The sequence below is a fragment of the Phycicoccus duodecadis genome (assembly GCF_002846495.1).
Taxonomy (GTDB): Bacteria; Actinomycetota; Actinomycetes; order Actinomycetales; family Dermatophilaceae; genus Phycicoccus; species Phycicoccus duodecadis.
Genome location: NZ_PJNE01000001.1, coordinates 2,321,146 through 2,378,816, shown reverse-complemented (window position 1 = coordinate 2,378,816; position 57,671 = coordinate 2,321,146). Strand labels below are relative to the sequence as shown.

The window sequence follows — 57,671 nt, the reverse complement described above, 5'->3', positions numbered from 1 at the left end:
CAGGCCGCCGTCCCCGGTGTCCGGGCGGTCGGAGTCGAGCCGGGAGCGGGCGTGAGTGTCAGCAACACCCTCAGACTCGACCTCGAGCTCGAGGACGACGACATCTTCGTCTCCGGCACCGCGGCGGTCTCGACCGAGGTCGGACTGGAGATGGGCGTGTCGAAGAACGCCGTCGGCGCCCCGGCGGGGGTGAGGCTGGACGTCACCGGCAAGGTGGGCCTCTCCGTCGCAGCCCGGTTCGGTGTCCGCGGCGACAAGAAGGTGACGCTCGGCACCGTGGAGGGTGTGCCGTTCACGGTGATGGCCGGCCCGGTGCCGATCGTCGTCCAGCCGCGGCTGGTCAGCACGCTCTCCCTGAGCGGCGAGCTGAGCCTCGGGGTCAAGGGCACCGCCCAGACCGGCGCGGCCGTGCACTGGGACTCCACCGACCCGTACGTACTCGACGTCAAGGACATCAGCAAGCCGTTCGGCGCCTCCGGCGGTGCCGTGCCGGGGGTGACCGTCGACGGCAAGGCATCCATCGCCCTGAAGTTCCAGGCCATCGCGGCGATCGCCGGGGTCGTCGGCCCGAGCGTGTCGGTCACGGCGAAGCTCGCCGGGTCCGTCGACTTCAACGTCCCGACGGGTGGTCATTTCCTCGAGGTGGCGCCGAGCCTGGAGTTGAAGGGAGGTGTGGCCCTCAACCGGTTCGGCTTCTCCCTGGAGCTCGAGCGGGCCCTCGCGGTGAGGAGCTTCGTCGCCTTCGTCATTGATCGACCCCCGACAGCGACGTACACGGTGGTCGGCCCGACCCAGGTCCCGGCGGGGACCCCCACGACCTTCGAGGCGGTCCGGTCCGACGGAGTCGTCGAGCCCCTCGACTGGTCGATCGTGGGGGGCGTGGGCGCGGATGCCGTCGACAGCGACGGGCGGGTCGTGGCCGCGAACCCTGCCGGCCGCACGGTCACCGTGCACGTGGACGGCGCCTCGGGTGCCTCGGGGGAGAGGGTCGTCCTCGTGGGGACGCCGTTCGGGGCCCCGGTGAACCTCCGGGTGCAACGTCACGCGGCGGACTTCGGGATCGACGCGTCGTGGGAGCCTCCGCCCACCACCGGAGGTTCGGCGGTGACGGGCTACCTCGCGGTGCTGCGCTCCGACACGGGGGAGAGCACCACCTCCCGCACCACCCAGCCGGTCCTGTCGGTGGCGGACCTGGCCCCCGGCGCCTGGACGGTCGAGGTCTTCGCGCAGAACGCGGACGGCCGGCTCTCGACGCCGGCCCGGACGAGCATCATCATCACCCCGCTGTGCACGACGCGGTGGGCCGGCGGCCCCGACGGGCGATGGACCGACCCGTCGTCCTGGTCGAGCGGGCGGGTCCCAGGACCTGCGGACTGGGTCTGCCTCGGCGGCAGCGACGCACGACTGGCGCCGGACGAGACGGCCACGGTCGCGGGCCTCGACGGCGAGCAGGGCACCCTCGTCCTCGACGGCCAGCTCACGGTCGGCAGCCATCTCGACGGCCTGCAGCTCATGGACGGCGCGGGCACCTTCACCGCCGGCCCGGCCCTGCGGTGGACCCTCCCCCAGAACCTCGACGTCGACGTCGTCAACCGAGGGCGGGCGTCCCTGTCGACCAGCGCCCCCTACACCTACCTCAACCACGACGTGCGGTTCGACAACTACGGGACGCTCACGACCGAGGGCACCGACGGCGGGTGGCTCGGGGACCAAGCGGGTAGCGAGAGCCGTGTCGTCAACCATCCGGGGGCGACCCTCTCCTTGACCGGAGGGGTTCACGTCTGGACCCGGGTCGTGCTCGACGGCACGATCCGCTCGGACGGACCGTCGTCGTGGCTGCATCTCGCCGTCCTCGCCGACACGGCCCGCCCGGCGCTCGACGGACGCGTCTCGCTCGACACTCTCGAGGCACCCACCGAGGGTGCTCAGGTGCCCGGGGTGCTGTCCGGTGCCACCGTCTCGACCATCGAGGGTGGCCCGCTGACGGTACCGGCCGGCGTTTCCCTCACCGTCGCTCGCCAGGAGTACCGCGAATGGGACCTGGCGCTCCATACGCTTCCGAGCATCATGGCGCCTGAAGTCCGCAACCACGGCCGTCTGACCCTCGACGGGCGCTCGCAGGCGGTCCGTCTCACCGGTGCCCGGGTGGCCAACGACGGTGACCTCGTGCTGCGCGGCAGTGCGCCCACGGACCCAGGGTCCACCGACAGCCGTATCTCGAACCTCGAGGGCGGCACACTGCGCACCGAAGGCGCGACGATCGACCTGCCCACGGACCTGGCCGGGGCCGTCGTCAACACCTCGGCCACGACGACCCTGCTCCGGTCGGCGCAGCTCGCCGGGCCGACGAGCCTCGATGTCAGCGGTGATGTTCTGGTACCGAACCTGCAGGTGCCCGGGGCCGGCGCCACGCTGGTGACGACCGGTGACCGGCTGCGGCTCTCCCAGATCACCGGCGGACCGCTGAGTATCGGTCCGGGAAGTCGCCTCGATCTGACCAGTACGTTCAGCGACGCCTCCTACCCGTGCCGGGTCTCGGCTCCCCTGACCACCCGCGGCGATCTCCGACTGGGGGCCGGGTGCTGGTTGGACGACGTGACCAACGAGGGCACGCTGTCCGTCACCGGGGACCTCGGCGGGATCGTCGACCCGGCCCGCCCCATGCTCACCAACCGGCCCGGAGCGACGCTGTCCTTCACCTGCCCGGTCCGCGGCTGCTTCGTCACGGGCCTCGTCGTCGCCGACGGCACCCTACGCAACACCTCGCCTCGGTCCGTGGTCTTCAGCCGCCTGGACCTCCTCGGCTCCCCCCGCGTCGAGGTCCTCCGGGGACAGGACGGGGAGGGTCGCATCGAGTCGCAGTACGAGCTGACCCTCCGGGGATCGCTGGTGGCGACCAACGAGCCGGGCTACACGCCCGCACCCTGGGAGCGGTGGACCCCCGTCCTCGGCACTCCCGTCCTCGGGGGTTTCGAGGCCGTCCTGGGTGATGGGTGGCGATCGGTCGCCACGTCGCCCCGAGAGCTCGAGTGGCCCGGCCAGGAGCTGGCGTTCACCCAGCCCGGCACCCCGACCGTCGACGCGCACCCCGTGTTCGGGCAGCCGATGACCGCCGGCGCCGGTTCGTGGCAGCCGCAGCCCGATACCGTCGAGTACGTGTGGCTGCGGGCCGGGGAGCCCATCCCGGGGGCGACCGAGGCCACGTACGTCCCATCCCTCGACGACCTCGGGGCCCCCCTCTCAGTTCGCGTGACCGCCCGCAAGGTCGGATACCTGACGGCGGTGCGGACCTCGTCGAGCTCCTCGCCGGTCGGCCCGGCCACCGCTTCCGCCCCCGCCCCGGCGATGCTGGACGCCTGCGCCAGCGCCCAGGACCTCGTGCACATCCCGGGCAGCCAGGCGGCGGCGTACACGATGAACGGCAGGGCCGTCGACGCCGGGGCCTACGGCGCGACCGGCACGGTGACGGTGACGGCGAGAGCGCGGCCAGGCTACGTCCTCACCGGGACCACGAGCTGGACGCGGACCTTCGTGGCCGCTGCGTGCACCACCGTCCTGACCGCACCTGCGTTCGCGACGCCGACGTATGCGACGCCCCAGGTCGGCCTGTCGTGGGCGGTCGGCGGCCTTCCGGCCGGCGCCGGCCCGGTCACGTTCCTCGTCAGCAGCCGGGTGGTCGGTGTGACGGCGACGGGCGCCCGGACGTACTCGACCCCGGTCTCGCGCCTGACGACATCGCGCGGCTCCGGCGTGCTCACGGGCGTGGCCGGTGCCGTGTACCAGTTCCAGGTGCGGGCGGTGGACGCCTACGGCATGCAGAGCCTGCCATCGCCCTGGCGTACGGTCACCATGCCCACCGACGACCGCGCCACGTCGCTGTCGTGGTCGACGGGGTGGGCCAAGGGTGTCTCGAGCTCGTACTACGCGGGGACGTACCGCATCACGAAAGTGCGGGCCACGGTCCGCGCGACGGCATGGACCGATCAGGTCACGCTGATCGGGGCCCGGACGCGGACCAGTGGGAAGCTGGCCGTGTATGTCGACGGTGTCCTGCGGCTCACGGTCGACAGCTCCGGGTCGACGACGTCGCTGCGGCAGTCGCTCGGCACGGTCACGGTCCCCTACGGACGACACGTCGTGGTAGTCACCGCGCTCGCGACGCCTGGCCGACCGACCGTGATCCTGGACGCTCTGGCATTCCGACGGTGACACGGGGGGCGCCGGGGGCCTGTGTGGACCGTGCGCCCCGCCGCCCGCACCGTCGGTAGGCTGCACGGATGACCGAGATCGAGATCGGCCGTGGCAAGCGCGGCCGCCGCGCGTACTCCTTCGACGACATCGCGATCGTGCCCTCGCGGCGCACCCGCGACCCGCAGGAGGTGAGCACGGGCTGGCAGATCGACGCCTACCACTTCGACATCCCGGTCATCGCGGCACCCATGGACTCGGTGATGTCGCCCGACACCGCCATCGCGCTGGGCCACCACGGCGGCCTGCCGGTGCTCGACCTCGAGGGCCTCTGGACCCGCTACGAGGACCCGCTGCCGCTCCTGGCCGAGATCGCGACCCTCGACCCGGCGCTGGCGACGCATCGCATGCAGGAGATCTACCGCGCCGACATCCAGCCCGAGCTCGTCACCGAGCGGCTGCGCCAGATCCGTGCCGCCGGCGTCACGGTGGCCGGGGCCCTGACCCCTCAGCGCACCCAGCAGCTCTGGAAGACCGTCGTCGACGCGGGGGTCGACCTGTTCGTCATCCGCGGCACCACGGTGTCGGCCGAGCACGTGTCGGGCCGGGCCGAGCCGCTGAACCTCAAGCGCTTCATCTACGAGCTCGACGTACCGGTCATCGTCGGCGGGGCGGCGTCGTACTCGGCGGCCCTGCACCTGATGCGCACCGGCGCGGCCGGTGTCCTGGTGGGCTTCGGCGGCGGCGCGGCCCACACCACGCGCGTCACCCTCGGCATCCACGCCCCCATGGCCTCGGCCATCGCCGACGTCGCCGCGGCCCGCCGCGACTACCTCGACGAGTCCGGCGGCCGCTACGTGCACGTCATCGCCGACGGCGGCGTGGGGACCAGCGGCGACATCGTCAAGGCCGTGGCCTGCGGTGCCGACGCCGTGATGCTCGGGGCGGCGCTGGCACGCGCCACCGACGCCCCCGGCCGCGGGTTCCACTGGGGCCCCGAGGCGCACCACGCCGAGCTGCCCCGCGGGCACCGCGTCCAGGTCGGGGCCGTGGCGCCGCTCGAGGAGCTGCTGTTCGGGCCCAGCCGGCTGGCCGACGGCACCACCAACCTCATCGGGGCGCTGCGCCGCGCGATGGCCACCTCGGGCTACGTCGACCTCAAGGAGTTCCAGCGGGTCGAGGTCGTCGTCGCGCCGTACCAGCGCAGCTGAGGCGGGCCCCCCCCGGCCCGGGGCCGTCAGCCGGGGCACGAGACCTGCTGCTCACTCGGCCACACCGGGTCGGTGCCGCCGCCGGACAGGTGCAGCGTGGCGGCCTCGTCGCGCCAGGTGAGCGACCAGGAGCCGGCGGTGAACGGCCGGTAGCCGTCGTCGGCGTCGTACCTGCCCACCTCCCGGGTGAGGACCGCGTAGGGCGGCAGGACGTGCACGCGCCCGCCCCCGGCCATCAGGAACGACCGTTCCTCGACGACGACCCGGCAGCCGTCCGGACCGGGGGGCGCGAGGACCCGGTAGGAGGCGGGCACGTCGGCGAGCAGGGAGAGCCCCGTCGTCCCGACGGCCGCGACCGTGAGGAGGGCGACGCGGGCGCGGTGGGGACGCCCCGGGACGGGCCCGGGGCCGGTTCGCCGGGCGAGGGCGACCCGGGCCGCCGCGAGCGCCCCCGCCAGCTCCAGCAGGACGACACCGGCCGGCCCGGGGCGCACCACGGCGTCGCCGACGACGACGAGGCGCCCCGTGGCGACGCCGAGCACCGCGAACGAGACCGCCGCCGCCAGGGACGCGATGGCGGCCCGGCCCAGCCGCCGGCGCATCCGCACGGCCCGGTCCTGGGCCCGCGCGACCCCGGCGGTCCCCCCTGAACGCCGCGGCGCCTCGTCCCCCATGCCCCGACGGTAGGGGAGGCCGCCGCCCGCCGCCCACAGGAGCTCCTCCGAGGTCGCTACTCTTCGGTAATGGCCGATGTCATCGCTGACCCGGAGACCGACCCGCGTGCCACCTACGTGGTCGACCCGGGGCGGGTGCGCGCTCTGACCCGAGGAGTCGTCGCCTCCGGTCCGGAGATGACGACGCACTCGCCGATGACCGGGGCGCCGCTCGCGACCTTCGCGACCTCGACCGCCGACGACGTGGTCGAGGCGCTCGGGCGGGCGCAGCGCGCCCAGCGCCGGTGGGCCGAGGTCCCGGTCGCCGCGCGGGCCCGGTGGCTGCTGACCCTGCACGACCTCGTCCTCGACCGGCAGGGCGAGCTGCTCGACCTGGTGCAGCTCGAGTCGGGCAAGGCCCGGGCGCACGCCTTCGAGGAGGTCGCCGACTGCGCCCTGGTCTGCCGGTACTACGCGCGGCGCGGGCCGGCCCTGCTCGCCCCCGAGCGGCACCTGGGCGTCTTCCCCGTCATCACCCGCAGCACCGAGCACCACCGCCCCAAGGGCGTCGTCGGCATCGTGTCGCCCTGGAACTACCCGCTCAGCCTCTCGGTCACCGACGCCCTGCCCGCACTGGTCGCCGGCAACGCGGTGGTGCTGCGGCCCGACCCCCAGGGCACGCTCACCGCACTGGCCGCCGTGGGCCTGATGGTCGAGGCGGGCCTGCCCGAGGGGCTGGTGCAGGTCGTCCTCGGGCCGGGCGAGCCGACCGGGCAGGCGGTCGTCGACCACGCCGACTACGTGTGCTTCACCGGCTCGACGGCCACCGGCCGCACGGTGGCGGCCGCGGCGGGGCGCCGGCTGGTGGGCGCGAGCCTCGAGCTCGGCGGCAAGAACACCGTCTACGTGGCGGCCGACGCCGACCTGCGCCGAGCGGTGCCGGGGGTGCTGCGGGCCTGCTTCGCGTCGGCCGGGCAGCTGTGCGTCAGCGCCGAGCGGCTCGTCGTGCACGACGCCGTCGCCGACGCGTTCCTCGCCCGCTTCCTCGACGCCGTGGGCCGGATGCGCCTCTCGACCGACCTGCACTGGGGCGCCGACATGGGCAGCCTGGTCGGGCCCGGCCAGCTCGCCCGCGTCCTCGGTCACGTCGACGACGCCGTGGGCCACGGGGCGCGCGTGCTGACCGGCGGCGCGCACCGGCCCGACATCGGGCCCTATGTCGTCGAGCCCACCGTCCTCGAGGGCGTGACGCCGGCGATGGCCTGCCGCGACGAGGAGACCTTCGGCCCGGTGGTCGCCCTCTACCGGGTCGGCTCCGATGACGAGGCGGTGGCCCTGGCCAACGACACCGAGTACGGCCTCAACGCCTCGGTCTGGACCCGCGACGTCGCGCGCGGCCGGGCCCTGGCCGCGCGCATCCAGGCCGGGACCGTCAACGTCAACGAGGCCTACGCCGCGGCGTGGGGCAGCATCGGGTCGCCGATGGGCGGGATGAAGGCGTCCGGGCTCGGGCGGCGGCACGGGCGCGAGGGCATCCTGAAGTACACGGAGAGCCAGAACGTCACCGTGCAGGGCCTGGTCAACGTCGGTGACGTCCCGGGCCTCGCGGGGGAGGCGTACGGGCGCGGGCTCACGCGGGCGCTCAAGGTGCTCAAGGCGGTGGGGCTCCCGTGAGCCGCGGCCGTGCGGCGTCCCCGGCGGACGGCGACACCCGGCGCGAGAGCGGCGTCGATGTCGACGTGGTCGTCATCGGGTCGGGTTTCGGCGGCTCGGTGGCGGCGCTCCGGGCGGCCGAGAAGGGTTACCGCGTGCTGGTGCTCGAGGCCGGCCGGCGCTTCGAGGACGCCGACTTCGCCCGCACCTCGTGGGACCTGCGCCGCTTCCTCTGGGCGCCGCGCCTCGGCTGCTACGGCGTGCAGCGCATCCACCGGCTGCCCGACGTGGTGGTGCTCGCCGGGGCCGGCGTGGGCGGCGGCTCGCTGAACTACGCCAACACCCTCTACCGCCCGCCGCGCGCGTTCTACGACGACCCGCAGTGGCGCGACCTGGCCGACTGGGAGGGCGAGCTCGCGCCGCACTACGACACCGCGAGCCGGATGCTGGGCGTCGTCACCAACCGCTGCGACGGCCCCGTCGAACGGGCGATGCAGGGAGCGGCCGAGGACCTCGGCGTGGGCGAGACCTTCCGGCGCACCCCCGTGGGCGTCTACTTCGGCCGGCCCGGCGAGACCGTCGACGACCCCTACTTCGGCGGGGCGGGCCCGCGCCGCACCGGGTGCACCGAGTGCGGCAACTGCATGGTCGGCTGCCGCGTGGGCGCCAAGAACACCCTGGTCAAGAACTACCTCGCGCTGGCCGAGGGGTTGGGCGTCGAGATCCGGCCGATGCGCACCGTCACCCGCCTCGGCGTCGTGCCGGGCACCGAGGGGCCGGACGGCGAGGATGCCACCTACCGGGTGCTGCACGAGCGCACCGGCCCCGTGGGCGGGCGCGACCGGCAGGTGGTGACCGCCGCCCGGGTGGTCGTGGCCGCCGGTACCTGGGGGACCCAGACCCTGCTCCACGCCATGCGCGACGTCGGTGAGCTGCCCCGCCTCTCGGAGCGTCTGGGGTCGCTGACCCGCACCAACTCCGAGGCGCTCGTGGGCGCGATGACCGAACACGCCCCGGCCGGGGTCGACCTGACCCGCGGCGTCGCCATCACCACCAGCTTCAACGTCGACGCCGACACCCACGTCGAGAACTGCCGCTACGGCAAGGGCTCGAACGCGATGGGCCTGCTCGCCACCGTCGGGGTGCCCGGCGGTACCGGCCGCCCGCGCTGGCGCGAGTTCCTGGCGATGGTCGCGCGCGACCCCGAGCCCTTGCGCCGGATGCTGCCGACGACCCGGCGCTGGAGCGAGCGGATCGTCGTGGGCCTGGTCATGCAGAGCCGCGACAACTCGCTGCAGGTGTCCGGGCGGCGGCGCTTCGGGCGGCCGGGCCTCACCTCGACCCAGGGGCACGGCGAGCCCAACCCCACCTACCTCCCGCAGGGGCAGGCCGCGATGGAGGTGCTCGCGGCCCGGCTGGCGGCGGCCACCGGCGAGTACACGGTGGCCGGCGGGTCGTGGCCCGAGGTCCTCGACGTGCCGATGACGGCGCACTTCCTGGGCGGTGCCCCCATCGGGGCCTCGCCCGCGGCCGGGGTGCTCGACCGCTACCAGCGCGTGTGGGGCCATCCGGGCGTCTCCGTCCTCGACGGTTCGGCGGTCTCGGCCAACCTCGGGGTCAACCCGTCGCTGACCATCACGGCCCAGGCCGAGCGGGCGATGGCGTTCTGGCCGGCCCGGGGTGACGCCGATGCGCGGCCGCGGCAGGCCGAGCTGCTGCGCGAGCGGGAGCCGGCCGGCGTCTGAGTGACCTGCGGGCGCAGGCGCCGGGCCGGCCCGCGTGAGGGGCGTCCCCGAGGTGTCCCGCATCACGAGCGCTTCCGGCGTGCAACACGACACGCGGCGGCTGTTCGGCCCGTCCTGCCCGGGTGTCCGGCCCCCGGCGACACCGAACGTCCAGGACGCTCGGCTGTTCGGCCGACCCGGGCCGTGACCTGCGATGACGTGACCCGGGTGTCCCTACGGTCGGGGGCGCCCGGGGTTTTTGTCGTCATCTGTCGAAAGAGGTCATCCGTGCCTGCTCCTGCCCGCCCGCGCGCCGCTCGCGTGGTTCCCACCGCCTCCGCCACCCGTCGGGTGGCGGCCGTCGTCGCGGTGGTCGCCACCGTCGCGGTCGGCGCCGTGGTGACCGCGTCGCGCTCCGACGCCGTGCCGGGGACGCCCACGACGACGCTGTTCGAGGAGTCCTTCGCGGGCGCCACGACGAGCTCGCCGTCGTGGTCCCGCCCCTCGGCCGCGTCCAACACCGCGTGCCTGACCGGCTCCGAGGATGGTGCCCAGTCGCCCATCCCGGGCTGTGGCGGTGACGCGCCGGGCTCCGGGGTGCTCCGGCTGAGCTCCAACGACATCGCGCAGGTCGGGACGGTCTTCTACGACGCCTCGCTGCCCTCGGCGCGCGGTATCGACGTCTCCTTCGACAGCTACCAGTGGGCCGGCAGCTCGCCTCCGGCCGACGGGATGAGCTTCGCCCTCGCCGCCGCCGACCCGGCGGCCCCGGCGGCCCCGGCCCACGCAGGCCCCACCGGGGGCGCCCTCGGCTACTACGGGATCCCCGGGGTGGACGGCCTCCCGCACGGCTACCTCGGGGTGGGCCTGGACGTCTACGGGGGGTTCTCCAACGGCGACCCCGCCGGCAACGGCCAGTGCCCGCGGAACCCCCCGATGTCGCAGACCGTCTCGGTCCGCGGGCCGGGTGACGGCACCAGCGGCTACTGCGTCCTCGGCTCGCAGCTGAGCGGCGGTCGGCTCGACGACGACGCCAGCTGGTCGCGCCCGGCTCCGGTGCCGGTCGTCGTCTCCATCAACCCGGCCGGCGCCCCCGTGCTGAACCGCTCCGGCGACGAGGTCCCGGCGCGCTCCTGGCTCGTCGCCTGGACGGCCTACGGGGCCGCGCGCCAGGTGATGACGGGTGACCTGCCGGACCAGGCCGCCCTCGACGCGGCGCAGATCCCCTCCTCGTGGGTCGACCCGGACACGGGCGTCCCCTACCAACTCACGTTCGGCTGGTCCGGCTCCACCGGCTCGCTCGCGGAGATCCACGCGCTCGGCAACGTCCGGGCCACCACCCTCACCGGCAAGCTGCCCGTCTTCGGGCTGTCCGTCGCCGACGACGCCGCCGGCGTCCTCGACCCCGGCGCCACGGTGACGGCCACGGTGACCCCGTCCCTCGCTGCCGAAGGCGACGAGACCCGAGCCCCGGTCGTCACCACCACCGTGCCCGACGGCGTCACCGTCGGCACGCCGACCGCACCGGGTTACGAGTGCGCCGTCGCCTCGCCCGTGGTGACCTGCACCGCCAGCGGCCCCGGGCCGTGGCTCGCCGGCTCGGAGCTGCCCCCGATCTCACTGCCGCTCACCGCTGCCGGCACGGTCACCGGGCCGGCCTCGATCACGGCGAAGGTGTCGTCGACCGACGGCAACCCGGCCTCGGCCCGGCACGACCTGACCCTGCGCGCCGCGCAGGAGATCACCGTCACGCCCCTGACGACGCCGGCCGAGGTCGGCACCAGCCAGGAGGTCGTCACCACCGGTGGGGGCGCCGAGACCCCGGTCGAGCTGTCGACCGCCGGCTCCGACGCCGGGGTCTGCTCGTTGACGGGCAGCACGCTCAGCCTCACGGCCGCCGGGACCTGCGTGGTCACGGCCACCCAGGCGGGTGACGCCGGGCACGCACCGGCCGCCCCCGTGCAGCAGAGCGTCACCGTCGCGAAGGTCGCCACCGCGGTGTCGGTCGCGGCCACGCCCACGGGCAGCGTCGTCGGCCAGGACGTCTCCGTGGCGGTCACCGTCGCCGGCGGCGTGGCCGGCACGGTCACCGCGACCGTCGACGGCTCACCCGTCGGCAGCGCCAGCGTGTCGGGCTCGCAGCACGTCGCGACCTTCCCGGTCGCCTCGTCCTCGGCGCCGCTCAGCGCGGGCGTCCACACCCTGTCGGCCTCCTTCGCTCCGACCGACTCCACCACCTACGCGGGGTCGACCGCGACCCCGCAGACCCTCACGGTCGACCGCGCCGCGACGACGACCGCCGTCGAGGTGGGCCCCACGACCCTGACCGCCACCGTCGCGGTGACCGCCCCCGGGCACGCCACGCCGGGCGGCAGTGTGCAGTTCCTGGTCGACGGTGTCGTGGTGGGGTCGGCCCCCGTGGTCGACGGGTCCGCGACCCTCGCGTACACCACTCCCGCCGACGCCGACCGCGCCGTCTCGGCCAGCTACTCCGGTGACGACGCGACCCTCGGGTCGTCGGGCTCGACGGCCCGGGCCAACCCGACCGTGACCGCCTCCGTGTCCAGTGCCGCGCCCCGCTCGCGGGCGGGCTGGTACCGCACCCCGGTCACGGTGGTTTTCACCTGCACCCCGGCCGCGGCACCGCTCACGGCACCGTGCCCTGCCGCGGTCACCCTGTCCGGCAACGGTGCCGGCCAGTCGGTCACCCGCACCGTGTCGGCCACCGACGGCGGCATCGCCACCGTCAACGTCGCCGGCATCGACATCGACCGCACGGCTCCGGCCGTGGCGGTCCGTGGCATCCGGGCCGGCGGGGTGTACTTCCTGTCGGCGGCAGCCGCTCGCTGCGCCGGGGCGGACGCGCTCTCGGGTCTGGCCTCGTGCACCCTGAGCCGCTCCCGCCGGGGCACCACCGAGCGGGTCACCGCCACGGCGGTCGACCGGGCCGGCAACGTCCGCTCCACCACGGTCACCGTCACGGTGACCGACGTGGTGCTGGTCGGTGGCACGTGGAAGAACGGTGCCTACGTCGTGCGCCGCGGCCACGCCTACACGCTGGTCGCCGCCTCCCGGGTCCGGCCGCGCTACGTGGACGCCGCCTACGGTGCGCGCAGGCCCAGGGGCGAGGACAACTGGTTCCGCCGCACCGGGCCGAACCGCTGGGCGGTGGGCGTCACCATGGCCCGCACCATGCGGCTGGGCTCGTGGAACCTCGGCGTGCGCCGCGGCTCGACCCTCACCGTGGTGAAGGTCGTCGTCACCCGCTGACCCCGCTGCGACCCGACGCCCGGTGGTGCCACACGGCATCACCGGGCGTCGTGCGTCCGGTCTCGAGCGTCGGGGGCGCCACGGCGGGGCGGGACGGGGGAGGCGGCCACGTACAGTCTTCCTGTGAGTTCTCTCAGCCAGGCGGTCGTCGACGTCATCGAGTCGATCGGCGAGGTGGGCGTCGGGCTGCTGATCGCGCTCGAGACCGTCCTGCCGCCCATCCCGTCCGAGGTGATCCTGCCGTTCGCGGGCTTCGCCGCCGCCGACGGCCGGCTCGACCCCTACCTGGCGTGGGCCTGCGCCACGCTCGGGTCGCTGGTCGGGGCGCTGCTCCTCTACGGGCTGGGCGTGCGGTTCAGCTACGAACGGCTCCACCACCTGGCGGGCAAGCGCTGGTTCTTCCTGTTCGGCCGCCGCGACCTCGAGCGCGGGATGCGCTTCGTCGACCGCCACGGCAGCGCGGTGGTGCTCGTCGGGCGGTTCGTCCCCCTCATCCGCTCGATCGTGTCGGTGCCGGCCGGCCTCGACCGGATGCCGCTGGGCCGCTTCCTGGGTCTGACCGCCCTCGGCAGTGGCATCTGGAACGCCGCCTTCATCGCCGTCGGCTACCGGCTGGGGGAGGACTACGCCGTCGTCGAGGAGTACGTCGGGCCGGTCAGCAAGGCGGTCGTCGCCGTCTGCGTCGTCGTGCTGGTCTGGCTGGTCGTCCGCACGGCGCGGCTGCGCAGGGCCGGCGCTGAGCCCCGGGCCTCAGCCCTCGTCGCGCCAGGACCGCCAGAGCGCGGCGTAGTCGCCGTCGGCCGCGAGCAGCTCGTCGTGCGAGCCCAGCTCGCTGACCCGGCCACCGTCGACGACGGCCACCCGGTCGGCGTCGTGCGCCGTGTGCAGCCGGTGCGCGATGGCCACCACGGTGCGCCCGGTGAGGACCGCTCCGAGTGAGCGCTCGAGGTGGCGTGCTGCCCGCGGGTCGAGCAGCGAGGTGGCCTCGTCGAGCACGAGGGTGTGCGGGTCGGCCAGCACCAGACGGGCCAGGGCGACCTGCTGGGCCTGGGCCTCGGTGAGCTCGTGGCCGCCCGAGCCCACGGTGGTCCCGAGCCCGCGCGGCAGCGCCTCGGCCCACTCGAGGGCGTCGACCGCCTCGAGCGCCGACCGCAGCTCGTCGTCGGTGGCCGTGGGCCGGGGCAGGCGCAGGTTCTCGGCCAGGGTGCCGACGAAGACGTGGTGCTCCTGGGTGACGAGCGCGACCTGGCCGCGCAGCTCGTCGAGCTCGAGGTCGACCAGCGGCACACCGCCGACCGCGATGCGCCCGGTGCGCGGGCCGTCGACGCCTGCCATCAGCCGCCCCAGGGTCGACTTGCCCGCCCCCGACGGACCGACGACCGCGAGGCGCTCGCCGGGGCGGAGGTCGAGCGACACCCCGTGCAGCACGTCCTGGCCGGGCCGGTAGGCGTAGCGGACGTCGTCGACCTCGAGCTGGTCGTCGCGCGGCACGGCACCGGTGGCCACCCGGTCGGGCGGCACCTCGCCGACCCCGAGGATGCGCGACATCGACGTGGCGGCGAACTGGATCTCGTCGAGCATCCCGACCAGCTCACCGAGCGGGTCGAGCAGGCGCTGCACGTAGAGGACGACAGCGGTCGCGGCGGCCACCGGGATGACGCCCTCCCAGGCCAGCCAGCCGCCCCACAGCAGGGCACCGGCGATGGGCGCGAAGAACCCCAGCTCGAGCCAGGGGAACCAGCGCAGCCGCAGGCCCACGGTGTAGCGCTCGGCGGCGTGGCTCTCGGCCACGGCCTCGGCGAACCGCTCGCCGCGCTCCTGCGACAGGCCGAGCGCGTCGACGGTGGCGGCGCCCTCGACGGTCTCTGCGGCCACCCCGTTGAGGCGGGCGTAGGTGGCGTGCTCCCACAGGTAGCCCGGGCCGGCCAGGCGCAGGTAGCGCCGGGTGGGCAGGAACCACACGAGCGGCGTCAGCAGCAGTGGCAGCGCGGCCAGCGGCGACACCAGCACGGTGGCGACGCCGGTGACCAGCACGGTGGTCACCGACACCACGACCGAGGGGATGCCGAAGCGGATGACGTAGCTGATGGCGTCGATGTCGTTGGTCGTGCGGGCGAGCAGGTCGCCGGTGCCGGCCCGCTCGACGGTCGAGAGCGGCAGCCGCACCGCCGAGCCGACGAAGTCCTCGCGCAGCCGCGCGAAGATGCGCTCGGACAGCACGAACGACCCGCGCCGGGCCAGCCAGGTGGCGCCGGTCTCGGCCAGCAGGGCGGCGGCCAGCAGCCCGACCAGCACGTCGATGTCGGTGATGACGGCCCGGCCGGTGGTGACGACCCCGACGACCTGGCCGATGACCCAGGGCCCGGCGAGCCCCACGACCGCGGCCAGCAGGTGCCACAGCAGCACCCCGGCCAGCGGCCGCCGGTGCTCGCGCAGCAGGACCCCCACGTGGGTGCGCACGACCGACCCGGGCGCGATGGGCAGGGTGCGCCGGGCGTGGTCGGTGCGCTCGGACAGCGGCGACATCAGTCCTCCTCGCCGCGGACCACGACGGCCCGGTAGCGGGCGTCGGCACGCGACAGCCCACGGTGGGTGCCGGTGGCGGCGACGCGGCCGTCGACCACGAGGTGCACGACGTCGGCGTGCTCGAGCAGCAGCGGGCTGGCCGTGACCATCACCGTGGTGCGGCCCTTGCGCTGGTCGGCCAGGCGGCCGGCGATGCGCGCCTCGGTGTGGGCGTCGACGGCGCTGGTGGGCTCGACCAGGACCAGCACGTCGGGGTCGCGCAACAGCGCCCGAGCCAGGGCCAGGCGCTGGCGCTGGCCGCCGGACAGCGAGCGGCCGCGCTCCTCGACCTCGCCGTCCATCCCGCCCTCGACCGCGGCCAGGGCGTCGTCGGCGTCGGCGACGGCCAGCGAGGCCATCCGGGCGTCGTCGTCGGGGCCGCCCAGCGCGCCCCGCAGCGGGCCGCTGAACAGCCGGGGGTCGGCCTGCGAGACCAGCACCCGGGCCCGCACGTCGGCCAGCGGCAGGTCGTCGAGGGCGTCGGCCCCCCAGGTGACACCGTGCCGCCCGGGCACCGTGCGGCCGAGCCGGCCGGCGATGGCGGCGGTGTCGTCGGGGCGGGCGGCGACCAGCGCAGTGAGGACGCCGGGCTCGATGGTGACACCGGAGGCGGGGTCGACGAGCGCGGCGTCGGGCGGGACCCAGCCGGTGGGCTCGAGCGCCGCGTGGTCGGGCTCGGTGGCCAGGATGCGCGCGATGCGGCGGCCGGCGACCCGGGTGGTGATGAGCTTGTCGGCCATCTCGACGGCGGTCTGCAGCGGGATGGTGAGGAAGGCGGTGTAGCCGTAGAAGGCGACCAGCTGGCCGGCGCTGATCTGCCCGTCGACGGCCAGGTGGGCGCCCACCCCGGTGACGACGAGCACGAACAGCCCGGGCAGCAGCACCTGGGCCGAGTCGAGGGTGGCCTGGGTGCCGGCCACCCGCACCCCGGCCCGCCGGACGGTCTGCGACTGGGCGCGGTAGCGGGCCAGGAACGAGTCCTCGCCGCCGATGCCGCGCAGCACCCGCAGGCCGCTGACGGTGTCGGCGCCGAGCGCGGTGAGCCGCCCGGCCTCCTCGCGCTGGGCGCTCTGGCGCCGCTGGAGGGGCTTCATGACGAACGCCAGCGAGCCCACGAGCAGCGGGCCGCCGAGCAGCATGATGAGCCCGAGCAGCAGCGAGCCGCGCAGCAGGATGACCGCGACCACGACGAACGACACGACCGCGCCCATGAACCGCGCGAAGACGTCGAAGGTGTGGCCCATCCGCCCGAAGTCGCTGGTGAAGCTGGCCAGCACCTCGCCGGCGGGCATCGTGCGGGTCAGGGCCGGGCCGGTGCGGCGGACCGCGCGGTCGGCGACGACGCCGGCGCGGAAGGCCGCGACGAGCCAGTTCTTGACGGCGAACCAGTGCCGGCCGTTGCCGGCGGCCGCCGACACCGCGCCGAGGCCGAGGACGGCCAGCGACCACAGGGCGAGGGCGCGGCCGTCCCGGGCGACGATGCCGTCGTCGACGGCGCGGCCGACGGCGGCCGGGACCAGCGCGACCGAGAGCATCCACGGGATGCCGAAGCACGCGCCCGCCAGGAGGGATCGCCACTGGCGGCGTGCGAGCCACACGAGCAGACGGTCGGTGTCGGCCGGGGCGTCGTCATCGGGTCGCACGCCGTAGAACCAGGGCGGTCTCGTCGGCATGATGGCTCCACGCTAGGTGCTCGGGCCGACACGGTGCGAACGGGTTTCCGCCCCGCCGCCACCCCGCGTACCCCCCTCCACTTTTCGGGGTGACCCCGAAAAGGTCACCGGACAAGGGTTGCGAGGCGGGGTCTGGTGCAGGAGGTCTTGTCTCGAGCCGGCCCAGGGCCGCTCAGGGCAGCCGGCGTGCCCCGGCGCCCGCCCGGATGGATGCCGCCTCGCGCGACCGGGTGGCGCGGGCGGCGGCCTCCTCCGGGGTGAACGGCAGCTCGACGTAGGCGTCCCCGACCGCGATCTCCCCGCCCTCGACGATGCGGAACACGGTCCCGGCCCGCGCGTGCAGCGCTGCCGCCGCCCCCGGCCCGACCTCGTCGTCGAGGATGCGGCACGGCGCCGCGACCCGCACGACCTCGAGCAGCACCGGACCGACGCGTGCCTGCGCCCCGGGCACCGACACCACTTCGCCGGTGTCGACCGTGATGTTGCGCCGAGTACCGGGGACCGGCACCGGGGCGCCCAGCCGCTCGGCCGCCTCGGCCAGGCGCGCCGCCGACTGCACCGTCACGTGGCGGTGCCGGCTCCCGTGGTAGCGGTCGCCGACCAGCCCCACCCCGGCCTCGGCCACCACCGAGCCGACGGCGCGCATGGGCAGCCGGCGGCCGGGCGCGACGTGGATCGCGGTCACGACGGCATCGGAGACGGCACGGTCGGCGGGGATGGCGGGGGTGGCGGCCATCGCGCCATTGTCGCCGGATGCCGGTCGCGTACCCTCGAGAGGTGCTGCGGACGGCCCTGACCCCGAGGTTCCTCGGGCTGCTGGCGCTGGTCCTCGTGGTCGGCGCCGCCTTCGTCCAGCTCGGCCGCTGGCAGCTCGGCGTCGCGGAGAACAGCGGGCAGCTGGCCGCGCTCGAACGGGCCCGCACCACCGCCGCCGTCCCGCTCACCGACGTCCTGCAGCCGCACTCCGACTTCCCCGGCGAGCTCTCGACCCGCCCGGTCACGATGCGCGGGCACTACACCGACGGCCAGCTCCTGGTGCCCGAGCGCCGGCTCGACGGGCGCACCGGATCGTGGGTGCTCACCCCGTTCGTGGTCGACGACGGCGGTGCCACCCTGCCCGTCGTGCGCGGCTTCGTGCCCGACGGTGCCGACGCCGGACCGCCCCCCACCGGCACGCTCACGCTGGCCGGCGGGCTCGCGCCGCCGGAGTCGCCGTCCGACGTGCCCGCGGGCCCGGGCCAGATCGGCTCGGTCGACACCTCGGTGCTGGTCAACACCTGGCCCGGCGACCTCTACAACGCCTTCCTCTTCCTCCAGCGCGAGGAGCCGGCAGCCGCCACGTCCCTGACCCGCGTGCCGACCCCGGTCGGGTCCACCGGCGTCAACTGGCGCAACGCCGCGTACGCCGTGCAGTGGTGGGTCTTCGCGGCCTTCGCGCTCTGGCTGTGGTGGCGGATGGTGCGCGAGCAGCACGAGCGCTCGACCCGCGAGGCCGCCGCCGGCGACACGGCAGCCGGCGACACCGCCGACCCCGGCGAGCAGCCCGCCGTCACCCCCGTGCCATCGCGGGGGGAGAATGACGTCCGTGAGCACCTCTGAGACGCGCCCTGCGGTCGCCATCGCCCCCGAGGACGTCGACGCCGTCCGGCCCCGCCTGACCTTCTTCAAGGTGATGGCCTTCGCGGTCGGCATCGGCCTGCTCGTCCTCGTGGTCGAGATCATCCTGAGCTACGGCTTCGGGCTGAAGGGCAGCGCCAACCCGCTGGCGTGGTGGCCGCAGCCGCACGGCTTCATCTACATGATCTACCTGGTGGCCACCGCCCTGCTGGGCTTCAAGGTGGGCTGGTCGCTCCCCAAGATGGTGCTGGTGATGTTGGCCGGCTGCGTGCCCTTCCTGTCGTTCTGGGTCGAGCGCCGCGTCGCCGGTGAGGTCGAGTCCGGGCTGGCCGCCGCGCGCCGATAGCCTTGCCCATGTGAGCGACGCCCCCGAGCTGCCGGCCGACCCCTCGCCCGTCGACCCCTCCCACGCGGTGGTCGAGGGCGGCGAGCCCATCCACCTCGCCGACCGCCCGGTGCTGGTCGTCGACTTCGGCGCCCAGTACGCCCAGCTGATCGCCCGGCGGGTGCGCGAGGCCAACTGCTTCAGCGAGGTCGTGCCGCACTCGATGCCCGCGGCCGAGATGCTGGCGAAGGGCCCGGCCGCCATCGTGCTGTCCGGTGGCCCGTCGTCGGTCTACGAGGAGGGCGCGCCGCGCCTCGACCCGGCGCTGCTCGAGGCCGGCGTCCCCGTCTTCGGCATGTGCTACGGCTTCCAGGCGATGGCGCTGGCCCTCGGCGGCCAGGTCGCGAAGACCGGGCTCTCCGAGTTCGGCGCGACCCCGGCCACCATCACCGACACCGCCTCGACCCTGTTCAACGGCCAGCCCGCCGAGCAGTCGGTCTGGATGAGCCACGGCGACTCCGTCGAGCAGCCACCGCCCGGGATGCGCGTCACCGCCACGACCTCCGGCGCCCCGGTCGCGGGCTTCGAGGACGACGAGCGCCGGCTCTACGGCGTGCAGTGGCACCCCGAGGTCATGCACTCCACCTTCGGCCAGCGGGTCCTCGAGAACTTCCTGCTCCGCGGCGCCGGGCTCGCCGGCGAGTGGACGGCCGCCAACGTCGTCGACCAGCTCGTCGACGCCGTGCGCGAGCAGATCGGCACGGGACGAGTCATCTGCGGCCTGTCCGGCGGGGTCGACTCCTCGGTCGCGGCCGCGCTGGTGCAGCGCGCCGTCGGCGACCAGCTGACCTGCGTGTTCGTCGACCACGGGCTGCTGCGGGCCGGCGAGGCCGAGCAGGTGCAGCAGGACTTCGTGGCCGCCACCGGCGTCGACCTGGTCACGGTGGATGCCGCCGACCGCTTCCTCGACGCCCTGGCCGGGGTCAGCGACCCCGAGGAGAAGCGCAAGATCATCGGGCGCGAGTTCATCCGCGTCTTCGAGCAGGCGGCCCGCGACATCGTGGGCGAGCATGCGGCCGACGGCGACCACCCGGTCGAGTTCCTCGTGCAGGGCACGCTCTACCCCGACGTCGTCGAGTCCGGCGGCGGCAGCGGCACCGCGAACATCAAGAGCCACCACAACGTGGGCGGGCTGCCCGACGACCTCCAGTTCACCCTGGTCGAGCCGCTGCGGCTGCTCTTCAAGGACGAGGTGCGCCAGGTCGGTCTCGAGCTGGGCGTGCCCGAGGGCATCGTCTGGCGCCAGCCCTTCCCGGGCCCGGGGCTCGGCATCCGCATCGTCGGCGAGGTGACGAAGGAGCGGCTCGACATCCTGCGCGCGGCCGATCGCATCGCCCGCCACGAGCTGTCGGAGGCGGGGCTCGACCGCGAGATCTGGCAGTGCCCCGTGGTGCTGCTGGCCGACGTCCGCTCCGTCGGGGTGCAGGGCGACGGGCGCACCTACGGCCACCCGGTGGTGCTGCGGCCGGTGTCGTCCGAGGACGCGATGACCGCCGACTGGACGCGCCTGCCCTACGAGGTGCTGGCCCGCATCTCGACCCGCATCACCAACGAGGTGCGCGAGGTCAACCGGGTCGTCCTCGACGTCACCAGCAAGCCGCCGGGCACCATCGAGTGGGAGTGAGGCCGGGGCGCACGACCCGGCGGCCGCCCCGAGCGCCCTGAACGGTCCGACGGATGGTGCCGGTGGGCCGCTGCTCCGACCCACCCGGCCTCCGGGGTGCTGTGACATGACCCGACCCTGGCAACGCGGCCCCGGCCGCCGTGGCAGGCTGGGCCTGTTCACCTCCCGGTACCCCGAGGACGCCCCATGCAGAGCACGACCACGACGGTGACCACGGCCGACGACACCTCCCTCTTCACCCACCGCTGGCTCCCCGACGGTGAGCCGAAGGGGGTCGTGCAGATCGCCCACGGGATGGCCGAGCACTCGGCCCGCTACGCCCGGGTCGCCGAGGCCCTCACCGCGGCCGGGTATGCCGTCTACGCCCACGACCACCGGGGGCACGGCCGCACCGCCGAGGCTGCCGACCACGGCTACTTCGCCGACCGCGACGGCTGGACCCGCGTGGTGGCCGACCTGCGCCAGGTCACCGACCACGCCCGCGCCGAGCACCCGGGGCTGCCGGTGTTCCTCCTCGGGCACTCGATGGGCTCGTTCCTCGCCCGTAGCTACGTCATCCAGGACTCCCACGACCTGGCCGGGCTGGTGCTGTCGGGCACCGCGGGCGACCCCGGCGCGCTGGGCAAGGTCGGCGCCGGCGTCGCGGCGCTCGAGGCGCGGCTGCGCGGGCGGCGGCACACGAGCAGCCTGCTCGACAAGCTGACCTTCGGGCAGTACAACGCCGCCTTCAAGCCCAACCGCACCGACTTCGACTGGCTCAGCCGCGACGAGGCCGAGGTCGACGCCTACGTCGCCGACCCGCTGTGCGGCAACACCTTCACCTCGGGCTTCTTCGCCGACCTGCTGGGCGGCCTCGCCGGTATCAACGACCCCCAGCAGGTGGCCGGCGTACGTCGCGACCTGCCGGTGCTGCTGGTCTCGGGCGACCGCGACCCGGTGGGCGACGGCGGCAAGGGCCCGCGGGCCGTGGCGCAGGCCTACCGCGAGGCCGGCCTCACCGACGTCACCTGCACGCTCTACCCCGAGGCCCGGCACGAGCTCTTCAACGAGACCAACCGCGACGAGGTGCTGGCCGACGTGGTCAGCTGGCTCGACGCGCACCTGCCCGGCTGAGCCCCACGCAGCGACCGCGCGGCAGGCCGGATGCGGGACACGCGCCTGGTCCTGGCTAGGGTTGCCCCGTGCTGAGAACGGCCGCCGCCGTCGTCGCGGGCAAGACCGCTCGAGCCCTCGCCCGTCGTCGGGGCGGTGGCTCGGCCTTCCCTGGGCTGGTGGCCGAGCGCATCCAGCCCCGCATCCTGCGCCGCTCGCTCTCGGGCGTGCACGGCGGCATCGTCGTGGTCAGCGGCACCAACGGCAAGACCACGACCACCAAGATGCTGGTCGCGGTGCTGCGGGCCCACGGGCGCAGCGTCTTCACCAACCCCACCGGCTCGAACTTCACCCGTGGCGTGCTCTCCGAGATGCTGCCGCAGCTGCCGCTCAGCGGCCGGCTGGTCAGCGACATGGTGGTCGTCGAGCTCGACGAGGCCCACGCCATGCGGTTCATCGACGAGGTGCCGCCCACCCACGCGCTGCTGCTCAACGTCGCGCGCGACCAGCTCGACCGGTTCGCCGAGATCGACCACACCGCCGCCCTGCTGGCCCGCCTGGGCGCCGCGAGCACCGAGGGCGTCGTGGCCAACGCCGACGACCCGTTCATCGCCCGCGCCGCCGATGCGGTCGACGTGCCGGTGCACTGGTTCGGCCTCGACGCCTTGATCGCCGACCGACTGCCCGAGCTCACCGAGCACGACGCCCGCTTCGACGACGAGCCCCTCACCCGGGAGTACGGCCCCGGCGACGCGCGGCTGCGGCCGGTCGACGAGCGGGTGTTCGACATCGTGTTCGACGACGTCACGGTCGGCCCGGTCACGCTGCGCCAGCGCGGCCTGGCCGCCATGATCAACGCCACCGCGGCCACCACCACCGCGCGGATGCTGCTGGGTGAGGCCTTCGACGCCGCGACCGCCGCCACCGCGCTGGCCGCGGTGCAGCCGCCGTTCGGGCGCGGCGAGGTCATCATGGTCGACGGCCAGCCGCTCGAGCTGGTGCTGGTGAAGAACCCTGCCGGCTTCGGGGTGGCCCTCTCGACCTACGGCACCACCCCGGTCGCCACCATGATCGCCATCAACGACAACGACGCCGACGGCCGCGACGTGTCGTGGCTCTACGACGTGTCGTTCGCGTCGCTGCGCGAGCGCGGGGTGGCCGTCACCAGCGGCGTGCGGGCCTACGACATGGCGCTCCGGCTGCACTACGACGACGTGCACACCGGCCGGGTGGTGCCCGACCTCGACACCGCGCTCGACGCGTTCACGGCCGGGCACCCCGACGAGCCCAAGCGCATCTTCTGCACCTACACGGCGATGATGGCGCTGCGCCGCACCCTGGCCGCCCGCCACGGCCTGGCCCAGTTCGGAGAGGACGGCCCGCAGTGAGCACCGAGGTCCTCGAGCCCGCCGGCCCCAGCAAGGGCATCATCACCCTCGTCCACCTCTACCCGCGCGAGATGAGCATCTACGGCGACCGCGGCAACACCCACGCGCTCGCGAGCCGCATCCGCCGGCACGGCTACACCGCCGAGGTCGTGCTGCACGACCCGGGCGACGACCTCCGGCACGACGCCCACCTGTTCATGGGCGGCGGCGGCCAGGACTCGGGGCAGGCCCGCGTCGAGGCCGACCTCGAGGCCGTCGGCCCCACCCTGCAGGCGATGGCCGCCGACGGCGTGCCGATGCTCGTCATCTGCGGGATGTACCAGCTGTTCGGCAACTCCTTCCACACCGTCACCGGCCAGGTGCTGCCCGGGCTCGGCGTCCTCGACGTCACCACCCGCGGCAACGACCGGCGGATGATCGGGCCGGTGTGCCTCGAGACCGAGTACGGCCGGGTCGTCGGCTACGAGAACCACTCCGGCTCGACGGTGCTGGGGGAGGGGCAGCAGCCGTTCGGGCGGGTCCTGTCCGGGCACGGCAACAATGGCGAGGACGGCCTCGAGGGTGCGCGCACGCTGAACGTCATCGGCACCTACCTGCACGGCCCCCTGCTGCCGGCCAACCCGATGGTCTCCGACGCGCTCATCGCGGTGGCGGCCGAGCGCGCCACCGGGCGGCCGTTCGAGCCCGAGCCGATGAGCGACCCGCTGGCCGACGAGGCCCGCGAGCGCCAGGTGCGCCGCCTCATCGGCCACCGCTGACCTCCACTTTCTCGCCCGGTGCGGGAACCTTCACCAGCACCCCGGAACGGTTCCGGTGCCCGGATGAAGGTCCCGGTGCTCAGGCCCCCCCGACCGGCCGGCGTACGCCCTCGGGCCGCCCCTGCGCCTCGCCCCACGGCCGGCCGCCACGGCGCCGATAGGGGCGCGCCGTCGCCCGGATGCCAGGATGGCGGGGTGAGCACCGCCGACACCATCGCCGCCGAGTTCGCCCAGTACGTCACCGCGTCGCCCACGGCCTTCCACGCCGCCGCGGTCGCCCGCGACCGTCTCGTGGCCGCCGGCTTCACCGCCCTCGACGAGCACGACGCCTGGCCCACCACGCCGGGCCGCTACGTGGTGGTCCGCGACGGCGCGGTCATCGCGTGGCGGCTGCCGGAGGGCGCCGGCCCCACCACACCCTGGCGCATCCTGGGCGCGCACACCGACAGCCCCGGCTTCCGCCTCAAGCCCACCCCGGTGGTGCGCAGCCACGGCTGGGAGCAGCTCAACGTCGAGGTCTACGGCGGCCCGCTCGTGGCCACCTGGTTCGACCGCGACCTGGCGCTGGCCGGCCGGGTCGTCCGTCCCGACGGCCGCGTCGAGCTGGTCGCCAGCGGCGCCGTGGCGCGCATCCCCAACCTGGCCATCCACCTCGACCGCAACGGCGACACCGGCAGCAACCTCGACCGCCAGCGCCACCTGCTGCCCGTCGTGGGCACCGGCCTCGACGACCGCTCCGGCGCCGACGCCGTGCTGCGCGACCTGCTCGGCGACGCCGTGGCCTGGGACCTGTTCGTCGCCGACACCCAGGCTCCGGCCCGCATCGGGGCCGGCGACGCCTTCCTCGCCTCGGGCCGGATGGACAACCTCACCAGCGTGCACGCCGGCCTGACCGGGCTGCTGGCCGCCCCCGCCGACGCCGGGCACATCCCGGTGCTGGCCGCGTTCGACCACGAGGAGGTCGGCTCGGCCAGCCCGACCGGCGCGGGTGGCCCGTTCCTCGAGGACGTCCTGGGCCGGGTCCGCGAGGGCCTGGGCGCGAGCACGTCGGATGCCGCCCGCTCGGCCCGGGGCTCGTGGCTGCTGTCGAGCGACGCCGGCCACCTGGTGCACCCGAGCTACGCCGAGAAGCACGACCCCACCAACCGGCCCCGGCCCGGGGGCGGCCCGCTGCTCAAGATCAGCGCGAGCCAGCGCTACATGACCGACGCCCGCGGCGAGGCCCTGTTCGCCGCCGCCTGCGAGAGCGCCGGCGTGCCGTGGCAGCCGTTCGTCAACACCAACACCATCCCCGGCGGCTCGACCATCGGGCCCATCGCGGCGACCCGGCTCGGCATCCCGACGGTCGACGTGGGCGTGGGGCTGCTGTCGATGCACTCGGCCCGCGAGCTGGTGCACGTCGACGACCTCGCGGCTCTGCACGGGGCGGTCGCGGCCTTCCTGGCGGGCTGACCGCCGCCCGGGCCGCCCCCGGAGCCACCTCAGCCCGGGTCGTCCTCGGCCCTCGGCGCGGCGCCGGCGTCGCGGAGCAGGTCCGGGACGCTGACCGGCCGCGCGGCCGCCAGCGTGGGTTCGGCGCCCTCCTCGGGCGGCTCGACCTTCGTGCTGAGCGACCACAGCAGCCAGCCGAGCCCTCCCAGCGGGACCTCCATGAGGTGGGTCAGGATCGAGAACAGGACGACGCCGGCCGAGGCGGCGGCGGGGTGGGCACCCCAGCCGACCAGCACGATCGTGGTGGTGGCCTCGGTGACGCCCACCCCGCCGGGCGTGATGCCGACCGCGCTGAGCAGGCGCCCGATGGCGTACGCCGCGAACAGCAGGTTCAGCGCCAGACCCACGCCGGTCTGGCGCATCACCAGGACGAAGAGCAGGTAGTAGACGCCGAAGAAGCAGATCATCCCCAGCGTCATCGACCACCAGCGCCACCGGACGATGTCGATGATGCGGGCCCGCAGGTCGGTGACGAGGGCGGCGACCGACATCGGCGAGTGGGGGCGGCGACGGCGCACCAGCGGCCCGACGACCCGGTCGACGAGGGCTCCGATGCGCTGCGCCACCCGCTCGCTGGCCAGCATCCCGACGACGGCGGCGATGATGCCCAGACCGGTGACCGACCCGGCGATCGCGAGGTCGATGAGGGCCCGGGGCAGCGTGACCCCCCCGGCCATGAGCAGCAGGATGGCGACGACCGGCAGCGCGATGCGGGCCAGCACGTTCCAGACCCCGGTGACGATGGCCGAGGTGGAGGTGGCCCGGCGTGAGAAGCCCCACGAGCGGCAGATGGCGTAGGTGGCGGCCAGCCCGACCGCGCCGCCCCCGGGCAGCAGGTTCGAGACCGACGAGCCGCACAGGTTGATGACCAGCGCCTTGCCGTGGCTGAGCCCCCGCAGCGACCCGGTGAAGGTGAAGGTGTAGCTGTAGAGGCCGAGCAGCATCAGGGCCTGGAGACCGATGGCGACCTGCGGCGGGACGCTGCGGATGACCGTCCAGATGTCGGCCCACGACGTCTTCGCGAAGTACGGCAGCCCCCAGGCCAGCAGCACCACGGCCAGCGTCATCCCCAGCCCGAACTGGAGGAGCTGGCGGCGGTGCGTGGGCACGGCGACCGGCACCCTCACGGCAGCCCCTCGAAGATGTCGCTGCTCACGGTGCCCCCCGGTGGTCTGGTCGGGTCGCGGAACCACTCGCGCCCGAACACCAGATCGTAGAGCGGCCGGGGGATGCGGAGGAAGGCCGCGAGGGTGCGGTCGCCCGTCTGGGCCCCCGCGCCGGGCTCCAGCGCGCCCCCGCCGCTCGCCTGGGAGGCGTGCGCCCGCATCGAGGCGCGCTTGGCCGGGACATGGCGGCGCACGTCGATGCGGTGGGTGATGTCGGCCCGCGCGGTGAACGCCCGCTCGAAGCTCGTGGGGTCGAACTCGGCCGGGAAGCGGTAGACCCGGTCCACGGCCCGGATGGCGCGCACGATGGTGTCGCGGGGGACCGTGGCCTCGAGGACGCGGGGCGTGCCCGCGATCTCGGCGGCCCGGGCGGCCACCTCGTGCACGCGCCGGTGGTCGCGGTGGCCGTAGCCGCCGTTGGCGTCGTACGAGAGCAGGACGTCGGCGCGCTCGGTGCGCAGTACGGCGGCCAGACGCTCGGCGGCCTCCTCGAGCGGGGCCCGACAGAAGCGGGTGAGCCCGGGGGCGTCCGGCTCGGGCTCGGGGCCGCTGCCACTGTCGGCGTAGCCCAGCCACTCGAGGCGGGCGACCCCGAGGGCGGCGGCCGAGCGCTCGGCCTCGCGCAGGCGCAGCCGCCCGAGGTCGTCGTCGCGGCGCAGCGTGTCGGCCGCGAGCCCCGCCCCGCCGTCGGTGGCCAGGACCAGGACGACCCGGTGGCCCTCGGCCGCGGCGCGGGCCATCGTGCCCGCGGTGAGCAGGGCCTCGTCGTCGGGGTGGGCGTGGAACGCCACCAGGGTGCGGGACATCGTTGCCCATCCTCGCGCATGGCAGGGTGGACCCTCGTGAAGGTCGCCCTCCTGTCGGACTGCTACCCGCCCCGGTTGGGCGGTATCGAGCGTCAGGTGCACGACCTCGCACACCACCTGGCGGGGGCGGGGCACACCGTCGAGGTGTTCACGGCGACGGCCGGGTCGGGGGGCGAGCGGGGCGGGGCGCGCACGACCGAGGCCGAGGCAGCGGGCCACAGCGTGGTGGTGCACCGGATGGCCCTGCCGCTGCCGGGCGGCGTGCCGGTCAACCCGTTCGCACCGCCCGAGGTCCGCCGGCGGCTCGAGGCCGGCGGCTTCGACGTGGCGCACGCGCACCTCGGGGTCGTCAGCCCGTTCGCCGCCGACCTCGTGGGTACGGCGCTGGCGGCAGGGCTGCCGGTGGCGGCGACCTTCCACTGCGTCCTCGGGCCGGCGCTGCCCGCGGTACGCCTCGTCGGGCAGGCGCGGCGCTGGGCCGGGCGGGGTGTGGCGCTGAGCGCGGTCTCGCGGATGGCCGCCGAGGAGGTCTCGCGGGCGGCCGGGGGCGCCGAGGTGGCGGTGCTCAACAACGGCATCGACGTGGACTGGTGGGCGCCGCGGGACGAGGCGCCGCACGGGGCGGGCGTGCACGTGGTGACGGCGATGCGGCTGGTCTCGCGCAAGCGCCCGCTGGCCCTGCTGGGGGCGCTGCACCGGGCCCGGGCCCTGCTCGACCCGGCCGTGCCGCTGCACGCGACCATCGCCGGCGAGGGGCCGCAGCGCCGGGCCATGGAGGCCTTCCTGCGGGCTCGCGGGATGGCGTGGGTCGCGCTGCCCGGTCGGCTCGACCGCGAGGGGTTGCGTCGGCTGCACCACTCCGGCGACGTCTACGTCTCCGCGGCGCGGCTCGAGGCGTTCGGCATCGCGGCCCTGGAGGCCCGGGCCGCGGGGGTGCCGGTGGTGGCCCTGCGCGGTACCGGGGTCGACGACGTCGTCACCCCTGGGGTCGACGGGCTGCTGGTCGACGACGACGAGGGGCTGGCGGTGGCGGTGGCGGGGCTGGCCGCCGACCCGGGGCGGCGCGAGGCGCTGCGCGCTCATCTGCGGGCCGTCCCGCCGCGGCAGGGCTGGGCCGGCACGGTCGAGGCGACCCTGGCCGAGTACCGGCGGGCCGGGGCGGCCTCGTGATCACCGTCGTGGGGTTGGTCGGGGGCGAGGAGGTCGTCCGGTTCGTCCTCGCGCACGGGGAGGACCCGCACGACGGGCTGCGCGCCCGGGGCTGGAGTGCCGGTGAGGTGCAGGCGCACGGCGCGCTGGGCCGGCTGGTGCTCGAGTTCGCGGTGCATCCCGTCGTCGCGCCGGGGGGCGCCGCGCCCGGGCGGCCGCACGGCCCGGGCCTGACCGACACCGAGCGCCGCGGCGTCACCCCGCGACAGCGGGTCGCGGCCTACGCGGTGGTGGTGGCCGACGGGTCGCTGCTGCTGACCCAGCTGTCGTCGGCCACCGGCGCCGGGGGCCGCTGGAACCTGCCCGGGGGCGGGGTGGACGAGGGCGAGACACCGGCGGCCGCCGTGGTGCGCGAGGTGGCGGAGGAGACCGGCCAGGTCGTGGTCGACGTGCGGCTGCGCGAGGTGATGACCCAGCACTGGGTGGGGCACTCCCCGCGCGGGGCCGAGGACTACCACGCGGTGCGGCTGCTGCACACCGCGCGATGCCCGGAGCCGACCCCGGCCGTGGTGCACGACGTCGGTGGGTCGACCTCGGCCGCGCGCTGGGTGCCGTGGGCCGAGCTCGGCGCGATGCCGGTCGTGGCGAGCGTCCCGAGGGCGGTCCGGGCGGCCGGCCTGCCGTGGGACCACCCGTGGCCTCAGTCCTGAACGCGGTTGCCGCGCAGGCCGATCAGCCCGACCAGCACCACCAGGAGGCCGCCGGCCACGACGGCCCAGGGGCCGAGGGTCGACCACGGGACGCTGACGTCGGCCACCTCGGTGAGCAGGACCGCCCCGGCGACCACCAGCCCCAGCACCGCGATGACCAGCCCGAACGGGGCGGGCCCGCGGCGGTGGACCGGGGCGCCCGGTGCGGGGGTGGCTGCGGCGGCGTCCACGACGCCGGGGGAGTGGGCCGCGCCGGGGGAGGTGTGCGCGGGCTCCTCGTCGGCGAGGCCCAGCCGGTCGGACAGGGGTCGGGTGTCGTCGGTGCTCATGGTCACTGCTCCTCGATGGTGATGTCGCCGAGGCCGACCTCGGTGGTGACGACGACGTCGGGCGTGCCGCCGGCCCCGACGACGGCGTCGTACGTGAAGTCGGTGCCCGGGTCGCCGTTCTGGGGGGCCTGGGTCAGCGACCCCGGGCGGCCGTAGCTGACCGTCCCGGCGCCCACGCTGTTCTCGACCCGGACGTCCAGCCCCGGCGGGACCTCGATCCGCAGCGAGCCGGCCCCGATCTGCACCGACACCCGCAGCGGCGCGTCGGCGCCGGGCGCCGCGGCCGTGAGGTCCGTGAGGTTCGTCAGGTCGAGGGTGGCGTCGCCCACCCCCAGCGTGTAGGTCACCGGCGTGACGGCGGCCGTGGGGGTCCACGTCCGGTCGCCCGTCCCGCCGACGCCGGCGGGCGAGTGGGCCACGAGGACCCCGAAGACGGTGGCGAGGGTCAGGGCCACGGTGAGGAAGCCGCTGAAACCGGACGCCCGCCCGGTGAGCGCGAGCCCGAGCACCACCAGGGAGGTGCCGGCGAGGGCGAGCGTGAGGCCCAGCAGCACCGGCTCCCCGGGGAAGCCCAGTGGCCCGGCGAGGACGACCCCGAGGCCGACCAGGGCGGCGGCGAGGCCGAGCGAGACGAGGCCGACGTAGCCGCTGGGGCGCCGCCGGCGCGGGCGCGGCGGGGCGGGTGGCAGAGGGGGCCGGGGGGGCGCCCAGGGGCCGTACCCCGTGGGTGGGGCGGCCGGCATCCCGGAGCCGTAGGGCGCAGTGCCGGTGGTGACCGGGGCCGCCATGGCACTGGCGGGCGGCGCGAAGGAGCTGGTGGGGCCGGACATCGGCGTGCCTCCCGGAGGCGGTGGGGGGACGGGGGCGCCGGGGGGCGCGGGGTAGGGCGCGTAGCCGGTGGCCTCGCCCCACTGCTGGTGCCCGCCCGAGCGGCTGCGGTTCACCAGCAGCCAGACGACGAGCCCGACCGGCAGCAGCAGCCACAGCGAGCCGCCCCAGTGGTCGTTGCCGGTGCCGAGCGAGAGCAGGCCGCCGACGACGAACAGGGCGGTCACCACGCCGAGGACGACGGCCCAGGCGTCGCCGTGCCGCACCGCGCGTTCCACCAGGACGGTGCCGCGGGTGTCGGGCAGCGCCAGCCAGAGCACGAGGTAGACCGGTACCCCCACCCCGCCGGCGATGGTCAGGGCGATGGCGGCGGCGCGGATGAGCAGCGGGTCCACGCCGAAGCGGGCGGCCAGGCCGGAGCACACCCCGCCGAACCAGCGGTGGTCGGTGTCGCGGCGCACGTCGCTGCGGTGCAGCCGCTCGAAGACGTCGTCGAGGGCGCCGGCCGCACGCGGTGGGGGCGACTGGTCCTGGGTCGGGGTGTCCGTCATGGTCATCACCTTCCCGTCCGCACGGGGTCGGCCGCCATGAGGGTCGACCCTGAACCACCCCTGACCGCACCCCGGGGACGGGGTCGGTCACGGGTCCGGTGCGTCAGGATGGGGGCGTGCCCACCCCCTACGAGCCCGCCGCGTCCCGCGCGTGGGCCGCGTCCGCGCCGTCGCCGGCGCCCGTGTCGACCCGGCCCCCGCTGGTGCGCTCGCGGTCGGCCGGGTGGACCCCCGGGGTGTGCGACGCGGTCGCGCGGCACCTCGGCGTCTCGCGCCGGCTGGTGCGGGTCGCGTTCGTGGTGCTGGCCCTGTCCGGGGGTGCCGGGGTGGCGGCCTACCTGTTCCTCTGGGCGCTGACGTCCGAGTCCGAGGGGGTGGCTCCCAGCGGCGGGGCCCGGGGCTGGTCCGAGCGGCAGCGCTCGGCGGTCCTGCTGCTGGGGGGCGGTGCGGCCGTCGTCGTGGGGCTGGCGCTGCTCGTCCCGGGTCTCGGTGTCTCGCTGCGGGGCTCGGGCATCCTGCCGGTCCTGGTCATCGCCGTGGGGGCCGTGGTGGCCTGGTCGACGCTCGACGAGGCGCAGCGCTCGCGGTGGCTCGCCGGCCGGCCCGGGGGGATGACCTGGGTGCGCGTCGCGCTGGGCGCGGGGCTGGCGCTGCTCGGCATCCTGGTCCTGATGACCCGGGGTCGCTCCGTCTCGGTCGTCTGGGACGCCATGCTGGCGGCGCTGTCGGTGCTGGTCGGTGCCCTCATCATCGCCGCGCCCTGGGCCGTCCGGCTCTGGAGCGACTTCCGCCGCGAGCAGGTGGCCGCCGCCCGGGCCACCGAGCGCGCCGACATCGCCGCCCACCTGCACGACTCGGTGCTGCAGACGCTGGCCCTCATCCAGCGCCAGGCCGACGACGGGCAGGCCGTCACCCGGCTGGCCCGAGCCCAGGAACGCGAGCTGCGGACCTGGCTCTACTCCGGGCCGCAGGGCTCGCAGCAGTCGCTCGCGGCCGCGGTCACCGAGGTCGCCCACGAGGTCGAGGACCTGCACGGGGTGCCGGTCGACCTCGTCGTCACCGGTGACCGGCCCTTCGAGCAGCACGGGGCCGCCCTCTCCCGGGCGCTGCGCGAGGCCCTCCTCAACGCCGTCCGCCATGCCACCCCGCCCGTCACCGCCTACGTCGAGATCGGGCCGGGCGGGGTCGAGGCGTTCGTGCGCGACCGCGGCGCCGGCTTCGACCTCGAAGCCGTCCCGGACGACCGGCTGGGCGTGCGCCAGTCGCTCCTCGGCCGGATGGAGCGCCACGGCGGCTCCGCCCGGGTCCGCCGCCGCGACGACGGCACCGAGGTCGAGCTCCGACTCCCGCCCCTCGAAGGAGAGCAGTCATGACCCCCGTCCCCACCCCCGTCCCCGCGTCCTCGTCCGGCCCGGTCCGCGTCGTCCTGGTCGACGACCACCGGATGTTCCGCACCGGTGTCCGGGCCGAGCTCACCGAGGCGATGGCGGGCGGTGCTCCCGTGTGCGAGTTCGTCGGTGAGGCGCCCGACGTCGACAGCGCGATCGCGGTCATCCGCAAGGAGACTCCCGACGTGGTGCTGCTCGACGTGCACCTGCCCGGTGGCTCGGGCAACGGCGGCGGCGACGTCATCCGCGGGTGTGCCGGCGTCGAGACCGCCTCGGGGGCGCCGGTGCGCTTCCTGGCGCTGTCGGTCTCGGACGCCGCGGAGGACGTCATCGCCGTCATCCGGGCCGGGGCGCGCGGCTACGTCACGAAGACCATCAACGCGCGCGACCTGGTGACCGCCATCCGGCGGGTGGCGGACGGCGACGCGGTGTTCTCGCCGCGGCTGGCCGGCTTCGTGCTCGACGCGTTCGGGGCGGCGGCGGGCGAGATCGCCGAGGTCGACGAGGAGCTCGACCGGCTCTCGGCCCGCGAGCGCGAGGTGATGCGGCTCATCGCCCGCGGCTTCCAGTACAAGGAGGTCGCCAAGGAGCTGTTCATCTCGGTCAAGACCGTCGAGACCCACGTGTCGTCGGTGCTGCGCAAGCTCCAGCTGAGCTCGCGCCACGAGCTGACGGCGTGGGCGATGGGCCGCCGCCTCGTCTGAGGCGGCCCCCTAGGCTGGGGGCATGGACCTCCTCGAGAACGTCTTCGTCCTGCTGCACCTGCTGGGGATGGCCGCCATCGTCGGCAGCGCGGTGTTCGTCGCGCGCGGGCGTTCGACCCCCGCGCTGCTGTGGGGTGCCCGGGCCCAGATCGTCAGCGGGCTGATCCTGGTCGGCATCGCCGAGGCGGGCGCGGACCCGGTGAACCACGCCAAGATCGGCGTGAAGCTGGTCGTCGCGATCGCCGTCGCCGCCTGCGCCGAGATCGCCGCCGCCAAGGTCCGCAAGGGCGAGGGTGAGCGCCCGCAGCTGGTGACGGCCGCCGGTGCGCTCGCCGTGCTCAACGCCGCCATCGCGGTGCTCTGGGTCTCCGGGTCCTGAGTGGCCCGGCGGGCGGATGCCCGCTGCCTGGGGCGGGCGTGGCGACGCCCCCGGCAGGCTTGCGGCTCAGGGGAGCAGCAGGAGTTTGCCCTGGGTGCGCCGGCCCTCGAGGTCCTCGTACGCCCGGGCCGCGTCGCGCAGGTCGTATCGCCCCCCGACCGCGATCTCGAGCGTGCCGTCGGCCACCTGCCGGAACACCTCGTCGGCCCGCCACTCGAGCTCGGCCCGGTCCCGCAGGTAGTGGCCCAGGGTGGGGCGGGTCAGGAAGAGCGAGCCCCCCGAGTTGAGCCGCTGGATGTCGAAGGGCGGCACCTGCCCGCTCGAGGCCCCGAACAGGGCCAGGGTGCCGCGGGGACGCAGCGACGCCAGCGACGCGTCGAAGGTGTCCTTGCCGACCCCGTCGTAGGCGACGTCGACGCCCCGGCCGCCGGTGGCCTCGTCGATGGCGGCGGCCAGGTCGGCGACGGCGCGGTAGTCGATCACGTGGTCGGCGCCGCGGCCGCGGGCCGTCTCGCACTTCTCGGGGCCACCGGCGGTCGCCACCACCATGCCGCCGAGGCGCTTGACCATCTGCACGAGGAGCTGACCGACCCCGCCGGCGGCGGCGTGCACGAGGGCCACGGTGCCCTCCTCGACGGGGAACGTGCTGCGGACCAGATAGTGGGCCGTCAGGCCCTGGAGCATCACGGCCGCCGCGTCGTCCAGGTCGACGCCGGCAGGGACGTGGACCACCCTCGCGGCCGGCTGCACCGAGTAGCGCGCGGCGCTGCCGAGGCCCTGCGGCCAGGCCACCCGGTCACCGACGGCGAACCCGTCGACGCCCGCGCCGATCTCGACCACGGTGCCCGCACCCTCGTTGCCGGAGACGAACGGGGTCTGCATGGGGTAGACGCCCTCACGCTGGTAGACGTCGATGAAGTTCACCCCGACGGCACTGACCTCGACCAGGAGCTCCCCCTCGCCGGGATGCCCCGCGGCCCGGTCCTCGACGGTGAGGACGTCGCGCCCTCCGGGGCGGGTGACGACGAGGGCGGGGCCGATGAGGTCGCTCATCCCGCCAGCGTAGGGGGGCTCACGCGCCGGTGGGGACCCAGTACCGGCGCTTGCCGCCGCGCACGTCCTCGAGCACCCCGCCCGCGGACTCGATGACCCGGGCCGAGCCGACGTTGGTCTCGTCACAGGTCAGCAGGGCCGGGTCGATGCCGAGATCGTGGGCCCGGGGGAGGGCCAGTCTCAGAGCCGCCGTGGCGACGCCCCGCCGACGGGCGGAGGGGCGCACCGAGTAGCCGATGTGGCCCGCGGCCTCCAGCAGGAACGGGGTGAGCCGGTGCCGGATCGAGAGTGACCCGAGGTAGGTGTCGGGGTCGGCGTCGTCGATGACCCAGAGGAAGGTGCACGGCACGTGGCCGGCCGGCCGGGGCGAGTCCTCGCGGGCCTGGTCGAGGCGGTGGGCGGCGAAGCGCTCGAAGCCCTCCGGCGTCTCGAGCCCGGCGCGGGTGAAGGTGACCCCGGCGAATCCCTCGTCCGGCGCCTCGACCCAGACGCCGTCGCCGTCACGGTGGCCCTCGCCGATCGCGACGAACTCGTCGTGGGCCGCGAGGTAGGACTCGCGCAGCGCGGCGTCGGGGGCGCGGAGGGCGATCATCCGCCGACGGTAGGCGAGCGCGTGCCGCGACCGCCAACCGGTTTCCGGGTGGGCTCTCGGTTGCTCCCGGTGGTGGGGCGGGCGGTTGCGGGGTGGGTGCGGGGGTGGGCTCTCGGTTGCTCCCGGTGGTGGGGCGGGCGGTTGCGGGGTGGGTGCGGGGGTGGGCTCTCGGTTGCTCCCGGTGGTGGGGCGGGAGGTCGGAGGGGCGTGTGCGTCACGGCCGGGAGCATCCGAGAGGACGCCGGCGCCCACCCTCGGGTCCCCCGGTCCTCACCCGGCTCGCAACGACAGCAGCACCTCGTCGAGCATCGCGGGCGTGAGCCTCTTGGTGAAGGTGTTGTGCGGGCTCACGTGGTAGCAGCCGACCAGCCGGATGCCGCGCCCGTCGGGGGTCGTCAGGACCACCTCGGCGGCGTGCCCGAAGCGCGGCTTGGGGCGCGGCACGTCCCACCCGGCGGAGGTCGCCGCGGCCAGGGCGGCGTCCCAGCCGATGGCGCCCAGGCACAGCACTGCCCGCAGCCGCGGGGTCGCGAGCTCGAGGTCGCGCACCAGCCAGGAGCGGCAGGTCTCCTTCTCGGTGGGCGTGGGCTCGTTCTTGGGGGGCGCGCAGCGGACGGCCGCGACGATGCGCATGCCCGTCAGCACCTGGCCGTCCCCGGCCGCCACCGACGTCGGGAGCGCCGCGAACCCGGTGCGGTGCAGCCCGGCCCACAGGAAGTCACCTGAGGAGTCGCCGGTGAACATCCGGCCGGTGCGGTTGGTGCCGTTGGCCGCCGGGGCCAGGCCGACGAGCAGGACCTCGGCGTCGGGGTCGCCGAACGACGGCCCCGGGCGCCCCCAGTACGGCTGGTCGGCGAAGGACGCGCGGCGGCCGGTGGTCGCCACGTCCTCGCGCCAGCGCACCAGGCGGGGGCAGGCGCGGCACACGGAGACCCGCGCCTGGAGCTCCGCGACGTCGGGGGCCGTCGCCGCGAGCCTCCGCACCCGGGCTGCGGTGGTGGCGACTGGCGTGTCGGGGCCGGCCGGGTCGCCGGGCCAGCCGGCGCCCGGCGGCACGGGGGAGGGCAGGAGCGCGCCGGTCACCGGATGGGGGTCGAGTCGCTCCATCCCGCGACTGTAGGCGGGCGGGCGACCGGCGTGGCGCGGTTGCCCCACGTCCGCCGCGTCGCGACGATGGCCCCATGGCACGGGTGACGGTCGTCGGCGGCGGGGTCGTCGGGCTGACCTCGGCCCTGCGCCTGGCCGAGAGCGGGCACCGGGTGCGGTGCGTGCGCGACATCCCCGCACCGGCCACCGTGTCTGCCGTGGCGGGCGGCCTGTGGTTCCCGTACCACGTGCAGCCGCGCGACCGCGTCGTCGGCTGGGGGCTGACGTCGCTGCATCGCTTCCAGGCCCTGGCCGACGACCCGGCCACCGGCGTGGCCGTGCGTGAGGGCCTGCTCGTCGAGCGCGCGGGGCCCGACCGCTGGTGGGTCGAAGGGGTCGAGGGATGGCGTGAGGCGACGGCCGATGAGCTGCCGCCCGGCGCGACGTCCGGCGTGGTGGCCGGCCTGCCCCTCGTCGCGATGCCCACCTACCTGCCGTGGCTCGAGCAGCAGTGCCTCGCCGCCGGCGTCGAGCTCGCCACCGGTCGTGTCGGAGACCTCGACGAGCTCGAGGACGACCTGGTCGTTCTCGCCACCGGCCTGCGCACTCCCGAGCTCCTGCCCGACGTGCTGGTCACCCCCTCTCGCGGGCAGGTGGCCCTGCTGGCCAACCCGGGCATCGAGCGATGGTTCGTCGACGGCGACGCTCCCGACGGCGTCACGTACGTCCTGCCGCACGCCCACCGGGTGGTCTGCGGCGGCACCGACGTGCCCGGCAGCGACCTCGAGCCGGATGCCGCGGTGCACGCCGCGATCGTCGCCCGCTGCCGCGCCGCGGTGCCCGCGCTGCGCGACGCCGAGGTGCTGGGCTCACGCGTGGGCCTGCGCCCGGTCGCGCCCGCGGTCGACCTGCGGGTCCACACCGTGCACGGGCGCCCCGTCGTCACCAACGTCGGGCACGGTGGCGCCGGGGTCACCCTGTCGTGGGGATGCGCCGACGAGGTCGTCGGGCTGGTGGCCGACCTGGCCTGAGGACGCCCGGCCTCAGCCCTCGCGGGGCGGCCGCGAGCGCGCCGACTTCAGCTCGCCGCGGCGCTTCTTCGCCGCGAGGCGCCGCTCCTTCGACCCGCGCGTGGGCCGCGTCGGTCGCCGCGCCGGCGGAGGAGGGGCCAGCGCCTCGCGGAGGAGGTCGGCCATCCGCTCGCGCGCCGCCACCCGGTTGCGGCGCTGCTGACGGTGCTCGGACGCAGCCACCACCAAGCGGCCGTCGACGAGCCGGCCCTCCAGCCGGGCCAGCAGCCGCTCCCGCCGCGCGGCACCGAGGGACGCCAGCGCGACCGACGCGTCCACGTCGAGCTCGAGCTCGACCCGGCTGTCGGCGGTGTTGACGCCCTGGCCTCCCGGCCCGGACGAGCGTGAGAACCGCTCGACGAGCTCGGCGGCGGGCACCGTCAGCCCCTGGGGCACACCGGGGCCCGGCGGCACGACGAGGTCCATCAGGGCTTCCCGGTGTCGTCCTCGGGCTCGGGCGGGGCCTCGACACCCTCGGCCTCGTCGCGTTCGGCCCACTCCAGCAGCGGGCGGATGTCGAAGACGGCGTCGTCGATGTCGGCGTGCAGGTCGCCCAGGCGCGCGTACCGCTCGGGCATCGTGGCGATGGTGAAGTCGTCGGGCTCGGCGTCGTCGACCTCGGCCCAGGTGATGGGGGCGGAGACGGTGCCGATGTCGTTGCCGCGCACCGAGTAGGCCGCCGCGATGGTGTGGTCCCGCGCGTTCTGGTTGTAGTCGACGAACACCGCCGCCGGGTCGCGGTCCTTGCGCCACCAGGTGGTCGTGACGTCGTCGGGGATGCGGCGCTCGACCTCGCGCGCGAAGGCCAGCGCGGCCCGCCGCACGTCGCCGAACCCGTGCTCGGGGGCGATGCGCACGTAGACGTGCAGCCCGTGCCCCCCGCTGGTCTTCGGCCAGCCGACCGCACCGAGCTCGTCGAGCACCTCGTGGGCGACGTGGGCGGCCCGGCGCACCCGCGAGAACGGGGCCTCGGGCATCGGGTCGAGGTCGATGCGCCACTCGTCGGGCTTCTCGGTGTCGGCCCGGCGGCTGTTCCAGGGGTGGAACTCGACCGTGCTCATCTGGCAGGCCCACGCCACGTCGGCCAGCCGGGTCACGCAGAGCTCGTCGGCGTACAGCCCGTAGCGCGGGAAGTGCAGCCGCACCGTCTCGACCCAGGGCGGTGCGCCCCGGGGGAGGCGCTTCTGGTGCACCTTGTTCCCGGCGACACCGTCAGGGAAGCGGTGCAGCATGCAGGGCCGCTCACGAAGGGCGCCCACGATGCCGTCACCCACCGACAGGTAGTAGTTGACCAGGTCCAGCTTGGTCTCGCCCCGGGCCGGGAAGTACACCCGCTCAGGACTGCTCACCCGCACGTCGAAGCCGCCGACGTCGAGCACGACCGGCTCCCCGAACTCACCCTTGCGCGAGGCCATGGCCCCACCGTAGGGCTCAGCGCGTGGAGAGGGCGCCCGAGATCGCCACGAAGGCGACGACCACCACGACCAGCCCCAGCAGGCTGAAGCGCTGCCACGGCGTGGGGGCCGGCAGCACGGCCCCCTGGGCGGCGGCCATCGCCTGGTCGTCGGTGAGGTCCCGGTAGCCGGTCGTGCCGTCGGGCTGCACGCGGGCCAGCACGTACCGCGTCCCCCAGGTGGCGGTGAAGACGAAGAACAGGCTGAAGTAGCGGAAGGTCGCGATCAGCGCCTCCACGTCCGACAACCGCTGCTGGCGGGACTTGCGTCCCCAACCCCAGATGAGCATGTGATCCCCCTCGGATCCGGTCGGCGACCTGCCGAGCCGCGCGGACGTTACCAGTGCCTCGGTGGCCGCGCCCGGGCTTGGGGAAAATCTCACCGCGGGATGCCGTCGAAGGTTCGACAAAGTATCGACATGTGGGCGCTCCCGGCTTACGTTCCTTGCACCGACCGGAACCACCAGTCCTGCCGACACGAGGAGCACCCGACATGAGCCGTCCTCACAGCCACCGCCCGTTCGTCCGTTCGCAGAACCCCGACCAGTCCCGCGACTCCGCCCGCGCCTGGGCGCGCTCGGCCGCCACCGTGGCCGTGGCCGGCCTCGCCGTGGCCGCCTTCTCCGCCCCGGCCCAGGCCGCCCCGGACACCGCCTGCCAGCGCGCCGGCCTCGCGACCCTCAAGAGCGCCGGGCTCCTGCCGACCGTCGCCAAGAACGGCGTCAGTGTGGCCACCGCCGTCTCGCTCGGCGTCACGCCGCGCAACGGCCTCCCCGACGGCGTCACCCTCGACACCGTCATCCCGTTCTCGACCCTGCTCGCCGACCACCGGGCCGGCTCCGACAGCATCTTCGTCTACCCCTGGTGCTCCTGAGCACCCACGGCCGGGCCCGCCCCGGCGCCGCCTGACCCTGCCGACGGCCGGGCCCCCCGGGGCCCGGCCGTCGTCTCATTCCCGACCCCGCCGTAAGATTTTCGGCGCCGAACGCGCGAAACCCTGGACGCGCGGCGCGAAGACGTTCTATTGTCCGTACAGGCCCTCCGCCGGCCGCACGACCGCATCCCCCTGCAGCGGTCGCCCGGCCGCGGAGGGCCCGCCCGTTCCCGGCGACGTCGGCCCCGGGACGTAGGGTGGACGGTGAGATGAGCACCCTCTTCGACGGCCTCGACTTCGGGGTCAACGCCGCCACCCCGCCGGCCGACCCCGCGACCCACGCGAGCGCCCAGGCGGCGCTGGTCAACGCCGCCGGCGTCCCCACCTGGGCCGAGGCGGCCGCCGCGGGCCGCGGGCCCGACGGGGGGCCGGTCGGGCCGCGCGCCCTCGACGCCGACGCCCTGCTCGACGGGCTCAACCCGCAGCAGCGCGAGGCCGTCCTGCACGCGGGCCCCCCGCTGCTCATCGTGGCGGGGGCCGGCTCGGGCAAGACCCGCGTGCTGACGCACCGCATCGCCCACCTCCTCGCCGACCGCGGCGTGCAGCCGGGCCAGGTGCTCGCCATCACCTTCACCAACAAGGCCGCCGCCGAGATGCGCGAGCGGGTCGCGTCGCTCGTGGGTCCGCGGGCCAAGGCCATGTGGGTCATGACGTTCCACAGCGCGTGCGTGCGCATCCTGCGGCGCGAGGCCGACAAGGTGGGGATGCGCTCCACCTTCTCCATCTACGACGCCGCCGACAGCCAGCGCCTCATGGCGATGGTCCTGCGCGACATGGACCTCGACCCCAAGCGCTACAACCCCCGCGCGTTCGGCCACCAGGTCTCCAACCTCAAGAACGAGCTGGTCGACGAGGAGACCTTCGCCAGCCGCGTGGCCCAGGAGGGCACCCACCAGGAGCAGGTGCTGGCCGAGGCCTACACCGCCTACCAGCGGCGGCTGCGCCAGGCCAACGCGATGGACTTCGACGACCTCATCATGACCACGGTCCACATGTTCCAGGCCTTCCCCGAGGTCGCCGAGCACTACCGGCGGCGCTTCCGGCACGTGATGGTCGACGAGTACCAGGACACCAACCACGCCCAGTACCAGCTGGTCAAGGAGCTCGTGGGGGCCGAGGCGACCCGGGCCGAGCACGGCGTGGAGCCCAGCGAGCTCGTGGTGGTGGGCGACGCCGACCAGTCGATCTACGCGTTCCGGGGCGCGACCATCCGCAACATCGAGGAGTTCGAGGAGGACTACCCGCAGGCGCGCACCATCCTCCTCGAGCAGAACTACCGCTCGACCCAGACCATCCTGCGGGCCGCCAACGCCGTCATCGCGCGCAACGAGACCCGCCGCAAGAAGAACCTCTGGACCGACAGCGGCGACGGCGCGCCCATCATCGGCTACGTCGCCGACAACGAGCACGACGAGGCGTCGTTCGTGGCGCGCACCATCGACCGCCTCGGCGACGACCACGGCGTACGCCCGGGCGACGTCGCGGTGTTCTACCGCACCAACGCCCAGTCCCGTGCGCTCGAGGAGGTGTTCGTCCGGGTCGGCCTGCCCTACAAGGTCGTCGGCGGCACCCGGTTCTACGAGCGCCGTGAGGTCAAGGACGCCCTGGCGTACCTGCGGGTGCTGTCCAACCCCACCGACACGGTCAACCTGCGCCGCATCCTCAACGTGCCCAAACGCGGTATCGGTGACCGCGCCGAGGCCTGCGTCGCGGCCCTGGCCGAGCGCGAGCGCATCCCGTTCGTGGCGGCCCTCGGGCGCCCGCAGGACGCGCCCGGGATCGCCACCCGCTCGGTCGCGGCCATCACCGGCTTCACCACCATCCTCGAGGACCTGGGCCGCGTCCGCGACGACGAGGATGCCGGGGTCGCCGACCTGCTCGAGGCCATCCTCGACCGCACCGGCTACGTCGCCGAGCTGCGCGAGAGCCGTGACCCGCAGGACGAGACCCGGGTCGAGAACCTCGCCGAGCTCGTGGCCGTGGCCCGCGAGTTCGACGAGGCCCGCCGCGAGACCGGCGAGGTCGTGAGCCTCGAGGACTTCCTCGAGCGGGTGAGCCTGGTCGCCGACGCCGACGAGATCCCCGACAGCGCCGAGGCCGAGGAGCAGGGCGTCGTGACGCTGATGACCCTGCACACCGCCAAGGGGCTGGAGTTCCCGGTGGTCTTCCTCACCGGGATGGAGGACGGCACCTTCCCGCACCTGCGCAGCCTCGGCGACCCCAAGGAGCTCGAGGAGGAGCGCCGGCTCGCCTACGTCGGCATCACCCGGGCGCGCGAGCGCCTGCACCTCTCCCGGGCAGCCGTCCGGTCCGCCTGGGGCGCACCGCAGTACAACCCGCCCTCACGCTTCCTCGACGAGATCCCGGTCGAGCTGCTGTCGTGGGAGCGCGAGCTCTCCGGCGCCGCCGCCGTGGGCCGCCGCGACCAGCGCCCCGCCGTGGCGACCCTCGCGGCGCGACCCGGTGTCCGCTCGCCGGGCAACCGGCCCATCATCGCGCTGAGTCCCGGCGACCGCGTCACGCACGACAGCTACGGGCTCGGCACCGTGGTGCGCACCATGGGCGAGGGCGACCGGACCCAGGCCGAGGTCGACTTCGGCGGCGAGCTCGGGGTCAAGCGCTTCGTGCTGCGCTACGCCCCGCTCGAGAAGCTCTGACCCGCCGGGCCCACGAGCCCCGACAGCCCCCGGACACAGCAGGACCCCGGCCGGAGCCGGGGTCCTGTCGCTGCGGCGCACGGTGGCGCCGGGTCACCAGAGGCCGTGGTTCTTCAGCCAGGGCACCGGGTCGATGGGGGTGTCGGAGGTCGTCGTGCGCTGGAACTCCAGGTGCAGGTGCGAGCCGAACGAGTGGCCGGTGTTGCCCACCGCGCCCACCTGCTGGCCGGCCGAGACCTGCTGTCCGGCCTGCACGTCGATGCGGCTCATGTGGCCGTACCAGCTGATGCTGCCGTCCCAGTACTGGATCTCGACCTTGTTGCCGAAGCTGTCCTCCCAGCCGGCCTTGATGACCGTGCCCTGCGACATCGCGTAGAGAGGGGTGCCGGTGGGGGCGCCGAGGTCCATGCCGTCGTGCCGCTTGCCCCAGCGCCAGCCGAAGCCGGAGGTGATGTTCCAGGTGTGGATGGGGCGCACCCAGGTCTTGGCGCGCTTCTCGGCGGCGGCCTGGGCCTTGGCCTTGGCCTCGGCCTGGCGCACCGCCGCGCGGGCGGCCCGGCGCTGGGCCTCGGCCCGGCCCAGGAGTGCGGCCGACTGCATCGTGGCGTCCTGGCGGCGGGCGGCGATCTCGGTGACGGTGGCCTCGGAGGCGGCCTCCTGGGTCTGCGCGATCTGCGTCTGCTGGCCCGTGAGGGCGAACGCCTGCGGGGTGGCCGACTCGGCCACGCTCGCGCCCGTGGCCGTCACCACCAGCGCGGCGGCGGCGGTCGTCGGCAGGACGAAGCCGGCGCTGAAGGCGCGGGGGAGGCGGACACGGGAACCGGCGCGGTGGCGTCCGGCGTGGCGCCCCTGGTAGGACCGAGAGCTCACAGCAGGAGGTACCTCAGGGGTGTCGCGGGTGATCAGGGGGGGCCCAACGGGCTCGGCCACCGTACCGTGACCATTCCGTGACACAAAGGCGCCCCCGAGGAACGGACCACGGTCCCGCGACCCCGGCCGGGCTGCCTCCGCACCCCCACCCGTGCTGACCTGCGATGTCTAACGAGTGTCGAATCTCGCTGGATTCTGTGAAACTTCTCAGGGGTGACGCGATGCCGGCGCCGGGGGGTCAGTCGCGCCGTGACAACGGTGTCGCACCCCGGCGCGTGGTACCTCCCTGGGCGTCCAGCTGGGCGAGCGCGGCGGAGATCCCGTGCACCACGTCGCCCAGCATCGGCAGGGTCAGGTGGCCCGCTCCGTGGAGGCGTACGTTGCGGGCCCCGAGGTCGCGGTGACGCAGCGCGGCCGAACGCTGCGGGACGATCGCCGCGTCGGCGTCGGACCAGTACGAGATGAAGCGTGTCCGGGTGCCGGGCACCGGGTCGGCGAGCTCGCGCATCAGCCCGCTGCCCGGCCGCATCTGGCGCATCAGGTGGGTGGGCAGGGCGTAGGCCGCCCAGGTGCCCTCGTGCGGCGTGCCGAGGGTGACCAGGGTGTGCACGCGAGCGTCCCCACCCAACCGGGTCACGTAGTACCGCGCGATCAGGCCGCCCAGGCTGTGGCCGATGACGTGCAGGCGCTCGTAGCCGGTCTCCTCGACGATGCGTTCGACCTCCTCGGCGAGGCGCAGGGCGGCGGCACGCACGTCGGTCGAGACGGTCGAGTAGTTCATGGCGAACACCCTCGAGAAGCCGCGTCGGGTCAGGCCGCGACGCAGCAGGATGAAGATCGAGCGGTTGGACACGATGCCGTGCACCAGCAGGATGGGCGTGCCGGCGGCCTCGATGTCGGAGACGAGCAGACCGCGCTGCACCGGCGGCAGGTGCTCGACGCGGTAGGCGGGGGCGTCCGCGCGCCCCGCCCCGATGACCAGGCCGAGCGGCCACGTGGCGACGTGCGCGCCCAGCCACGCGGCCTCCACGGCCGCGCCCGCCAGGACCGCGGGGTCGGCCAGGGCCCGAGCAGCGCGGGCGGTGGCGCGGACCGCGCCGGACAGCCGGACCGCGCCCGGCTGCTGGCGCGGGGCGGGTCCGGGCACGGGGGTGAGGGGCCGCGTCGCCATCGCCCTCTCACTGTAGGGGCGCTCCCGCAACCGGTTCTCAGGACTTCTGCCCGAAAGGTCAAGATCCGACCGCAGCCCGGTAAAGAGTTCCGGAATGTTCGTCAATTCTTCGCAAGAACGGTTGTGGGGGTGTATTTCTCGGGTGGAGGTTTCCCCTCGTGCCCGGACCCGGGCCGTCCACCCACGAAGGAGTGACCTTTCCCGTGAGACGACTCACCACCGGCCTCGCCCTCGGTGCGGCCCTGGCGGCTCTGGTCGCCGGCGTACCCGCCGCGACCGCCGCCGGCAGCGCCACCACCGCTGCCCGCGCCACGACCTCCCCCGGTTCCGACCACGCCGCCCTCGGCCTCAGCGCCGACGAGACGCTGGTGCCACGCTCGACGGTCACCGACCCCGACGGCACCCGGCACGTCCGCTACGACCGGACCTGGCGCGGCCTGCGCGTCGTCGGCGGCGACCTCGTCCTCGACCGCAGCAAGGCCGGAGCCGTGCGCGCCGTCCGCTACAACGCCGGCCGCAAGGCCGTCGGGGCCTCCGACACGACCCCCGCCGTCTCCCGCTCGGTCGCGACCGCGACCGGGGCCCGCCGCTCGGCCGTGGCCACGGGCCGGTCGTCCTCGGGTGAGCTCGTGGTCTGGGCCGGCTCGGGCACCCCGCGGCTCGCCTACGACGTGCTCACCACCGGGGTGAAGGCCGACCAGACCCCCAGCCGCGTGCACACCATCGTCGACGCCGACCGTGGCACCGTCATCACCTCGTGGGACGAGATCGCCGAGGGGACCGGCAGCTCGATGTACTCCGGCACCGTCACCCTCAACAGCCTCCAGAGCGGCAGTACCTGGCTGCTCAAGGACAGCGTGGGCAACTACACGACCGACCTCAACGGGGCGACGTCGGGCACGGGTACCCAGTTCAGCGACGCCGACAACGTGTGGGGCAACGGCACCACCTCGAGCCGCCAGACGGCCGCGGTCGACGCCCAGTACGGCGCCGAGAAGACCTTCGCGTACTACAACAACGTCCTCGGCCGCGCCGGCATCTGGAACAACGGCACCGGCGCCCGCAGCCGCGTCCACTACGGCAACGCCTACAACAACGCGTTCTGGGACGGCACCCAGATGACCTACGGCGACGGCGCGAACAACGCCAAGCCGCTGACGAGCATCGACGTCGCCGCCCACGAGATGAGCCACGGCGTCACCGAGAACACCGCCGGGCTGGCCTACACCGGGGATGCGGGCGGCCTCAACGAGGCGACCTCCGACATCTTCGGCACCGCCGTGGAGTTCTACGCGGGCAGCGCGGCCGACCCCGGGGACTACCTCATCGGCGAGAAGATCGACATCAACGGCAACGGGACCCCGCTGCGCTACATGGACAAGCCCAGCAAGGACGGCGCGTCGAAGGACTGCTGGTCCTCCAGCCTGGGCGGCCTCGACCCGCACTACTCCTCGGGCCCGCTGAACCACTGGTTCTACCTCGCCTCCGAGGGCAGCGGCGCCAAGACCGTCAACGGGGTGTCGTACAACAGCCCGACGTGCAACGGCGCCACCGTCGTCGGCGGTGGCCGCAGCAACATCGAGAAGGTCTGGTACCGGACGCTGTCGACCAAGCTGACGTCGAACAGCACCTACCTCAACGCCCGCGAGGGGGCCATCGCCTCGGCCAAGGAGCTCTTCCCGAGCAACCCGGCGGTGTGCACCGCGGTCGAGAGCGCCTTCTCGGCCATCGCGGTCCCGGCCGGTACGCAGGCCTGCGGCGCTACCACCCCGCCTCCCACCGGCGGCAACCTGCTGCAGAACGCGGGCTTCGAGTCCGGCGCCACGATCTGGTCCGGCACCGCCGGCCCGATCACCGACAACACCGGACGCCCGGCTCGCACGGGGAGCTGGAAGATGTGGCTCGGCGGCAACGGCACCACCGCGACCGAGTCGGAGCAGCAGACGGTGACGATCCCCGCGACCGCCACCTCGGCCGTACTCACCTTCTACGTCCGCATCGACACCGCCGAGAGCGGCAGCACCGCCTACGACACGATGAAGCCGCAGGTCGTGGTGGGCGGGACGACGACGACGCTGGCCACCTACTCGAACGCCAACGCGACCTCGGGCTACGTGCAGAAGAGCTTCGACCTCCTCCGCTACAAGGGCCAGTCCGTCACGGTCAAGTTCCTGATGAAGGAGGACGCGAGCCTCCAGACGTCCTTCGTGGTCGACGACACCGCCCTGACGGTGGGCTGACCGCCCCACGCCGCCAGTGACCGGCTCCGGCCGGCCGGGACGCACCGCGCCCCGGCCGGCCGGCCCTTCCATGCCGCCCATGCCGGCGCGCCGGCGGCTCAGCGCCCGGCGCAGCCCGACCCCGCGGGTGAGATCGGTCCCATCGGGTGGGTGCCGATGACGTCGCGACGTCGCGGCGCCGATACGCTGCCCAATGGACCACCTTCGCCGACAGTGAGGACGGATCGCCTCGTGGATCTCTTCGAGTACCAGGCCCGTGACATGTTCGAGAAGCACGGTGTCCCCGTGCTCGCCGGGGCGGTCGCGACCACCCCCGAGGAGGCCCGCGAGGCCGCCGAGCGGATCGGCACCGCCAGCGGCGGGGTCACCGTCGTCAAGGCGCAGGTCAAGGCCGGGGGCCGTGGCAAGGCCGGGGGCGTCAAAGTCGCCAAGACCGCGGACGAGGCCCAGGAGCACGCCGCCGCCATCCTCGGCATGGACATCAAGGGCCACACCGTCCACCGCGTCATGGTGGCCCAGGGCGCCAAGATCGCCGAGGAGTACTACTTCTCGGTCCTGCTCGACCGCGCCAACCGCACCTACCTTGCGATGTGCAGCAAGGAGGGCGGGGTCGAGATCGAGCAGCTCGCCGTCGAGCGCCCCGAGGCGCTCGCGCGCGTCGCCGTCGACCCCAACACCGGCATCGACGACGCCAAGGCCCGCGAGATCGTCGAGGCCGCCGGCTTCGACGCCGAGACGGCCGCGAAGATCGAGCCCGTCCTCAAGACGCTCTGGGCGGTCTACCGCGACGAGGACGCGACGCTGGTCGAGGTCAACCCGCTGGTCAAGACCGAGGACGGCGACATCGTCGCGCTCGACGGGAAGGTCACCCTCGACGAGAACGCAGGCTTCCGCCACCCCGACCACGAGGCGCTCCAGGACCGGGCCGCGGCCGACCCGCTCGAGGCCGCCGCCAAGGAGAAGGACCTCAACTACGTCAAGCTCGACGGCTCGGTGGGCATCATCGGCAACGGCGCCGGGCTCGTGATGAGCACCCTCGACGTCGTCGCCTACGCCGGTGAGGAGTTCGGCGGCCAGAAGCCCGCCAACTTCCTCGACATCGGCGGCGGCGCCTCGGCCGAGGTGATGGCCAACGGGCTGCACATCATCCTGTCCGACCCCCAGGTCAAGAGCGTGTTCGTCAACGTGTTCGGCGGCATCACCTCCTGCGACGCCGTCGCCAACGGCATCGTCGGGGCCCTCGACGCGCTGGGCGACGAGGAGGACCGCGCGCTGGTCGTGCGGCTCGACGGCAACAACGTCGAGGAGGGCCGCCGCATCCTCGCCGAGCGCGACCACCCGCGCGTCATCATCGAGGCGACGATGGACGGCGCCGCCCGCAAGGCCGCCGAGCTGGCCTCCCAGAACTGACCCCGAGCGCGAAGAGAGACACGAGACAACCCATGGCCATCTTCCTCACCGCCGACTCCAAGGTCATCGTCCAGGGCATGACCGGCTCCGAAGGCATGAAGCACACCCAGCGGATGCTGCGCTCCGGCACCTCGATCGTCGGGGGCGTCAACCCCCGCAAGGCCGGCACCTCGGTCGACTTCGAGGGCGGGGTCTCCGTCCCCGTCTTCGGCACCGTCGCCGAGGCCGTCGAGGCGACCGGCGCCGACGTCAGCGTCATCTTCGTCCCGCCGGCGTTCGCCAAGTCCGCCGTCGAGGAGGCCGTCGACGCCTCGATCCCGCTCGCCGTCGTGATCACCGAGGGCATCCCCGTCAAGGACTCGGCCGAGTTCTACGCCAAGGCCGCGGCCTCCGGCACCACCCGCATCATCGGGCCGAACTGCCCCGGCCTGATCAGCCCCGGGCAGTCCAACGCCGGCATCATCCCCGCCGACATCGCGGGCGCCGGCCGCATCGGGCTGGTCTCGAAGTCGGGCACCCTGACCTACCAGATGATGTACGAGCTGCGGGAGTTCGGCTTCTCGTCCGCGGTCGGCATCGGCGGCGACCCGGTGATCGGCACGACCCACATCGACTGCCTCGAGGCGTTCCAGAACGACCCCGACACCGACGCCATCGTCATGATCGGCGAGATCGGCGGCGACGCCGAGGAGCGCGCGGCCGCCTACATCAAGGACCACGTCACCAAGCCGGTCGTCGGCTACGTCGCCGGCTTCACCGCGCCCGAGGGCAAGACCATGGGTCACGCCGGCGCCATCGTGTCGGGCTCGTCGGGCACCGCGGCCGCGAAGAAGGAGGCCCTCGAGGCCGCCGGGGTCAAGGTCGGCAAGACGCCGTCCGAGACCGCTGACCTGATGCGCGAGATCATGCAGGGCCTCTCGGCCTGACCCCACCGGCCCTACCCGCCGCACCCGCCCCACCCGGCGCACCCGCCCCACCCGGCTCCGCTTTTCGGGGTCACCCCGAAAAGCCCGCGTCCCCCCGGTTCCGAACCGGGGGGACGCTGGGGTTTCCGGGGTCTCGAGGCGCCCGCCGCCGGACGCCGCCGGGTTCGGTCCGCGACGGCGTGTGCTCGCCGCGTCGGCGGGGCCCATCGGCGACACTGGGCGGGATGACCGTCACCGACCGCCTGCGCGCCACCCTGCCCGGGGGTGGGACCACCGGCGACGGCCCCTCGCGCTGGGGCCCGGGCTGGCGTCGCTCGGGGCTGCTGGGCCTGCTGACCGCCCTCCTCTCGAGCGCTCTGATGCTGGTGCCCGTCGTCGTCGCGTGGCGCCAGGACCCGCTCGCCGGCTCGGACGCCGGCTCCGCCCTCGACGTCGGCGCCTCGCTCTGGCTCCTCGCCTCCGGGGCCCAGCTCACCGCCGGTGCCGCCACCGTCTCGCTGACCCCGCTGCTCGGCCTCGCCGTCGTCGTCGGTCTCGCGTGGCTGGGCGCGCGCGAGTCCGTGGTCAGCGTCAGCACCGAGGGTGAGCACTGGGCCCGGATGCTGCCGCGCCCGCTCGCAGCCGCCGTGGCGGCCTGGTGGGGCGGGTACGCGCTGGTGGTCGTCGTCGGCTGGGCTCTCGCCGGCACGGGGCCCTTCCCGCCGCAGCCGTGGTCGATGATCCTGCCTCTCGTGATGGTCCCCGGCCTGGCCCTGCTGCTGGTGCTGCGGGCCGTCGGGGACGACGACCCCGACGCGCTCGGGCCCCGGCTCGTCCCGCCGCTGCCCGACGTGCTGCGCCGCGGGGTGGGCGCGGGCCTGGCCGGCGCGTGGCTCCTGCTGGGCGTCGGGATGCTGGTGGTGGTCGGCGCCCTCGTGCTGGCGTGGCCGCAGGTGCAGGCCATCGCCGCCGACCTCGGTGCGCGGGGCTCCGGCGCCTGGGTGCTCGACCTCGGGCAGCTCTCGGTGCTGCCCAACCTCGCGGTGTGGGTCGTGTCGTTCCTCGCCGGGCCCGGGTTCTCGGTCGTCGACGGCGCGTCGGTGTCGTGGGGCGGCGTCGAGGGCGGCCTGCTGCCGATGGTCCCGGTGCTCGGGGCGATGCCTCAGCCCGGCGGCGTCCCGGCCCTGGTCGGCGTCGTCGCGTTCCTGCTCGTCGTGGCCGTCGGCGCCTGGGTCGGCAAGCGCGCCGTCGCCACGGTCGCCCGGCTGTCGCGTCTGCGCACCAAGGTCCTCGTGGCCTTCTCGGGCTGCGCCACCACCGCTCTCGCCCTCGCGCTGGTCGACGGCGTGGCCGGCGGCTCCCTCGGGCAGTTCCGCCTCGCCGACGTCGGCGCCCCGGCCCTCGAGCTCGGGCTGGTGCTGTTCGCCGAGCTCTTCCTCGGCGCGCTCGTCCACGTGCTGCGCGACGCCTGGCGGCTCCGCCGGTGAACCCCTCGCCGCTGCCCGCCCAGCCGCTGCGCCTCGTCGTCCTCGTCTCCGGCTCGGGCACCAACCTGCAGGCCATCCTCGACGCCGCCGCGGCTCCGCAGACCCCGTTCACGGTGGTCGCCGTGGGCGCCGACCGCGACGGCACCGGGGGGGTCGAGCGCGCCGAGGCCGCCGGGGTCGCGACCTTCGTGTGCCGGCTCTCCGACGTCGACACCCGCGCCGACTGGGACAGAGCCCTGGCCCGCACCATCAGCGGCCAGGACGCCGACCTCGTCGTGTCGGCCGGCTTCATGCGGGTGCTCGGCCCGGCGGTGCTGGCCGCGCACCGGGTCGTCAACACCCATCCGGCCCTGCTGCCCAGCTTTCCCGGGGCTCACGGGGTGCGCGACGCCCTGGCGCACGGGGTCAGGGTCACCGGCTGCACGTGCCACTGGGTCGACGCCGGCGTCGACACGGGACCGATCATCGACCAGCGGGCGGTGCGGGTCGAGCCCGGCGACACCGTCGAGAGCCTGCACGAACGGATCAAGGTGGCGGAGCGCGCGATGGTCGTCGACGTCCTCACCGAGCTCGCCCGGGACCGCTCGTGGCGCTGACCCCCGCCGAGCTCCCGCCGGCCGCCGTCGAGTTCATGCTCGAGCGGCACCTGGCCACCCTCACCACCCTGCGGCGTGACGGCAGCCCGCACGTGGTGCCCGTCGGGTTCACCTGGGATGCCGACGCGCTCGTCGCGCGCGTCATCACCAGCCGCGCCAGCGCCAAGGCGGTGCAGGCCCGCGCGGGCCGACGCGCCGCGCTCGGGCAGCTCGCCGGCCGGCGATGGATCACGCTCGAGGGGCCGACCAGGGTGGTCGAGGACCCCGATGCCGTGCGCGACGCGGAGGAGCGCTACGCCGCCCGCTACCGCCGGCCGCGCCCCAACCCCGAGCGCGTCGTCGTCGTGCTCGACGTCGACCGCGTGCTCGGCGGCACCTGGCCCGACCCGCTGCCGCCCTCGCCCTACCGCTCCTGACCCGAGCGGCCCCGCGCCCGGGCCCGAGCGCCCTCACCGGGCGCGAGCACGCCCGCTCACTCGGTAGACTCGGCGGCGACGACTGGCGAGGGTGGGTCACCACCGGGAAGTCCGCAGTCGGGGCATCGCCCGCCTGGGTGCCCCGCGACCGACCGTCGACCCTCGGGAGCCCCCAATGTCCGCCGCCGTCTCCGCCCCCGGCCCCACGCAGGACGTCCGTCCCGTGCGCCGGGCCCTCGTCTCCGTCTACGACAAGACCGGCCTGCCCGACCTCGTCCGCGGCCTGCACGACGCCGGGGTCGCCCTGGTGTCCACCGGCGGCTCGGCCGCGCTCATCGAGTCGCTGGGCCTGCCCGTCACCCGCGTCGAGGAGCTCACCGGCTTCCCCGAGTGCCTGGAGGGCCGGGTCAAGACCCTGCACCCCAAGGTCCACGCCGGCCTGCTGGCCGACACCCGCAAGCCCGAGCACCTCGCGCAGCTGGGCGAGCTCGGGGTCGAGGCCTTCGAGCTCGTCGTGGTGAACCTCTACCCGTTCCGCGAGACCGTGGCGTCGGGCGCGTCGCCCGACGAGGTCATCGAGCAGATCGACATCGGCGGGCCGTCGATGGTGCGCGCCGCGGCCAAGAACCACCCCAGCGTGGCGGTCGTCACCGACCCCTCGGCCTATGACGCGGTGCTCGAGGCCGTGCGGGCCGGTGGCTTCAGCCTCGCCCAGCGCAAGCTCCTCGCCGCGCGGGCCTTCGTGCACACCGCCGACTACGACAACGCGGTGGCCAACTGGATGGGCAACGTCTACACCGACACCTCCGACGGCACCGGCTTCCCGGCCTGGACCGGCGCCACCTTCACCCGCGCGGCCGTCCTGCGCTACGGCGAGAACCCGCACCAGAAGGCGGCCCTGTACCGCCACTGGCGCGGCGGGGTGGCCTCGGCCGAGCAGTTGCACGGCAAGGAGATGTCGTACAACAACTACGTCGACACCGACGCCGCGGTGCGCGCCGCCCACGACCACGGCGACCAGCCGACCGTCGCGGTCGTCAAGCACGCCAACCCGTGCGGCATCGCGGTGGGCGCCACCATCGAGGAGGCCTACGCGGCGGCGCACGCCACCGACCCGGTGTCGGCCTTCGGCGGCATCATCGCGGCCAACCGCCCGGTGAACCTCGCCATGGCCGAGCAGGTCAAGGACGTCTTCACCGAGGTGATCATCGCGCCCGACTTCGACGCCGACGCGCTGGAGGTGCTGCAGGCGAAGAAGAACATCCGCATCCTGCGGCTGCCGGCCGATGCCGTGAGCACGGCCGACGCCATCGAGATGCGCCCCATCAGCGGGGGCCTGCTGCTGCAGACCGTCGACCGGGTCGACGCCGTGGTCGAGGGCGACAAGCCCGGCGGCGACGACCCCTCGCGCTGGACCCTGGTGGCGGGCGAGGCCGCCGACGCGGGGATGCTGGCCGACCTCGCCTTCGCCTGGCGCTCGGTGCGCGCGGTCAAGTCCAACGCCATCCTCCTGGCTAAGGACGGCGCGGCAGTCGGCATCGGGATGGGCCAGGTCAACCGCGTGGACTCGTGCCACCTCGCCGTCTCGCGCGCCGGGGCGGAGCGGGCGGCCGGCGCGGTCGCGGCCTCCGACGCCTTCTTCCCGTTCCCCGACGGGCTCCAGGTGCTGCTCGACGCCGGGGTGCGCGCCGTGGTCGCCCCCGGTGGCTCGATGCGCGACGGTGAGGTCATGGAGGCGGCGCAGGCGGCCGGCGTGACGATGTACTTCACGGGCACCCGGCACTTCGCGCACTGACCCCGAGCGACGAGGTTCGTCGCGATCGACGCTCAGGTCGTGCGCTCGCGCTCCTTCTGGACCTTGGGCGACGACCGGACCAGCCGCAGCATCGTCACGAAACCGACGCCGCCGACGAGGTTGCCCAGGGCGGCCCACAGCATGGTCTGCAGGAACTGCGCCACGGTGATGTCGGAGCCCGCGATCGCCGCGCCGACGATGAAGATCTCGTCGAGCACGGCGTGGAAGAGTTCGGCGCCCACCAGTACCGCGCTGAACAGCACGGCCGGGACGATCTTGACGCCCAGGCTGTCGGTCGAGTGCTGGGCGCGCGTCATCAGCGTGATGACCAGGCCACCGAGCACGGCCAGCATGAAACTCTTGGGGGTCACGCCGAGGCCGGCGTAGTGCTCGCCGGTCTCGCGCGCGACCTCGTGCAGGTCGGGGCGCGCCACCAGGATCACCCAGATGACCAGCGAGCCGCCGATGACGTTGGTGACGAGCGTGACGACCCAGAGCCGGACCAGCCCGAGCCACGGGCCCTTCTCGGCGACCGCGGCCGCGACGGGGACGAGGAAGTTCTCGGTGAACAGCTCGCTGTGCGCCAGCAGGAGCGCGACGAACCCGACCGAGAACGCCAGCGCGGCCAGCAGCTGGCTGTCGGTCGCGTGCTTGACCACGAGGTAGGCCAGGATGCCGACGCCGACGTCGATGCCGCCGAGCAGGCCGGTGGCCACCAGCTCGCGCAGCGGTCGGCGCAGCCGCTCGTGCCCCTCGTCGACGAGCCGTTCGAACGCCTCGTCGACCTCGGCGTCGGGCTGCTCGTCGATCGGCAGGTCGGTCTCGCTCACTCGGGAAACCTACCCGGGGGGCGGCGTCAGGAGCGAGTGGCCGCCCGCTCCACGAGAACGTCGATGGGGGTGCAGGTGCCGTTGTTCGACTTCTCGGCCGAGCACGCCGTGACCGCGGCCACGATGGGCACCACGGCCTCCAGGGTGAAGCGGTCGCCCGGCCTGGTGGGCGGCGGGTCGATGTGCAGCTCGCCGTCGGCGTCGGTCCACACGTCCATGAACACGTTGAGGGTGACGCCGATGCTGTCGGGCCCGACGCCGTAGGGCGCCAGCGCCGTGACGAGGTTGCCGAAGCAGCTGGGGTGGGGCGCGCCGCCGAGGTCGGGGTAGAGGATGTCGAAGGTCGCCTGGCTGCAGGGGGTGAGCGTCAGGTCGTGCACGCCCACGGTGTCGTCGACGACCTCGGCCAGCACCCGCGAGCGGTTGCTCCAGAGCGAGGACCCGGTCGAGACGTAGATGCTGTTGCCGAAGTCGGTGGTGCGCCCCGACGAGAACTGCTCGGCCACGTTGCCCGCCGCCACCAGGTACAGGTCGCTGACCTGCTCGCCGGCCGGGTCGAGAAGCGTCAGCCGGTCGCCGGGCGCGAGCTCGAAGGCCGCGCCGGTCTGCGGGGCGAGGCGGGTCCACCCCGAAGCCGGGGCCTGGGCCGACCCTGCGTAGGCCGGCGCCGGGCCGGTGCGGGGATGGCGGGTACGGGCCGGGTTCACGGGGTCTCCTCGGGGGTGGGGCTCGCCTGGAAGGGCGGCGTCCAGTCGTCGGGCCGCTCGCGCCCGGAGTACTGCAGGGCCTCCGACGCGTCCCCGTGGTCGCCGACCATCGGGTTGAGCGAACCCTGCAGGTCGGTGTCGCGGCGGCGGATGGTGTCGCGCATGCGCGTGTAGCGACCGTCGCCGCGCATCCGCTCGAACTGCTCGTGCAGGTTGAAGACCAGCGTCGGCAGCGGGGAGCGGCGCGCGATGCGGGAGGCGCCGGGGTGCAGGCCCACCACGAAGAAGGCGGTGCCGTGCACGCTGAACGCGAAGTGCGGGTCACCCGGATCGGCCGACACGCCGTCGGCCCAGGCGCCGTCGTCCTGGTCGTGCAGGTGCTGCAACGCGCCCCACAGGAGCCGTTCGAACGTGGGCTCGTCGGTGGTCTCGGGGGTGCGGAAGCACGCGACGAACGAGACCAGGTCGCCGTCGGCGTCGACCTCGCGCGCGTAGTCGCCCAGGTGCGCCGCGAGCCGGTCGAGCGAGCCTCCGCGGGAGGAGTCGCCGAGGTCGTCGAGCACGACGGCGGTGACGGCGTCGCGGCGGAAGACCGAGCGGGCGCCGAGGCACGGGTAGTCGGGGTGCGCGACCATGGCCGCCACGGTCTCGACGACCGCGGCGGCCGGAGCGTCAGGCCCCGGCGGGGGAGGCGCCAAGAGAGCGGTGTCGGGTTCGGTGTCCGGCATGACGGCCAGGTACCCCCTGGGAGGCGCCGGTACGCGGACCGCCGAGGGTGACTCCGTTCACGGCCGGTAGCCGGTGGGCTCCTCGCCGAGGTCGACGATGGCGGCCACCGGCCCGCCGCCGTCGGGGCCCTGGTGGGCGGCCGACACCGACACGAACACGGCCGGGTCGCCGGTGACGGCGGCCGTCACCCCGCCCACAGCCGCCTTGATCTGCCGGTGCCAGTGCACGTCGGAGTCGTCGAGCATCGCGTTGCGGCGACCGCGCACCGCGCCGTCCTGGCTGGTCTCGCACTTGAGGAACAGGTTCACCAGGCGCCCGTCGAGGTCGGAGTGGTGCGGGCGCTCGGGCAGCTCGAGGCCGGCGTCGCGGATGGCCTCCCAGAGCCCGTCCTGGTCGAGCGCGTCCTTCATCACCGAGTGCCCGATGCGGTAGCGCCCGCCCACCCCGCGGGCGTTGCCGACCACGACCACCTGGGCCCGGTCGAGCTCGACCCCGGAGGAGCACGACGCCACCGAGGAGTAGAGCGAACGGTCGCGCAGCACGTCCTCGTCGCGCGGCATCCCGATCTCGCCCAGGGCCACCGCGATGCCGAGCGCCGTGCCGCCGTTCGAGACGTCCATCGAGGTCAGGGTGTCCTCGGTGAAGACGTCGTGGCCGCGGCTCTTGGCGTCGCGGATCGTGTCGATGGTCAGCAGCGGGGTCTTGGTCTGCACGTAGTGCACGTCGGCGGTGTCGGTGATGCCGGCGCGCGCCATCGCGACCTCCACCGCGGCGGCGACCTTGGTGATCATCGCGGTGCGGCCGATGTCCTCGGGCAGGAGGGTCTCGCTCATGGCGAACCCGACGGTCAGGCGCGGCTCGTCGGTCGGCTCGGCCCGGTCGGCCGGGACGGTGGCGAAGATGGTGGCGTGCGGGCTGATGACGCCGTCGGTGCCGCCCGACCAGACGATCGGCACGTCCTTGACGCGCTCGGGGTCGGCGCCCTTGGCCACGAGCATCTCGCGGAAGGCGCGGTCGGCGATGATGCGGGTGTAGTCGTTGACCCCGCCGTTGCCCTCGGTCTTGCCGATGACGGCGACGACCCGGTCGGCCTCGAGCACGCCGGCGTCGATCAGGGCGCCGAGCTCGGAGGCGTCGGAGACGGAGTGCAGGGGGACCTTGCGGACCTCGATGGCGTCGGGCACGGGATCGTTCCTCTCGGTGGGGGTGGTCGTGGTCAGTCGGGCTCGACGACGGTGCCGAAGGTGCCGTCGACGGCGTCGGTGATGCGGGCGAGCGAGGTGATGACGCCGCGGCGGCCGCCGGCGTCCACGAAGCGGAGCAGCGCCTCGACCTTCGGGCCCATCGAGCCCGAGCGGAACTCGCCCGCGGCGGCCAGGGCGCGCAGCTCCGAGGGCCCGACCCGGCCCAGGTCGCGCTGGGCGTCGGTGCCGAAGCCGGTCGCGGCGTGGTCGACGTCGGTGGCGACCACCAGCACGTCGGCGTCGAGGGCCCGCGCCAGCAGCGCGGCGGTGAGGTCCTTGTCGATGACGGCCTCGACCCCGCGCAGCGTCCCGTCGGGGTCGCGGACGACGGGGATGCCGCCGCCGCCGGCCGCGACCACCACGTAGCCGGCCTCCAGCAGGGTGCGGGCGGCCGCGACGTCGAGCACCTCGAGCGGCTCGGGGCTGGCCACCATCCGGCGCCACCCCTTCTCGCCGCGATCCTCCCAGACCTGGCCGTGGGCGGCCATGCGGTGGGCGGCCTCGGCGTCGACGGACCGGCCGACGGGCTTGGTGGGGCGGGTGAAGCCGGGGTCGTCGCGGTCGACCAGCGTGCGGGTGACCAGCGCGGCCACCGGCCGGACCGCCCCGGCCCGGGCGAGGGCGGTGTCGAGCGCGTCGAGGAGGGCGAAGCCGAGGGTGCCCTGGGTCTGGGCTCCGCACCAGTCGAGGGGGACCGGCGGGACCACGTGGGCGGCGAGCTCGTTCTTCACCAGCAGGTTGCCGACCTGCGGGCCGTTGCCGTGGGTGAGGACCAGCTCGTGGCCGGCCGCGACCAGCGCGGCGGCCGAGGCCATCGCCCCGGTGACGGCGGCGATCTGTGCGTCCGGGGTGGCGCTGTCGTCGGGGCCCGTCATGGCGTTCCCGCCGAGGGCCAGGAGGACCCGCATCGTCACCTCGCTCCACCGCACGGTCGCCGGGCTGTTCGCCGGGCGGGGGTGCCCGGGACTCGACCCTAGGGACGGCGGGCCGAGCCGGGCGTCGTCGACATCTGCCCAACGGGGCCCCGGGTGGTCGGCAACAGGTCGGCTTCCGCAGCCCCGCGCTCAGGCCGGGTCGGGCTCGTCGAGCCAGGCCCGGATGGCGGCGCCGTGCTCGTCCAGCGC

49 protein-coding genes, 1 pseudogene and 1 riboswitch (2 of these 51 only partly in view) are annotated in these 57,671 nt (G+C 74.6%); of the genes and pseudogenes, 28 read left to right on the top strand and 22 right to left on the bottom strand.

From position 1 onward, the window contains the following. Together ATL31_RS11110 and ATL31_RS11105 are read left to right on the top strand one after the other, a co-directional pair. Window positions 1-4,209, top strand: the 3' portion of a protein-coding gene (locus ATL31_RS11110; RefSeq protein ID WP_158239840.1) for a fibronectin type III domain-containing protein. 1,401 nt of this gene lie to the left of the window's left edge; 4,209 of the gene's 5,610 nt are visible here — the last part of the coding sequence; its start codon lies off the left edge, out of view; it ends in the stop codon at window positions 4,207-4,209. Window positions 4,210-4,277: 68 nt separating this feature from the next. Then, window positions 4,278-5,399 carry a GuaB3 family IMP dehydrogenase-related protein gene (locus ATL31_RS11105; protein WP_101395825.1) on the top strand — a complete coding sequence of 374 codons (1,122 nt, stop codon included), beginning with the start codon at window positions 4,278-4,280 and terminating at the stop codon, window positions 5,397-5,399. A gap of 26 nt (window positions 5,400-5,425) precedes the next feature. Here ATL31_RS11105 and ATL31_RS11100 read toward each other — a convergent pair whose 3' ends face one another. After that, entirely contained in the window at window positions 5,426-6,073 is a 648-nt protein-coding gene (locus tag ATL31_RS11100; protein WP_101395824.1) for a hypothetical protein, read from the bottom strand. A 69-nt stretch (window positions 6,074-6,142) separates the two neighbouring features. Between ATL31_RS11100 and ATL31_RS11095 the strand changes: the two genes are divergently transcribed. From ATL31_RS11095 to ATL31_RS16930, 4 genes and pseudogenes are all read left to right on the top strand, one after another. Continuing rightward, a complete protein-coding gene (locus tag ATL31_RS11095) occupies window positions 6,143-7,726 on the top strand; it encodes a succinic semialdehyde dehydrogenase (RefSeq protein ID WP_101395823.1) in 1,584 nt (527 codons plus the stop codon). Continuing rightward, complete coding sequence (locus ATL31_RS11090; protein WP_101395822.1) at window positions 7,723-9,450, top strand: GMC family oxidoreductase; 1,728 nt, start codon at window positions 7,723-7,725, stop codon at window positions 9,448-9,450. The genes ATL31_RS11095 and ATL31_RS11090 overlap by 4 nt, the downstream gene beginning before the upstream one ends. Before the next feature lie 267 nt (window positions 9,451-9,717). Further along, window positions 9,718-12,699 (top strand): Ig-like domain repeat protein, encoded by a 2,982-nt coding sequence (locus tag ATL31_RS11085; protein WP_143598380.1) that lies wholly within the window; start codon window positions 9,718-9,720, stop codon window positions 12,697-12,699. Window positions 12,700-12,822: 123 nt separating this feature from the next. Continuing rightward, window positions 12,823-13,296 (top strand): annotated as a pseudogene (locus ATL31_RS16930) (DedA family protein); the annotation flags it as partial. Window positions 13,297-13,449: 153 nt separating this feature from the next. Here the strand turns inward: ATL31_RS16930 and ATL31_RS11075 are convergent. The 3 genes from ATL31_RS11075 to ATL31_RS11065 form a co-directional block, all read right to left on the bottom strand. Further along, window positions 13,450-15,225 (bottom strand): ABC transporter ATP-binding protein, encoded by a 1,776-nt coding sequence (locus ATL31_RS11075; protein WP_101395820.1) that lies wholly within the window; start codon window positions 15,223-15,225, stop codon window positions 13,450-13,452. Next, a complete protein-coding gene (locus ATL31_RS17110; protein WP_101395819.1) occupies window positions 15,225-16,937 on the bottom strand; it encodes an ABC transporter transmembrane domain-containing protein in 1,713 nt (570 codons plus the stop codon). Before ATL31_RS17110 ends, ATL31_RS11075 begins: the two co-directional genes overlap by 1 nt. Window positions 16,938-17,109: 172 nt before the next feature. Beyond that, entirely contained in the window at window positions 17,110-17,673 is a 564-nt protein-coding gene (locus tag ATL31_RS11065) for an MOSC domain-containing protein (RefSeq protein ID WP_101395818.1), read from the bottom strand. A 41-nt stretch (window positions 17,674-17,714) separates the two neighbouring features. Between ATL31_RS11065 and ATL31_RS11060 the strand changes: the two genes are divergently transcribed. From ATL31_RS11060 to ATL31_RS11025, 7 genes are all read left to right on the top strand, one after another. After that, a complete protein-coding gene (locus ATL31_RS11060) occupies window positions 17,715-18,536 on the top strand; it encodes an SURF1 family protein (protein WP_101395817.1) in 822 nt (273 codons plus the stop codon). After that, a complete protein-coding gene (locus tag ATL31_RS11055; RefSeq protein ID WP_055810613.1) occupies window positions 18,514-18,900 on the top strand; it encodes a DUF3817 domain-containing protein in 387 nt (128 codons plus the stop codon). Before ATL31_RS11060 ends, ATL31_RS11055 begins: the two co-directional genes overlap by 23 nt. A gap of 67 nt (window positions 18,901-18,967) precedes the next feature. After that, the gene (gene guaA, locus ATL31_RS11050; RefSeq protein WP_281256278.1) at window positions 18,968-20,563 is read left to right on the top strand and encodes a glutamine-hydrolyzing GMP synthase; all 1,596 of its coding nucleotides are present in this window, start codon (window positions 18,968-18,970) and stop codon (window positions 20,561-20,563) included. Between the two features lie 186 nt (window positions 20,564-20,749). After that, window positions 20,750-21,676, top strand: coding sequence for an alpha/beta hydrolase (locus ATL31_RS11045; protein WP_101395816.1), 927 nt, complete (start codon window positions 20,750-20,752; stop codon window positions 21,674-21,676). Window positions 21,677-21,744: 68 nt separating this feature from the next. Continuing rightward, window positions 21,745-23,043, top strand: a complete 1,299-nt coding sequence (locus tag ATL31_RS11040) for a DUF1727 domain-containing protein (RefSeq protein WP_101395815.1) — start codon at window positions 21,745-21,747, stop codon at window positions 23,041-23,043. After that, window positions 23,040-23,801 carry a type 1 glutamine amidotransferase gene (locus tag ATL31_RS11035; RefSeq protein ID WP_101395814.1) on the top strand — a complete coding sequence of 254 codons (762 nt, stop codon included), beginning with the start codon at window positions 23,040-23,042 and terminating at the stop codon, window positions 23,799-23,801. The genes ATL31_RS11040 and ATL31_RS11035 overlap by 4 nt, the downstream gene beginning before the upstream one ends. 195 nt (window positions 23,802-23,996) lie before the next feature. After that, the gene (locus ATL31_RS11025; RefSeq protein ID WP_245862310.1) at window positions 23,997-25,253 is read left to right on the top strand and encodes a M18 family aminopeptidase; all 1,257 of its coding nucleotides are present in this window, start codon (window positions 23,997-23,999) and stop codon (window positions 25,251-25,253) included. Between the two features lie 29 nt (window positions 25,254-25,282). Here the strand turns inward: ATL31_RS11025 and ATL31_RS11020 are convergent, their stop codons facing one another. After that, window positions 25,283-26,419, bottom strand: coding sequence for a lysylphosphatidylglycerol synthase transmembrane domain-containing protein (locus tag ATL31_RS11020; protein ID WP_245862307.1), 1,137 nt, complete (start codon window positions 26,417-26,419; stop codon window positions 25,283-25,285). Next, window positions 26,416-27,264, bottom strand: a complete 849-nt coding sequence (locus ATL31_RS11015; protein WP_101395812.1) for a PIG-L deacetylase family protein — start codon at window positions 27,262-27,264, stop codon at window positions 26,416-26,418. The genes ATL31_RS11020 and ATL31_RS11015 overlap by 4 nt, the downstream gene beginning before the upstream one ends. Before the next feature lie 36 nt (window positions 27,265-27,300). Here ATL31_RS11015 and ATL31_RS11010 point away from each other — a divergent pair, with 36 nt between their 5' ends. Further along, window positions 27,301-28,434, top strand: a complete 1,134-nt coding sequence (locus tag ATL31_RS11010) for a glycosyltransferase family 4 protein (protein WP_245862304.1) — start codon at window positions 27,301-27,303, stop codon at window positions 28,432-28,434. After that, window positions 28,431-29,123 (top strand): NUDIX hydrolase, encoded by a 693-nt coding sequence (locus tag ATL31_RS11005; RefSeq protein ID WP_101395810.1) that lies wholly within the window; start codon window positions 28,431-28,433, stop codon window positions 29,121-29,123. The genes ATL31_RS11010 and ATL31_RS11005 overlap by 4 nt, the downstream gene beginning before the upstream one ends. Here ATL31_RS11005 and ATL31_RS11000 read toward each other — a convergent pair. Beyond that, a complete protein-coding gene (locus ATL31_RS11000; protein ID WP_101395809.1) occupies window positions 29,114-29,452 on the bottom strand; it encodes a hypothetical protein in 339 nt (112 codons plus the stop codon). The genes ATL31_RS11005 and ATL31_RS11000 overlap by 10 nt on opposite strands. 2 nt (window positions 29,453-29,454) lie before the next feature. Then, window positions 29,455-30,831 carry a PspC domain-containing protein gene (locus tag ATL31_RS10995; protein WP_158239839.1) on the bottom strand — a complete coding sequence of 459 codons (1,377 nt, stop codon included), beginning with the start codon at window positions 30,829-30,831 and terminating at the stop codon, window positions 29,455-29,457. A gap of 116 nt (window positions 30,832-30,947) precedes the next feature. Between ATL31_RS10995 and ATL31_RS10990 the strand changes: the two genes are divergently transcribed. The 3 genes from ATL31_RS10990 to ATL31_RS10980 are packed head-to-tail and all read left to right on the top strand — an operon-like array spanning window position 30,948 to window position 33,302. Then, the gene (locus ATL31_RS10990) at window positions 30,948-32,204 is read left to right on the top strand and encodes an ATP-binding protein (RefSeq protein WP_245862300.1); all 1,257 of its coding nucleotides are present in this window, start codon (window positions 30,948-30,950) and stop codon (window positions 32,202-32,204) included. Continuing rightward, window positions 32,201-32,923 carry a LuxR C-terminal-related transcriptional regulator gene (locus tag ATL31_RS10985; protein WP_101395807.1) on the top strand — a complete coding sequence of 241 codons (723 nt, stop codon included), beginning with the start codon at window positions 32,201-32,203 and terminating at the stop codon, window positions 32,921-32,923. Before ATL31_RS10990 ends, ATL31_RS10985 begins: the two co-directional genes overlap by 4 nt. 22 nt (window positions 32,924-32,945) lie before the next feature. Continuing rightward, entirely contained in the window at window positions 32,946-33,302 is a 357-nt protein-coding gene (locus ATL31_RS10980) for a hypothetical protein (protein WP_101395806.1), read from the top strand. A gap of 66 nt (window positions 33,303-33,368) precedes the next feature. Here the strand turns inward: ATL31_RS10980 and ATL31_RS10975 are convergent, their stop codons facing one another. The 3 genes from ATL31_RS10975 to ATL31_RS10965 all read right to left on the bottom strand — a co-directional run bounded on the left by ATL31_RS10975 (window position 33,369) and on the right by ATL31_RS10965 (window position 36,054). Next, the gene (locus ATL31_RS10975) at window positions 33,369-34,355 is read right to left on the bottom strand and encodes a quinone oxidoreductase family protein (protein ID WP_211284018.1); all 987 of its coding nucleotides are present in this window, start codon (window positions 34,353-34,355) and stop codon (window positions 33,369-33,371) included. Between the two features lie 19 nt (window positions 34,356-34,374). Continuing rightward, entirely contained in the window at window positions 34,375-34,947 is a 573-nt protein-coding gene (locus tag ATL31_RS10970; RefSeq protein WP_101395805.1) for a GNAT family N-acetyltransferase, read from the bottom strand. Between the two features lie 270 nt (window positions 34,948-35,217). Then, entirely contained in the window at window positions 35,218-36,054 is an 837-nt protein-coding gene (locus ATL31_RS10965) for a uracil-DNA glycosylase (protein WP_101395804.1), read from the bottom strand. A 74-nt stretch (window positions 36,055-36,128) separates the two neighbouring features. Here ATL31_RS10965 and ATL31_RS10960 point away from each other — a divergent pair, with 74 nt between their 5' ends. Continuing rightward, window positions 36,129-37,064, top strand: a complete 936-nt coding sequence (locus ATL31_RS10960) for an NAD(P)/FAD-dependent oxidoreductase (protein WP_211284017.1) — start codon at window positions 36,129-36,131, stop codon at window positions 37,062-37,064. A 12-nt stretch (window positions 37,065-37,076) separates the two neighbouring features. Here ATL31_RS10960 and arfB read toward each other — a convergent pair whose 3' ends face one another. The 3 genes from arfB to ATL31_RS10945 are packed head-to-tail and all read right to left on the bottom strand — an operon-like array spanning window position 37,077 to window position 38,846. Next, a complete protein-coding gene (arfB, locus tag ATL31_RS10955; RefSeq protein ID WP_101395803.1) occupies window positions 37,077-37,529 on the bottom strand; it encodes an alternative ribosome rescue aminoacyl-tRNA hydrolase ArfB in 453 nt (150 codons plus the stop codon). Then, window positions 37,529-38,518, bottom strand: coding sequence for a non-homologous end-joining DNA ligase (gene ligD, locus ATL31_RS10950; RefSeq protein ID WP_101395802.1), 990 nt, complete (start codon window positions 38,516-38,518; stop codon window positions 37,529-37,531). Before ligD ends, arfB begins: the two co-directional genes overlap by 1 nt. Before the next feature lie 16 nt (window positions 38,519-38,534). Continuing rightward, on the bottom strand, window positions 38,535-38,846 hold the full coding sequence (locus tag ATL31_RS10945) for a hypothetical protein (RefSeq protein ID WP_101395801.1): 312 nt from the start codon (window positions 38,844-38,846) through the stop codon (window positions 38,535-38,537). Between the two features lie 203 nt (window positions 38,847-39,049). Here ATL31_RS10945 and ATL31_RS10940 point away from each other — a divergent pair, with 203 nt between their 5' ends. Both ATL31_RS10940 and pcrA read left to right on the top strand, forming a co-directional pair. Further along, complete coding sequence (locus ATL31_RS10940) at window positions 39,050-39,430, top strand: hypothetical protein (protein ID WP_101395800.1); 381 nt, start codon at window positions 39,050-39,052, stop codon at window positions 39,428-39,430. A 269-nt stretch (window positions 39,431-39,699) separates the two neighbouring features. After that, the gene (gene pcrA / locus ATL31_RS10935) at window positions 39,700-42,147 is read left to right on the top strand and encodes a DNA helicase PcrA (protein ID WP_101395799.1); all 2,448 of its coding nucleotides are present in this window, start codon (window positions 39,700-39,702) and stop codon (window positions 42,145-42,147) included. Window positions 42,148-42,240: 93 nt separating this feature from the next. Here pcrA and ATL31_RS10930 read toward each other — a convergent pair whose 3' ends face one another. Then, window positions 42,241-43,017 carry a M23 family metallopeptidase gene (locus tag ATL31_RS10930; RefSeq protein ID WP_101395798.1) on the bottom strand — a complete coding sequence of 259 codons (777 nt, stop codon included), beginning with the start codon at window positions 43,015-43,017 and terminating at the stop codon, window positions 42,241-42,243. Window positions 43,018-43,255: 238 nt separating this feature from the next. Further along, entirely contained in the window at window positions 43,256-44,188 is a 933-nt protein-coding gene (locus ATL31_RS10925) for an esterase/lipase family protein (protein WP_101395797.1), read from the bottom strand. A 203-nt stretch (window positions 44,189-44,391) separates the two neighbouring features. On the opposite strand from ATL31_RS10925, the gene ATL31_RS10920 reads away from it, so the two are divergent. The 7 genes from ATL31_RS10920 to purH all read left to right on the top strand — a co-directional run bounded on the left by ATL31_RS10920 (window position 44,392) and on the right by purH (window position 53,037). Next, entirely contained in the window at window positions 44,392-46,428 is a 2,037-nt protein-coding gene (locus ATL31_RS10920) for a M4 family metallopeptidase (RefSeq protein WP_101395796.1), read from the top strand. 231 nt (window positions 46,429-46,659) lie between these two features. Further along, a complete protein-coding gene (gene sucC / locus ATL31_RS10915; RefSeq protein ID WP_101395795.1) occupies window positions 46,660-47,838 on the top strand; it encodes an ADP-forming succinate--CoA ligase subunit beta in 1,179 nt (392 codons plus the stop codon). A 32-nt stretch (window positions 47,839-47,870) separates the two neighbouring features. Further along, window positions 47,871-48,764, top strand: coding sequence for a succinate--CoA ligase subunit alpha (sucD, locus tag ATL31_RS10910; protein WP_101395794.1), 894 nt, complete (start codon window positions 47,871-47,873; stop codon window positions 48,762-48,764). Between the two features lie 224 nt (window positions 48,765-48,988). After that, window positions 48,989-50,230: a cell division protein PerM gene (locus tag ATL31_RS10905; RefSeq protein ID WP_101395793.1), complete on the top strand. Its 1,242-nt coding sequence runs from the start codon at window positions 48,989-48,991 to the stop codon at window positions 50,228-50,230. Further along, window positions 50,227-50,826, top strand: coding sequence for a phosphoribosylglycinamide formyltransferase (purN, locus tag ATL31_RS10900; RefSeq protein WP_245862289.1), 600 nt, complete (start codon window positions 50,227-50,229; stop codon window positions 50,824-50,826). The genes ATL31_RS10905 and purN overlap by 4 nt, the downstream gene beginning before the upstream one ends. Beyond that, entirely contained in the window at window positions 50,817-51,242 is a 426-nt protein-coding gene (locus ATL31_RS10895) for a TIGR03618 family F420-dependent PPOX class oxidoreductase (protein ID WP_101395792.1), read from the top strand. Before purN ends, ATL31_RS10895 begins: the two co-directional genes overlap by 10 nt. Before the next feature lie 69 nt (window positions 51,243-51,311). Then, a riboswitch (ZMP/ZTP riboswitch) is annotated at window positions 51,312-51,388 on the top strand. A 29-nt stretch (window positions 51,389-51,417) separates the two neighbouring features. After that, window positions 51,418-53,037 carry a bifunctional phosphoribosylaminoimidazolecarboxamide formyltransferase/IMP cyclohydrolase gene (purH, locus tag ATL31_RS10890; protein ID WP_101395791.1) on the top strand — a complete coding sequence of 540 codons (1,620 nt, stop codon included), beginning with the start codon at window positions 51,418-51,420 and terminating at the stop codon, window positions 53,035-53,037. 32 nt (window positions 53,038-53,069) lie between these two features. Here purH and ATL31_RS10885 read toward each other — a convergent pair whose 3' ends face one another. The 6 genes from ATL31_RS10885 to ATL31_RS10860 all read right to left on the bottom strand — a co-directional run. After that, on the bottom strand, window positions 53,070-53,867 hold the full coding sequence (locus ATL31_RS10885; protein WP_101395790.1) for a formate/nitrite transporter family protein: 798 nt from the start codon (window positions 53,865-53,867) through the stop codon (window positions 53,070-53,072). Window positions 53,868-53,893: 26 nt separating this feature from the next. Continuing rightward, window positions 53,894-54,574 carry a DUF1989 domain-containing protein gene (locus ATL31_RS10880; RefSeq protein ID WP_101395789.1) on the bottom strand — a complete coding sequence of 227 codons (681 nt, stop codon included), beginning with the start codon at window positions 54,572-54,574 and terminating at the stop codon, window positions 53,894-53,896. Next, window positions 54,571-55,302, bottom strand: a complete 732-nt coding sequence (gene gntA / locus ATL31_RS10875) for a guanitoxin biosynthesis heme-dependent pre-guanitoxin N-hydroxylase GntA (protein ID WP_101395788.1) — start codon at window positions 55,300-55,302, stop codon at window positions 54,571-54,573. Before gntA ends, ATL31_RS10880 begins: the two co-directional genes overlap by 4 nt. A 57-nt stretch (window positions 55,303-55,359) precedes the next feature. Further along, complete coding sequence (bar, locus tag ATL31_RS10870; RefSeq protein ID WP_101395787.1) at window positions 55,360-56,487, bottom strand: barbiturase; 1,128 nt, start codon at window positions 56,485-56,487, stop codon at window positions 55,360-55,362. Between the two features lie 32 nt (window positions 56,488-56,519). Then, a complete protein-coding gene (locus ATL31_RS10865) occupies window positions 56,520-57,476 on the bottom strand; it encodes a carbamate kinase (RefSeq protein ID WP_245862286.1) in 957 nt (318 codons plus the stop codon). 135 nt (window positions 57,477-57,611) lie between these two features. Next, window positions 57,612-57,671, bottom strand: partial view of a CaiB/BaiF CoA transferase family protein gene (locus ATL31_RS10860; protein ID WP_245862284.1) — the end only. 1,113 nt of this gene lie beyond the right edge of the window; the window shows 60 of its 1,173 coding nt (coding positions 1,114-1,173); its start codon lies off the right edge, out of view; it ends in the stop codon at window positions 57,612-57,614.

Coding starts and splice junctions, on each gene's coding strand:
- ATL31_RS11105 (WP_101395825.1), top strand. CDS start 4,278: ATGACCGAGATCGAGATCGGCCGTGGCAAGCGCGGCCGCCGCGCGTAC.
- ATL31_RS11100 (WP_101395824.1), bottom strand. CDS start 6,073: ATGGGGGACGAGGCGCCGCGGCGTTCAGGGGGGACCGCCGGGGTCGCG.
- ATL31_RS11095 (WP_101395823.1), top strand. CDS start 6,143: ATGGCCGATGTCATCGCTGACCCGGAGACCGACCCGCGTGCCACCTAC.
- ATL31_RS11075 (WP_101395820.1), bottom strand. CDS start 15,225: ATGTCGCCGCTGTCCGAGCGCACCGACCACGCCCGGCGCACCCTGCCC.
- ATL31_RS17110 (WP_101395819.1), bottom strand. CDS start 16,937: ATGCCGACGAGACCGCCCTGGTTCTACGGCGTGCGACCCGATGACGAC.
- ATL31_RS11065 (WP_101395818.1), bottom strand. CDS start 17,673: ATGGCCGCCACCCCCGCCATCCCCGCCGACCGTGCCGTCTCCGATGCC.
- ATL31_RS11055 (WP_055810613.1), top strand. CDS start 18,514: ATGACGTCCGTGAGCACCTCTGAGACGCGCCCTGCGGTCGCCATCGCC.
- ATL31_RS11045 (WP_101395816.1), top strand. CDS start 20,750: ATGCAGAGCACGACCACGACGGTGACCACGGCCGACGACACCTCCCTC.
- ATL31_RS11015 (WP_101395812.1), bottom strand. CDS start 27,264: ATGTCCCGCACCCTGGTGGCGTTCCACGCCCACCCCGACGACGAGGCC.
- ATL31_RS11000 (WP_101395809.1), bottom strand. CDS start 29,452: ATGAGCACCGACGACACCCGACCCCTGTCCGACCGGCTGGGCCTCGCC.
- ATL31_RS10995 (WP_158239839.1), bottom strand. CDS start 30,831: ATGACGGACACCCCGACCCAGGACCAGTCGCCCCCACCGCGTGCGGCC.
- ATL31_RS10985 (WP_101395807.1), top strand. CDS start 32,201: ATGACCCCCGTCCCCACCCCCGTCCCCGCGTCCTCGTCCGGCCCGGTC.
- ATL31_RS10980 (WP_101395806.1), top strand. CDS start 32,946: ATGGACCTCCTCGAGAACGTCTTCGTCCTGCTGCACCTGCTGGGGATG.
- ATL31_RS10975 (WP_211284018.1), bottom strand. CDS start 34,355: ATGAGCGACCTCATCGGCCCCGCCCTCGTCGTCACCCGCCCCGGAGGG.
- ATL31_RS10970 (WP_101395805.1), bottom strand. CDS start 34,947: ATGATCGCCCTCCGCGCCCCCGACGCCGCGCTGCGCGAGTCCTACCTC.
- ATL31_RS10965 (WP_101395804.1), bottom strand. CDS start 36,054: ATGGAGCGACTCGACCCCCATCCGGTGACCGGCGCGCTCCTGCCCTCC.
- ATL31_RS10960 (WP_211284017.1), top strand. CDS start 36,129: ATGGCACGGGTGACGGTCGTCGGCGGCGGGGTCGTCGGGCTGACCTCG.
- arfB (WP_101395803.1), bottom strand. CDS start 37,529: ATGGACCTCGTCGTGCCGCCGGGCCCCGGTGTGCCCCAGGGGCTGACG.
- ligD (WP_101395802.1), bottom strand. CDS start 38,518: ATGGCCTCGCGCAAGGGTGAGTTCGGGGAGCCGGTCGTGCTCGACGTC.
- ATL31_RS10945 (WP_101395801.1), bottom strand. CDS start 38,846: ATGCTCATCTGGGGTTGGGGACGCAAGTCCCGCCAGCAGCGGTTGTCG.
- ATL31_RS10940 (WP_101395800.1), top strand. CDS start 39,050: ATGAGCCGTCCTCACAGCCACCGCCCGTTCGTCCGTTCGCAGAACCCC.
- pcrA (WP_101395799.1), top strand. CDS start 39,700: ATGAGCACCCTCTTCGACGGCCTCGACTTCGGGGTCAACGCCGCCACC.
- ATL31_RS10925 (WP_101395797.1), bottom strand. CDS start 44,188: ATGGCGACGCGGCCCCTCACCCCCGTGCCCGGACCCGCCCCGCGCCAG.
- sucD (WP_101395794.1), top strand. CDS start 47,871: ATGGCCATCTTCCTCACCGCCGACTCCAAGGTCATCGTCCAGGGCATG.
- ATL31_RS10905 (WP_101395793.1), top strand. CDS start 48,989: ATGACCGTCACCGACCGCCTGCGCGCCACCCTGCCCGGGGGTGGGACC.
- purH (WP_101395791.1), top strand. CDS start 51,418: ATGTCCGCCGCCGTCTCCGCCCCCGGCCCCACGCAGGACGTCCGTCCC.
- gntA (WP_101395788.1), bottom strand. CDS start 55,302: ATGCCGGACACCGAACCCGACACCGCTCTCTTGGCGCCTCCCCCGCCG.